The sequence below is a fragment of the Microbacterium arborescens genome (genome assembly GCF_049707515.1).
GTDB classification, from domain to species: domain Bacteria; phylum Actinomycetota; class Actinomycetes; order Actinomycetales; family Microbacteriaceae; genus Microbacterium; species Microbacterium arborescens_B.
The window spans coordinates 567,015-615,746 of sequence record NZ_JBNAFI010000002.1; the positions used below are offsets into that span (position 1 = coordinate 567,015).

At 70.9% G+C, this 48,732-nt stretch carries 45 protein-coding genes, 1 tRNA gene and 1 other RNA gene (1 of these 47 cut by a window edge); 29 read left to right on the top strand and 18 right to left on the bottom strand.

Annotated elements, in window-relative coordinates; genetic code table 11:
• A protein-coding gene (locus ACPYN5_RS06695; RefSeq protein ID WP_424448194.1) for an alpha/beta fold hydrolase crosses the window boundary here: on the bottom strand, positions 1–635 show its 5' portion. 220 nt of this gene lie to the left of the window's left edge; only the first 635 of its 855 coding nucleotides appear in the window; the start codon lies at positions 633–635; its stop codon lies off the left edge, out of view.
• Positions 636–654: 19 nt separating this feature from the next.
• Positions 655–1,818, bottom strand: coding sequence for an N-methyl-L-tryptophan oxidase (gene solA, locus ACPYN5_RS06700; protein WP_424448195.1), 1,164 nt, complete (start codon positions 1,816–1,818; stop codon positions 655–657).
• Positions 1,819–1,944: 126 nt separating this feature from the next.
• On the opposite strand from solA, the gene ACPYN5_RS06705 reads away from it, so the two are divergent.
• The 4 genes from ACPYN5_RS06705 (at position 1,945) to ACPYN5_RS06720 (ending at position 6,245) form a co-directional block, all read left to right on the top strand.
• Positions 1,945–3,369 carry a helix-turn-helix domain-containing protein gene (locus ACPYN5_RS06705; RefSeq protein WP_424448196.1) on the top strand — a complete coding sequence of 475 codons (1,425 nt, stop codon included), beginning with the start codon at positions 1,945–1,947 and terminating at the stop codon, positions 3,367–3,369.
• 202 nt (positions 3,370–3,571) lie between these two features.
• Positions 3,572–4,495 carry an ABC transporter substrate-binding protein gene (locus ACPYN5_RS06710; protein ID WP_424448197.1) on the top strand — a complete coding sequence of 308 codons (924 nt, stop codon included), beginning with the start codon at positions 3,572–3,574 and terminating at the stop codon, positions 4,493–4,495.
• Positions 4,492–5,478: an amino acid ABC transporter permease gene (locus ACPYN5_RS06715; protein ID WP_424448198.1), complete on the top strand. Its 987-nt coding sequence runs from the start codon at positions 4,492–4,494 to the stop codon at positions 5,476–5,478. Before ACPYN5_RS06710 ends, ACPYN5_RS06715 begins: the two co-directional genes overlap by 4 nt.
• Positions 5,475–6,245, top strand: a complete 771-nt coding sequence (locus tag ACPYN5_RS06720; RefSeq protein ID WP_424448199.1) for an amino acid ABC transporter ATP-binding protein — start codon at positions 5,475–5,477, stop codon at positions 6,243–6,245. Before ACPYN5_RS06715 ends, ACPYN5_RS06720 begins: the two co-directional genes overlap by 4 nt.
• 6 nt (positions 6,246–6,251) lie before the next feature.
• Here the strand turns inward: ACPYN5_RS06720 and ACPYN5_RS06725 are convergent, their stop codons facing one another.
• Complete coding sequence (locus ACPYN5_RS06725) at positions 6,252–7,139, bottom strand: LysR family transcriptional regulator (RefSeq protein ID WP_424448200.1); 888 nt, start codon at positions 7,137–7,139, stop codon at positions 6,252–6,254.
• 105 nt (positions 7,140–7,244) lie between these two features.
• On the opposite strand from ACPYN5_RS06725, the gene ACPYN5_RS06730 reads away from it, so the two are divergent.
• The 3 genes from ACPYN5_RS06730 to ACPYN5_RS06740 are packed head-to-tail and all read left to right on the top strand — an operon-like array spanning position 7,245 to position 12,836.
• Positions 7,245–10,709 carry a bifunctional proline dehydrogenase/L-glutamate gamma-semialdehyde dehydrogenase gene (locus ACPYN5_RS06730; protein ID WP_424448201.1) on the top strand — a complete coding sequence of 1,155 codons (3,465 nt, stop codon included), beginning with the start codon at positions 7,245–7,247 and terminating at the stop codon, positions 10,707–10,709.
• Entirely contained in the window at positions 10,706–11,380 is a 675-nt protein-coding gene (locus ACPYN5_RS06735) for an FMN-binding negative transcriptional regulator (protein ID WP_424448202.1), read from the top strand. Before ACPYN5_RS06730 ends, ACPYN5_RS06735 begins: the two co-directional genes overlap by 4 nt.
• A complete protein-coding gene (locus ACPYN5_RS06740; RefSeq protein ID WP_424448203.1) occupies positions 11,367–12,836 on the top strand; it encodes an amidohydrolase in 1,470 nt (489 codons plus the stop codon). Before ACPYN5_RS06735 ends, ACPYN5_RS06740 begins: the two co-directional genes overlap by 14 nt.
• 9 nt (positions 12,837–12,845) lie before the next feature.
• Here the strand turns inward: ACPYN5_RS06740 and ACPYN5_RS06745 are convergent, their stop codons facing one another.
• From ACPYN5_RS06745 to ACPYN5_RS06755, 3 genes are all read right to left on the bottom strand, one after another.
• Complete coding sequence (locus ACPYN5_RS06745; protein WP_424448204.1) at positions 12,846–13,787, bottom strand: PDR/VanB family oxidoreductase; 942 nt, start codon at positions 13,785–13,787, stop codon at positions 12,846–12,848.
• A complete protein-coding gene (locus ACPYN5_RS06750) occupies positions 13,788–14,414 on the bottom strand; it encodes an MSMEG_1061 family FMN-dependent PPOX-type flavoprotein (RefSeq protein ID WP_424448205.1) in 627 nt (208 codons plus the stop codon).
• 90 nt (positions 14,415–14,504) lie between these two features.
• Positions 14,505–15,986 carry a PucR family transcriptional regulator gene (locus tag ACPYN5_RS06755; RefSeq protein WP_424448206.1) on the bottom strand — a complete coding sequence of 494 codons (1,482 nt, stop codon included), beginning with the start codon at positions 15,984–15,986 and terminating at the stop codon, positions 14,505–14,507.
• A gap of 73 nt (positions 15,987–16,059) precedes the next feature.
• Here ACPYN5_RS06755 and ACPYN5_RS06760 point away from each other — a divergent pair, with 73 nt between their 5' ends.
• The 15 genes from ACPYN5_RS06760 to ACPYN5_RS06830 all read left to right on the top strand — a co-directional run bounded on the left by ACPYN5_RS06760 (position 16,060) and on the right by ACPYN5_RS06830 (position 31,137).
• Positions 16,060–17,166, top strand: a complete 1,107-nt coding sequence (locus tag ACPYN5_RS06760) for a DUF917 domain-containing protein (protein WP_424448207.1) — start codon at positions 16,060–16,062, stop codon at positions 17,164–17,166.
• A complete protein-coding gene (locus ACPYN5_RS06765; protein WP_424448208.1) occupies positions 17,163–18,743 on the top strand; it encodes a hydantoinase/oxoprolinase N-terminal domain-containing protein in 1,581 nt (526 codons plus the stop codon). The genes ACPYN5_RS06760 and ACPYN5_RS06765 overlap by 4 nt, the downstream gene beginning before the upstream one ends.
• 38 nt (positions 18,744–18,781) lie before the next feature.
• Entirely contained in the window at positions 18,782–20,365 is a 1,584-nt protein-coding gene (locus ACPYN5_RS06770; RefSeq protein ID WP_424448209.1) for an ABC transporter substrate-binding protein, read from the top strand.
• A 10-nt stretch (positions 20,366–20,375) separates the two neighbouring features.
• Positions 20,376–21,395, top strand: coding sequence for an ABC transporter permease (locus ACPYN5_RS06775; RefSeq protein WP_424448210.1), 1,020 nt, complete (start codon positions 20,376–20,378; stop codon positions 21,393–21,395).
• Positions 21,396–21,405: 10 nt separating this feature from the next.
• The gene (locus ACPYN5_RS06780) at positions 21,406–23,301 is read left to right on the top strand and encodes a dipeptide/oligopeptide/nickel ABC transporter permease/ATP-binding protein (RefSeq protein ID WP_424448211.1); all 1,896 of its coding nucleotides are present in this window, start codon (positions 21,406–21,408) and stop codon (positions 23,299–23,301) included.
• Positions 23,298–24,071, top strand: a complete 774-nt coding sequence (locus tag ACPYN5_RS06785) for an ABC transporter ATP-binding protein (protein WP_424448212.1) — start codon at positions 23,298–23,300, stop codon at positions 24,069–24,071. Before ACPYN5_RS06780 ends, ACPYN5_RS06785 begins: the two co-directional genes overlap by 4 nt.
• 7 nt (positions 24,072–24,078) lie before the next feature.
• The gene (locus tag ACPYN5_RS06790; RefSeq protein ID WP_424448213.1) at positions 24,079–25,263 is read left to right on the top strand and encodes a M20 metallopeptidase family protein; all 1,185 of its coding nucleotides are present in this window, start codon (positions 24,079–24,081) and stop codon (positions 25,261–25,263) included.
• A 183-nt stretch (positions 25,264–25,446) separates the two neighbouring features.
• Positions 25,447–26,568 carry a TadA family conjugal transfer-associated ATPase gene (locus tag ACPYN5_RS06795; protein WP_424448251.1) on the top strand — a complete coding sequence of 374 codons (1,122 nt, stop codon included), beginning with the start codon at positions 25,447–25,449 and terminating at the stop codon, positions 26,566–26,568.
• Positions 26,565–27,428: a type II secretion system F family protein gene (locus ACPYN5_RS06800; protein WP_424448214.1), complete on the top strand. Its 864-nt coding sequence runs from the start codon at positions 26,565–26,567 to the stop codon at positions 27,426–27,428. The genes ACPYN5_RS06795 and ACPYN5_RS06800 overlap by 4 nt, the downstream gene beginning before the upstream one ends.
• Positions 27,425–28,342, top strand: coding sequence for a type II secretion system F family protein (locus ACPYN5_RS06805; RefSeq protein WP_424448215.1), 918 nt, complete (start codon positions 27,425–27,427; stop codon positions 28,340–28,342). Before ACPYN5_RS06800 ends, ACPYN5_RS06805 begins: the two co-directional genes overlap by 4 nt.
• Positions 28,343–28,402: 60 nt before the next feature.
• Positions 28,403–28,618 (top strand): hypothetical protein, encoded by a 216-nt coding sequence (locus ACPYN5_RS06810; RefSeq protein ID WP_424448216.1) that lies wholly within the window; start codon positions 28,403–28,405, stop codon positions 28,616–28,618.
• A 1-nt stretch (position 28,619) separates the two neighbouring features.
• Positions 28,620–29,006: a TadE/TadG family type IV pilus assembly protein gene (locus ACPYN5_RS06815; RefSeq protein ID WP_424448217.1), complete on the top strand. Its 387-nt coding sequence runs from the start codon at positions 28,620–28,622 to the stop codon at positions 29,004–29,006.
• 22 nt (positions 29,007–29,028) lie between these two features.
• Entirely contained in the window at positions 29,029–29,457 is a 429-nt protein-coding gene (locus ACPYN5_RS06820; protein WP_424448218.1) for a TadE family protein, read from the top strand.
• Between the two features lie 32 nt (positions 29,458–29,489).
• A complete protein-coding gene (locus tag ACPYN5_RS06825; protein ID WP_424448219.1) occupies positions 29,490–29,870 on the top strand; it encodes a pilus assembly protein TadG-related protein in 381 nt (126 codons plus the stop codon).
• Positions 29,871–29,967: 97 nt separating this feature from the next.
• Positions 29,968–31,137: a PP2C family protein-serine/threonine phosphatase gene (locus tag ACPYN5_RS06830; protein WP_424448220.1), complete on the top strand. Its 1,170-nt coding sequence runs from the start codon at positions 29,968–29,970 to the stop codon at positions 31,135–31,137.
• A gap of 21 nt (positions 31,138–31,158) precedes the next feature.
• Here the strand turns inward: ACPYN5_RS06830 and opgC are convergent, their stop codons facing one another.
• The 6 genes from opgC to ACPYN5_RS06860 all read right to left on the bottom strand — a co-directional run bounded on the left by opgC (position 31,159) and on the right by ACPYN5_RS06860 (position 38,768).
• On the bottom strand, positions 31,159–33,687 hold the full coding sequence (gene opgC / locus ACPYN5_RS06835; protein ID WP_424448221.1) for an OpgC domain-containing protein: 2,529 nt from the start codon (positions 33,685–33,687) through the stop codon (positions 31,159–31,161).
• On the bottom strand, positions 33,684–34,103 hold the full coding sequence (locus ACPYN5_RS06840) for an ATP-binding protein (RefSeq protein WP_424448222.1): 420 nt from the start codon (positions 34,101–34,103) through the stop codon (positions 33,684–33,686). The genes opgC and ACPYN5_RS06840 overlap by 4 nt, the downstream gene beginning before the upstream one ends.
• Positions 34,096–34,431 carry an STAS domain-containing protein gene (locus ACPYN5_RS06845; protein ID WP_424448223.1) on the bottom strand — a complete coding sequence of 112 codons (336 nt, stop codon included), beginning with the start codon at positions 34,429–34,431 and terminating at the stop codon, positions 34,096–34,098. The genes ACPYN5_RS06840 and ACPYN5_RS06845 overlap by 8 nt, the downstream gene beginning before the upstream one ends.
• A gap of 3 nt (positions 34,432–34,434) precedes the next feature.
• Complete coding sequence (locus ACPYN5_RS06850) at positions 34,435–36,441, bottom strand: glycosyltransferase family 2 protein (protein ID WP_424448224.1); 2,007 nt, start codon at positions 36,439–36,441, stop codon at positions 34,435–34,437.
• 91 nt (positions 36,442–36,532) lie between these two features.
• A complete protein-coding gene (locus tag ACPYN5_RS06855) occupies positions 36,533–37,435 on the bottom strand; it encodes an endo alpha-1,4 polygalactosaminidase (RefSeq protein WP_424448225.1) in 903 nt (300 codons plus the stop codon).
• Positions 37,422–38,768 carry an MFS transporter gene (locus ACPYN5_RS06860; protein ID WP_424448252.1) on the bottom strand — a complete coding sequence of 449 codons (1,347 nt, stop codon included), beginning with the start codon at positions 38,766–38,768 and terminating at the stop codon, positions 37,422–37,424. Before ACPYN5_RS06860 ends, ACPYN5_RS06855 begins: the two co-directional genes overlap by 14 nt.
• Before the next feature lie 25 nt (positions 38,769–38,793).
• On the opposite strand from ACPYN5_RS06860, the gene prfB reads away from it, so the two are divergent.
• From prfB to smpB, 4 genes are all read left to right on the top strand, one after another.
• Entirely contained in the window at positions 38,794–39,906 is a 1,113-nt protein-coding gene (gene prfB / locus ACPYN5_RS06865) for a peptide chain release factor 2 (protein WP_424448226.1), read from the top strand.
• An 81-nt stretch (positions 39,907–39,987) separates the two neighbouring features.
• Complete coding sequence (gene ftsE / locus ACPYN5_RS06870) at positions 39,988–40,962, top strand: cell division ATP-binding protein FtsE (RefSeq protein WP_424448227.1); 975 nt, start codon at positions 39,988–39,990, stop codon at positions 40,960–40,962.
• Complete coding sequence (ftsX, locus tag ACPYN5_RS06875; RefSeq protein ID WP_424448228.1) at positions 40,959–41,873, top strand: permease-like cell division protein FtsX; 915 nt, start codon at positions 40,959–40,961, stop codon at positions 41,871–41,873. Before ftsE ends, ftsX begins: the two co-directional genes overlap by 4 nt.
• A gap of 88 nt (positions 41,874–41,961) precedes the next feature.
• The gene (gene smpB, locus ACPYN5_RS06880; RefSeq protein WP_424448229.1) at positions 41,962–42,438 is read left to right on the top strand and encodes an SsrA-binding protein SmpB; all 477 of its coding nucleotides are present in this window, start codon (positions 41,962–41,964) and stop codon (positions 42,436–42,438) included.
• 74 nt (positions 42,439–42,512) lie between these two features.
• On the opposite strand, the gene ACPYN5_RS06885 is transcribed toward smpB, so the two are convergent.
• On the bottom strand, positions 42,513–43,175 hold the full coding sequence (locus ACPYN5_RS06885; protein ID WP_424448230.1) for an SIMPL domain-containing protein: 663 nt from the start codon (positions 43,173–43,175) through the stop codon (positions 42,513–42,515).
• A gap of 132 nt (positions 43,176–43,307) precedes the next feature.
• On the opposite strand from ACPYN5_RS06885, the gene ssrA reads away from it, so the two are divergent.
• Positions 43,308–43,677: a transfer-messenger RNA gene (ssrA, locus tag ACPYN5_RS06890) on the top strand.
• Between the two features lie 73 nt (positions 43,678–43,750).
• Here the strand turns inward: ssrA and ACPYN5_RS06895 are convergent.
• From ACPYN5_RS06895 to ACPYN5_RS06910, 4 genes are all read right to left on the bottom strand, one after another.
• Entirely contained in the window at positions 43,751–43,909 is a 159-nt protein-coding gene (locus ACPYN5_RS06895; protein ID WP_424448231.1) for a hypothetical protein, read from the bottom strand.
• A gap of 61 nt (positions 43,910–43,970) precedes the next feature.
• A complete protein-coding gene (locus ACPYN5_RS06900) occupies positions 43,971–44,372 on the bottom strand; it encodes a nuclear transport factor 2 family protein (RefSeq protein ID WP_424448232.1) in 402 nt (133 codons plus the stop codon).
• Positions 44,372–44,932, bottom strand: a complete 561-nt coding sequence (locus ACPYN5_RS06905; RefSeq protein ID WP_424448233.1) for a hypothetical protein — start codon at positions 44,930–44,932, stop codon at positions 44,372–44,374. Before ACPYN5_RS06905 ends, ACPYN5_RS06900 begins: the two co-directional genes overlap by 1 nt.
• Positions 44,929–45,765, bottom strand: coding sequence for an inositol monophosphatase family protein (locus ACPYN5_RS06910; protein WP_424448234.1), 837 nt, complete (start codon positions 45,763–45,765; stop codon positions 44,929–44,931). Before ACPYN5_RS06910 ends, ACPYN5_RS06905 begins: the two co-directional genes overlap by 4 nt.
• A 95-nt stretch (positions 45,766–45,860) precedes the next feature.
• Here ACPYN5_RS06910 and ACPYN5_RS06915 point away from each other — a divergent pair.
• Together ACPYN5_RS06915 and ACPYN5_RS06920 are read left to right on the top strand one after the other, a co-directional pair.
• A tRNA-Lys gene (locus ACPYN5_RS06915) sits at positions 45,861–45,936 on the top strand.
• A gap of 148 nt (positions 45,937–46,084) precedes the next feature.
• Positions 46,085–46,621 carry a GNAT family N-acetyltransferase gene (locus ACPYN5_RS06920; RefSeq protein ID WP_424448235.1) on the top strand — a complete coding sequence of 179 codons (537 nt, stop codon included), beginning with the start codon at positions 46,085–46,087 and terminating at the stop codon, positions 46,619–46,621.
• A gap of 113 nt (positions 46,622–46,734) precedes the next feature.
• On the opposite strand, the gene ACPYN5_RS06925 is transcribed toward ACPYN5_RS06920, so the two are convergent.
• Positions 46,735–48,270, bottom strand: coding sequence for an HNH endonuclease signature motif containing protein (locus ACPYN5_RS06925; RefSeq protein ID WP_424448236.1), 1,536 nt, complete (start codon positions 48,268–48,270; stop codon positions 46,735–46,737).
• Positions 48,271–48,732: the final 462 nt, after the last annotated feature.

Genomic DNA, 48,732 nt, shown 5'->3' on the forward strand with positions numbered 1-48,732 from the left:
TCGAGGCGCTCCGGAGCGCGCAGGAGCGCCGCCCACTGCCGGCTGAACCCCTCCGGCGCGTCGCCTCGATCGAAGGCCTCGCCGGCAGCCCACCGCATCCAATCGACGTCGATCGGGTACCGCGCACTGCCGGCGACCGCGGCGTATGCGCCCGCGGCATCGACTTGCGCAGCCCGCGGCACCCGCACCGGAGCCTGCTGAAGCTCGGGGCGCGCGCCATGGAGCACGTAGCGCGGGTCGCGTCCGGGGATGGTCGAGATGAGGCCGAGGCTGAGCACCCGGCCGGGATGCCGGATCGCGGCGGTCTGCGCCATCATGCCGCCCATCGAATGGCCGACGAGATGCGCGCCCGCGACACCCAGGTGATCGAGGATGCGGATGACGTCGTCGCCGAGGTCCTCGAGGCCGTAGCCGCCGTCGATGTCGTCCCTCCCGCCGAAGCGGGGCGAGAGGCCGGTGTCGCGATTGTCGAAGCGCACGACCCGGAATCCCGCGCCGACGATGAGGGCGACGAACTCCTCGGGCCACGACAGCAGCTGAGCCCCACCGCCCGAGATCAGCACGACGAGCGGAGCGTCCTCGTCGCCGAAGGCCTCGTAGTAGAGGGCGACGTCGGTGGTGTCGGTGAAGGGCACGGGGTTCCTCTCTGCGGCCTCAGTCGACGAGGACGGGGCGGTGGTCGATGCCCGAGGCGGGATCGTGGGCGGAGGCGACCCCGAACGTCGAGATGTCCTCGGTCGTCTCGCCGTCGACGGCGAGCTCGGCGAGGATACGGCCGATGGTCGGGGTGAACTTGAACGCGTGCCCGGCCCCGAGCGCGACGATGATGTCGGGATGCTGCGGCACGGGACCGATCACGAAGTTGCGGTCGGGGGTGATGGCGTACTGGCAGGTGACCGTGCGGAGCACGCCGCCGCTGCTGGGGATCGTCGACGACATGAAGGACGAGAGCTCCGCGAGCAGTTCGGGGGAGGGTACGAAGGTGCGCTCATCGGGCGACATGACGTTGTCGGACCGGTCGCGCGCCGCTTTGATCGTCGGCTCGCCGTACGTCGGGAAGCCGTAGAAGCACTGCTCGTCCTCCCAGATCCACACCGGGAACCGGTCGCGGTCGAACGCGTCGGGGTCCTCCGGGGCGAAGTACGTCACCTGTTCCTGCATCGTGATCAGCGGGATCTCCGCGCCCAGCGGGGCGAGGAGCGCGTTGGTCCAGGCGTCGGCCGCGAGGACGACCTTGCCGGCGTGGACGTCGCCGTCCGCGGTGCGCACGACGACGCCGGACTCGTCGGGGAGGAGGCTCAGCACCGGCGTGCGGTCGCGGATGACCGCTCCGTTCATGCGGGCGTGCATCTGGAAGGCTGCGACCGACCGAGCGGCGTGGACGATACCGGAGTCGGGCGTGTAGACGGTCTCGACGTCGGCGGGCAGGGAGAACTGCGGCCAGCGTGCGTGCACGTCCTCCGGGGCGAGCAGTTCGTGCGGCACCTGTGCCTCGGTGAGGCTCGACACGAAGTCGGACGCCGCGAAGGGGCCGTCGGTCGGGATGAAGACCAGACCGCCGGTGACGGTCGTGAGACGCTCTCCGGTGGCCGCCTCGAAAGCCGCCCAGTCGCGGTACGAGGCCTGTGCCAGACGGACGTAGGGGGACGAGCCGTACGAGGTGCGGATGATGCGCGACGTGTCGTGCGACGCCCCGCGGACGTGGCCGAGCTCGAACTGCTCGAACGCGATCGTCCGCACTCCGGTGCGCGACAGGTGGTACGCGGCGGCGCTTCCCAGAGCGCCCATGCCCACGACCGCGACATCGAATCTCTCCATGTGGCCCGAGTCCTTCCCATTCGTTGACCGCCATTATTTGAACGCCGTCGTGCGACGCTGTTACAGTGCTGGCCTCATGCAAACCCGGCGCGTGAGGTTTGCCGATTACCGGCGAAGGGGGTACCCGTGACCGCACGAGTGGAGGCGGGGCTCCGCGTCGTCCAGGTGGTGGCCGGACGTCCCGATCCCACCGAGGAGATGCTCACCGGAGCGATCGGACGAGCGGCGGGAATGCCGCTGAGCAGTGCGTCGCGGTTGTGCGCGGAACTCGTCGATCTCGGCCTTCTCGCGCGCGGTGAGGCCTACGGCTCGTATCGGGTCGGGCCGGCCGCGCTGCGCCTGTCGGGTGTCGCTTCCGAGCCCTCGGTCGCAGCCGCGCGCTCGGCCCTCACCCGGCTCGCGCACGGCACCGGCGAGACCGCGGTGCTCGCCGTCGGCGCGCTCGGGGGCGTTCGCATCGTCGACGCCGTCCCGTCGCCGTGGACGCTGCACTCCCCGGCCCGGGCCGGGGAGCTCGTGGCGGACCAGCGCAGCGCGAGCGTGCAGGCCCTCGCGCGCGTCGGCGTCGGGATGGGCGGGCAGGTGACCGAGTCGCGGATCGGCAAGTGCGTCGAGCTCGCCGTGCCGGTGCTCGAGCCGGGCGGCGAGTGCGTCGGGGTGCTCGCCGTGCGCCTGCCCGTCAACCGGGCGAAGGAGGGCGTTCCCGTCGCGCGGCGTGCCCTGGCGGCGGAACGCCGCACGCTCGAGCGAACGCTCGACGCACCGCGCGCGCGACCGACGCCGCCGGGGGCGAGAGGCGGCCCGTCCTCGGCTCTCGCGGCGACCCTGGTGCTCCTCGAAGCTCTCGGGCCGGCGGAGGCCACGGTCTCCGAGCTCTGCGCGGCCACCGGCATCCGTCGTGATCGGGCGCTGCGCCTGCTCGAGTCGTGCCATCGCGTCGGCTTCGTCCGGTTCGACGCCGACGGCGAGCGCATGCGCCTGACATGGATGCTCCACGGCTGGCTCCGCGCGGCCGTGCGGCCGACCCTCGTCGCGGAGGGCGCCCCCCTCGTCGCGGCAGCAGCCGACGCCACGGGTGTCTGCGCCTTCATCACGGTGCTGAGGGGGATGCGCTCGGTGACCCTCGTCGAGGAGATCCGAAGCCTCGGGGCGGGCCTGGACATGACGCCGTGGCTCGGCCGCCCGTGCCCGATCCCCAGCGCCGACGGCGGACCGACGCTCGTGATGGACTTCGACCCCGACGACATCCCGGCCTTCCTCCCGCGGCGGACCGATGCGCGCGAGCTCGCCGACTTCCGTCGTCGCGTCGCGGTGCTCGTGCGCGACGGCGTGCTCGCGACGGAATCGTTCGAAGAGGCCGGGCAGACCGCCGTGACGGCCCCGATCCGCGATGCCAGCGGTGCTGTCGCGGCCGCCGTGTGCCTGGTGGGGACCACCGACGACATGCGGCCCCGCATCCCCGCGCTGAAGGCCGTCGCGCTTGAGCTCTCGGCCGACCTCTCCGGTCTCGTCGGGTACCGCTCCGCCGCCGCGGCGGGTGCCGCGGCCTGACGTCCGGACTCGTGCCCGGGTCGCGAAAGCGCGATCCGGGAGCGTCGGGTTTGCGTGTTCTCGGGGGCGTCGACGGGGCGAAAAGGGCCGTTCCTATCATGAGCGCACTCGCCACGGACGTCGCGGCCCCGCTGTCGGAGCCCGGATCGATCCGTGAGCGGACACCGTCGCCGTGCACCATCCCGCCCGACCAAGGAGTGCCATGAATCGCCGTCCGTTCCGTCCCGTCCCCCGTCTCGGACTCGTCGCGGGCGCGTCGCTCACGACTGTCGCCCTCCTCGCCGGCTGCGCGTCGTCGGGGGAGGCATCGCCCGCGGCCGGCGAGAGCGAGCTGTTCGACCAGTCGATCGCCGACCTTCTGCCGGCGGATATCGCGGAGGCCGGCGAGATCCACGTCGCGAGCGGTCCGGGCTACCCGCCGATCCTCGACCTCGCCGAGGACGGCGTCACCCTGTCGGGATCGCAGCCGGAGGAGGTGCGCCTGATCGGCCAGGTGCTCGGCATCGACATCGTCTTCGACGACATCAAGTTCGACGCGCTGTTCCCGGCCCTCGAGTCGGGCAAGGTCGACATGGCCGCGGCATCGCTGGGGATCACGCAGGAACGGCTCGGAGCCGTCGACTTCGTGAGCGACTTCCAGGGCGGCACGACGCTCCTCGTCGCCGGAGACAACCCCGAGGAGCTGTCGATCGAGACGCTCTGCGGCCACTCCGTCGGTGTGCTCAAGGGATCGACCGAGGAGACGATCACCCTGCCCGCTTGGGCCGAGACCTGCTCCGCCGCCGGTGAGCCCGACATCGAGATCTCGACCTTCGCCACCGCCGCCGACGCGGTGCTGGCGCTGTCGTCGGGTCGCGTCGAGGCGACGGTCAGCGCATTGCCGCCCGCCGTCTATCAGGCGGCCCAGTCGGACGGCGCCATGGAGGCGCTCGACATCAACTACGAGCCCACCCCGTGGGGACTGGCCTTCCCGAAGGGATCGGAGCTCACCGAGGCCGTCTCGGCAGCGCTGCAGAAGCTCATGGACGAGGGCCTGTACCTCGAGAACCTCGAGCGCTTCGGCGTCGAGGTGGGTGCCGTCGACACCGCCGAGATCTACACCGACCCGGCGCAGGCGGCGAAGTGAGCACGGCCCTCCCAAAGGACACGGCCGCGCGGGGGGCCGCCCGCGAGGAGGTGCCGCTGCGCGTCGTTCCGGTGCGGCGATGGGGACAGTGGCTCGTCTCGGTCGTCGTCCTGCTGCTGGCCGCCATGCTCGTGCAGTCGGTCGCGACGAACCCGAACTTCGAATGGGCGAAGGTCTGGGGATACTTCCTCGACGGCCGCATCCTGCGCGGACTCGGTACGACGCTGTGGCTCACCGTCGTCGCGATGCTCATCGGCGTCGCGATCGGCGTGATCATGGCGGTCGGCCGTCAGTCGCGGAACGTCGTCGTGTCCGGAGCGGCATCCGCCTACGTGGGCTTCTTCCGCGGCACGCCCCTGCTGGTCCAGCTCATCTTCTGGTTCAATCTCGCCGCGCTGTACCCCACGCTGCAGTTCGGCGTCCCGTTCGGCCCGGCGTTCGTCGAAGCCGACACCAACACCCTCATCACACCGATGCTCGCCGCGATCCTGGGTCTCGGTCTGAACGAGGGGGCCTACATGTCGGAGATCGTCCGGGCCGGACTGCTCTCGGTCGACCCGGGTCAGACCGACGCGGCCGAGGCGCTCGGCATGCGGCGTCGGCAGATCTTCCGGCGGATCGTGCTGCCGCAGGCCATGCGCGTCATCATCCCGCCCACGGGCAACGAGACCATCTCGATGCTGAAAACGACGGCGCTCGTGAGCGTCATCGCGATCGGCGACCTGCTCTTCGCCGCCCAGACGATCTACTCGCGCAATTTCGAGGTCATCCCGCTGCTGATCACGGTGAGCATCTGGTACCTGCTCGTGACCACTGTGCTGAGCATCGGCCAGTACTTCGTCGAGCGGCGATTCACCCGCGGCGACCGCCGCGCCGAGCGGTCGTACTTCGTCGAGTGGCTCGACGGACTCGTGCCGCGGCACGCCACCGTCGAGCCCGCCCCGCCGACCGGACCGATCGATGTCGAAGGAGAACGCCGATGACTGCTCTCACCCCGATGGTCGAGGCGATCGGCGTGCACAAGCGTTTCGGCGCCAACCACGTCGTCCGAGGCATCGACCTGGTCGTGGAGAAAGGACAGGTGCGGTGCCTGCTCGGCCCCTCGGGTTCGGGGAAGAGCACGTTCCTGCGCTGCATCAACCACCTCGAGAAGATCAATGCCGGCAGCATCAGCGTCGACGGCGAGCTCGTCGGGTACCGGCGCGTGGGCGACCGGCTTTACGAGCTGCGCGACGACGAGATCGCGCGCAAGCGCAGCGACATCGGGATGGTGTTCCAGCATTTCAACCTGTTCCCGCACATGACCGTGCTCGAGAACCTCGTCGAGGCCCCGGTGATGGTGCGCCGCGAAAAGGCGAGGGACGCGCGCGAGCGCGGCCGCGCGCTGCTGGCCCGCGTCGGCCTCGCAGACAAGGCGGACGCCTACCCCCGGTCGCTCTCGGGCGGGCAGCAGCAGCGGGTCGCCATCGCCCGGGCGCTGAACATGCGTCCCAAGCTGATGCTGTTCGACGAGCCGACCTCCGCGCTCGACCCGGAGCTGGTCGGCGAGGTGCTCGACGTCATGCGCGACCTCGCGGCGGAAGGCATGACGATGATCGTCGTCACGCACGAGATCGGCTTCGCCCGCGAGGTGGCCGACACCGTGACGTTCATGGACGGGGGAGTCGTCGTCGAGAGCGGCCCGCCCGCCCAGGTCCTCGGTGATCCCGAGCACGCGCGTACCCGCGCCTTCCTCGCGAAGGTGCTCTGAGCCCGGTCAGGAGGCGACCTCGTCGAAGGCCTGCTGCAGGGCGGTCTGCACCGCCTCGAGCGCGGGACGGTGCGAGGCGCCGTGTCGCACCGCGGTGAAGACGTCACGGCGCGGCCTTCCGGGCAGGTCGAAGAGCCGGACCGGCGGGTCGTCTCCCGCGAAGACGAGGTCGGGGATCATCGCGGCGGCGCGTCCGGCCGCGACGAGTCGGATGTGCGCGGTCAGATCGGTCAGCTCGAACGGCACATGCGGCTCGAACCCGGCCGCGCGGCACTGCTGCGTCGCCCAATGGCGCGCGGCGGTGCCGACGGGCTCCATCACCCACGGGCGGTCGCGAAGGGCGGCGAGCTCGGTCTCGCGCTCGTCGGGACCGAGGGCGAGCCGGATGCTGTCGAGGCCCAGGAAGGCGCGGTCGAGCCCCGAGCGGTGCTCGCGGGTGTGACCCGGGTACTGCTCGGCGACGACCAGGTCGAATCCGCGCGCGGCCAGCTCGAACAGCCCCTCCTCGGGCGGCAGCTCCGTCACCTCGAGGCGCAACCCCGGGGCGGAGACGGCGAGCAGCTCCAGCACACGGGGGACGAGGCCGTGCACCGCCGACTGCATGGCCGCGACCCGGACGGGGGAGAGCGACGGCTGCATCCGCTCGAGCTCGCTGCGCACCTCTTCATCGGCCGCCAGCATCCGCGCGGCGTGGGCGGCCAGGGCCTCGCCCTGCGCCGTCAGCCGCACGCGGCGGCCGTCCGGACGCAGCAGCGCGACGCCGGCCTCGCGCTCGAGCTGCGCGAGCTGCTGCGAGATGGTCGACGGGCTGTACGCGAGGGCCTCGGCGACCGCCGCGAGAGTGCCGCGCACCGACAGCTCGTGCAGCAGGCGCAATCGGCGGAGATCGAACACGCTGCGCTCCACTCATCGGGAATCTCGAACAGTACCGATCGTAAACGATCGCTTTTGTCGATGAGATGCGAGCCGCAGACTGAGCGCATCTACGGAAGGACCATCATGACCCCCGCCTCCGCTCCCGCCCCGTCGCCGGCCGTGGCCCCTACCGGCGTTTCGCTCGCCGACCTCGCCGACGATGCCGTCGCCCTCGTGCGACGCTGGCTCGAGGCCAGCCGCGCCGAGAAGGTCGACGCGTCGGCGGAACGCCTGGCGGGCGTCCTCCGCGATCCGCGCGGCCTGGACTTCACGGTCGGCTTCGTCGACGGCGTCGTACGTCCCGAGGACACCCGGGTCGCCGCACGCAACCTCGCGGCCCTCACGCCCTTCATCCCCGGGTTCCTCCCTCTCCACCTGAAGTCCGCGATCCGCCTGGGAGCCTTTGCCGCGCCCCTCGCGCCCGCGATCGTGGTGCCGGCGGCGCGCGCCGCGCTGCGGGCCATGGTGCGTCACCTCATCGTCGACGCGACCGACCGCAGGCTCGGGCCGGCGATCGCCCGCATCCGCGGCGAGGAGGGGATCCGCCTGAACGTCAACCTGCTGGGCGAGGCGATCCTCGGCAAGAAGGAGGCTGCCCGACGTCTCGCCGGAACCCGCCGGCTCCTGGCACGCGATGACGTCGACTACGTCTCGATCAAGGTGTCGTCGACTGTCGCCCCGCACACGCCCTGGGCGTTCGACGACGCCGTCACCGACGCCGTCGACGCGCTGCGTCCGCTGTACCGGGTCGCGGCCGCCGGGCGGAAGTTCCTCAACCTCGACATGGAGGAGTACAAGGACCTCGACCTCACGCTCGCGGTCTTCATGCGCATCCTCGACGAGCCGCAGTTCCGCGAGCTCGAGGCCGGGATCGTGCTGCAGGCCTACCTCCCCGACGCGCTCGGCGCGATGATGCGCTTGCAGGAGTGGGCCGCCGCCCGGGTCGCCGCCGGCGGCGCCCCGATCAAGGTGCGCGTCGTCAAGGGCGCCAACCTGCCGATGGAGCGCGTCGACGCCGACATCCACGACTGGCCGCTCGCGACGTGGGAGTCGAAGCAGGCATCGGATGCCTCGTACAAAGCGGTGCTCGACTACGCGCTGCGGCCCGAGCACACCGCGCACGTGCGCATCGGCGTTGCCGGGCACAACCTGTTCGACATCGCGCTGGCCTGGCTGCTCGCCGAACGACGCGGGGTCGTGGGCGGCATCGACATCGAGATGCTGCTCGGGATGGCGACGGCGCAGGCGGCCGTCGTCCGCCGCACCGTCGGGTCGATCCTCCTGTACACACCCGTCGTGCACCCTCGGGAGTTCGACGTCGCGATCGCCTATCTGATCCGGCGACTCGAGGAGGGGGCCTCGGCGGAGAACTTCATGTCGGCGGTGTTCGACCTCGACGCCGACGAGCAGCTGTTCGCCCGCGAGCGCGACCGGTTCCTGGCGGCGATCGACGCGATGCCGGCGGATGTCCCCGCCCCGCGCCGCGTGCAGGACCGCACCGCCGACCCGGCACCGGCAGCGGCGACGGGGTTCGCGAACACGCCGGACTCGGACCCGGCCATCGCGGCGAACCGTCGCTGGGCGGACGGCATCCTCGAGCGCATGCGCGATTCCGCCCTCGGCCAGGAGACGGCCGACGCGCACGTGCTCGTCGACAGCGCCGACGTCGACGCCGCCGTGGATGCCGCGGTCGCCGCGGGTGCGTCCTGGCGGGCGCTCAGCGCGGACGATCGCGCCGAGATCCTCCACCGCGCCGGTGACGTCCTGGAGCGTCGGCGCGCCGACCTCATCGAGGTGATGGGAGCCGAGTGTGGCAAGGTCGTCGAGCAGAGCGACCCCGAGGTCTCCGAAGCCATCGACTTCGCGCACTACTACGCCGAGCAGGGGCGCGGCCTCGCGCATGTCGACGGCGCCGAGTTCACCCCCGCGCGCCTCACCGTCGTCACCCCGCCCTGGAACTTCCCGGTGGCCATCCCCGCCGGCTCGACGCTCGCCGCGCTCGCCGCCGGCAGCCCCGTGATCATCAAGCCCGCGCTGCAGGCCCGCCGCTCGGGCGCCGTCATGGTCGAGGCGCTGTGGGAGGCCGGGGTGCCCCGCGACGTGCTCACCTACGTCCAGCTCGAAGAGGGGTCGCTCGGTGCGCGGCTCGTCGCGCACCCGGACGTGGAACGCGTCGTGCTGACCGGTGCGTACGAGACGGCGGAGCTCTTCCGCTCGTTCCGCCCCGACCTCCCGCTGCTCGCCGAGACCAGCGGCAAGAACGCCGTCATCGTCACGCCGAGCGCCGATCTCGATCTGGCCGCCAAGGACGTCGCCATGTCGGCGTTCGGTCACGCCGGCCAGAAATGCTCGGCGGCATCCCTCGTCGTGCTCGTGGGGTCGGTCGCGACCTCCGAGCGGTTCCGCGGGCAGCTCGTCGACGCGGTCACGTCGCTCGAGGTCGGTTCGCCCTGGCACGCCGCCAGCCGCGTCGGTCCCCTCATCGAGCCGGCCTCGGGCAAGCTCCTGCGAGCCCTCACGACCCTCGAGGCCGGACAGTCCTGGGTCGTCGAGCCGCAGCGGCTGGACGCCGACGGAGCGCTGTGGCGTCCGGGCATCCGTGACGGAGTGCGCGCCGGCTCGGAGTTCCACCTCACCGAGTACTTCGGCCCCGTGCTCGGCATCATGACCGCCGAGACCCTGGATGAGGCCATCGACCTCGTCAACGCGATCGAGTACGGCTTGACCTCGGGACTCCATGCGCTCGACGAGGGCGAGATCCAGACCTGGCTGAGCCGCATCGAGGCGGGCAACCTGTATGTCAATCGCGGGACGACCGGGGCGATCGTGCAGCGACAGCCCTTCGGCGGGTGGAAGAAGTCCGTCGTCGGCTCGGGAACCAAGGCGGGCGGGCCCAATTACCTCGCCGGCTTCGGAACGTGGACCGACGCCGCGACGACGGCCGGCCGCCCCGCCCGCACCGACGCCTTCGCCGCCGCCGCGGCCGCTGCCGTGCCCGAGGCGGATCGGGCGTGGCTCGCCGCCGCGCTCGCCAGCGACGCCGCCGCGTGGCGGGACGAGTTCGGCGTCGCCCGCGACGTCACCGCACTGGAATCGGAGCAGAACGTCTTCCGCTACGCCGCGGTGCCCGTGACGGTGCGCGCCGAGGCCGTGTCCGACGTCGCCCTCGTCCGATCGGTCGCGGCCGGCGTCCGCGTCGGCGCGGCCGTAACGGTCAGTTCCGCCGCCGAGCTCGCCCCCGCGGTGCGGGCGTGGCTCGAGGGTGCGGGCGTGCCCGTTCGCGTCGAGGACGAGGCGGCCTGGACGCGCCGTGCTGCCGCGCTCGCCCGAACGGGTGGCCGCGTCCGGCTGCTCGGCGGCTCGGCCGCGGTGTTCGCGGGAGCGACGGCGGGATCGCCGGCCGTCGCGCTGCACGACGCCCCCGTCGTGGGTTCCGGCCGTATCGAGACCCTGCCCTACCTGCGTGAGCAGGCCGTGTCGATCACGGCCCACCGATTCGGCACGCCGCGGCGCTACGCGGTGCCCGCACCCGTCGGCGGCATCCGATGAGGCACACCCCCGACTACGCCGTCACCGACGCCGCCTGGGTCAGAGAGCTCGTGCGCGAGAACCCGTGGGCCTCGATCGTCTCGTTCGTGCCCGGGCGCGGCCTCGTGGCCTCGCACTACCCGATCATGCTCGACGAGATCGGGGATGAGGACGACGGCGAGGACGACATCGTGATCGTCAGCCACGTCGGCAGGCCCGACGAGCGGCTGCACGAACTCGGCCGGCACGAGGTGCTGGTGATCGTCTCGGGGGCCCAGGGTTACGTGTCGCCGGGCTGGTACGAGGTGTCGCCCGCGGTCCCCACCTGGAACTTCACCGTCGCGCACGCCTACGGCGTACCCGAACTGCTCAGCGACGACGACAACCTCGCTCTGCTCGATCGGATGGTCGCGCACCTCGAGAAGCCCCTTCCCGATCCCTTCCCCATGGCGGGCACGCTCGAGAACGAGGAGTACGCCCGGCGCATCGTCGGCGGAACCGTCGGCTTCCGGCTGCGGGTGTCGCGCTTCGAGGCGAAGCAGAAGATGAGCCAGGACAAGGGTCCGGACGTGGTCGATCGTGTGCTGCACCGTCTGCGGCAGCCGGGCCCGTACGCCAACCCGGCCCTGGCCGACACGATGGAGCGCGTGCACGGCCGCGCCGACGAACGGAGAACCCATGACCTCTCGTGATCTGCTGCTGCGCGGTGCGCGCACCTACGGCGGCGGCGAGCCCGTCGACATCCGGCTCTCGTCCGGTCTCGTCGCAGACCTCGCTCCGCGGGGAGCGCTCGACGGGGACGGCGCGCGAGTCGTCGATCTCGACGGGCGCTACGTCGGTCCCGGGCTGTGGGACGCGCACGTGCACTTCACGCAATGGGTCATCCAGCAGCGACGTGTCGATCTGTCAGGCACCCGGAGCGCCTCGGATGCCGTCGGTGCCGTCCGGGCGGCCGTCGCGGCCGGATTCCCGACGACCGACGGCGTGCTCTTCGGCTACGGCTACCGCGACGGGCTCTGGAACGAGCCGGTGACGCAGGCGGCGCTCGACGAGTTCGCCCAGCCGGTCGTGCTGATCAACGGCGATCTGCACAGCGCGTGGATGAACACCGCCGGTGCCGTCCGGCTCGGCCTGCGGCCCGACGCGAGCGGCGTCGTGAGCGAAGGGGAGTGGATCGGGGTGCTGCAGCGGTTCCACGCCGAGGCCGCGCTGCCCGTCGACGACTACCGCGTCGCCGCGGCGGCAGCGGCGGCGCGGGGCATCGTCGGGGTGGTCGAGTACGAGAACGTCCTCAACATCGACGAGTGGTCCGCGCGGGTCGCCGCCGGCGTCGACTCGCTGCGCATCGACGCCTCGGTGTGGCCGGATCGGCTCGACACCGTCATCGGCCGCGGGCTGCGCACCGGAGACGCCGTCGATGCGTCGGGGCTCGTGACGATGGGCCGGCTGAAGGTCGTGGTCGACGGTTCCTTGAACACCCGCACCGCCTACTGCTGGGACCCCTACCCCGGCCTCGACGCCCACGCCGCGCACGGCTGCGGGGTCAGCAGCATCCCGGTCGGGGAACTGCGGGACCTGCTCGTCCGCGCTCGCGCGGGCGGTGTCGCGGCGGCGGTGCACGCGATCGGCGACCGGGCGAACACCGAGGTGCTCGACACGTTCGAAGAACTCGGCATGACCGGCATCATCGAGCATGCCCAGCTCGTGCGCAGCGACGACTTCGCGCGCTTCGCCCGGCTCGGCCTCATCGCCAGCGTGCAGCCCGAACATGCGATGGACGACCGCGACGTCGCCGACCGCTACTGGGCGGGCCGCACCGACCGAGCCTTCGCCTTCGGGTCGCTGCATGCGGCCGGAGTCGACCTGCGACTGGGCTCGGACGCGCCTGTCGCGCCGCTCGATCCGTGGCATGCCATCGCGTCCGCCGTGACGCGCAGCAGGGGAGCCCGAGACGCCTGGCACCCCGAGCAGGCGCTGCCGCTCGACGTGGCCCTGGCCGCGAGCGTGCGGCATCCGCTCGCCGTGGGCGCCCCCGCCGACATCGTGATCACCGATGCCGACCCGTTCGACCTCGATCGCGACGCTCTGCGGGCGATGCCGGTCGCCGCGACCCTGCTGGGGGGACGGTTCACGTACGACGCGCTGTGAGTCGGGGCGTCAGATGTCGACGGACAGGGCGGGGCCGATCGATCGCGAGACGCACGGGTGGATGACGGCGTCTCCCGTCGTGCCCAGCGAATCCCGGTGCTCGGGCGACCCCGCCGTGACGCGCAGCGCACAGGAGCCGCACACGCCACGGAGGCATGAGCCGGGTGCATCGATGCCCGCGCCGCGCAGGGCCTGCAGCATCGACCATTCCGCCGGGACGACGACCTCGAGCTGAGAGCGCTTCGCAACGACCGTGAAGGGCTGATCGGGACCGAACACGCGGGGCACGGGCTCGAAGCGCTCCATATGCAGCTGCGCACCGAGCGGGAGGGCGTCGCGGAGGATCTCGAGCGCATCGGCGAACCGCTGCGGTCCGCACGCGTAGACCGCGGTGCCGGGCGCGAGCGACGCGATCACGGCGCGCAGGTCGAGTCGTCCCTCGCTGCCGCTGAGGTGGAGCCGCACGCGGTCGCCGAGCGCCTCGAGCTCGTCGGCGAAGGCGACGTGCGCAGCCTCGCGGGCCAGGTAGACGAGATGCCAGTCCGCTCCAACGGCGGCGAGGCGGCGCGCCATGGCGAGGATGGGCGTGATGCCGATGCCCGCGGCGAGCAGCAGGTAGGCGGGTGCGGTCTCGAGGGCGAAGAGATTGCGCGGTGGCCGCACCCACACCCGCCGCCCCGGACGCAGGTGGGTGTGGATGTAGTGCGACCCGCCGCGCGAGAGCGGCTCGTGCAGCACACCGATGCGATACGACGTCGCGTCGGCGGGATCGCCGCAGAGCGAGTACTGACGCTCCTGCCGGGTGATGAGCTGGAGGTCGACGTGCGCTCCGGGCTCCCAGCCGGGCAGGTCGTCACCGTCGGGGTGGGTGAGACGGACGCTGACGATCGACGGCGTCTGCCGCCGGATGTCGCTCACCACGAGCGGCATCATGTCGCTGCGGTCACGCATTCAGTACAGCACCCGGTTGCCCGCCGCGACCGAACGGTCGATCGCGTCGCCCACCTCCGCATCGAGCCCCGACATGCTCGCCCAGATCGCGCCCGACGTCGGGACCTCAGCGGCCAGGTCCTGCATCTCGGCGTCCCAGATCCCGCCGCGAAGCAGCGCCCGGCCGCAGTGCAGGTACACCTCCTCGGTGCGCACCACAACGGCGAGCTCGGGAACGGAATGGTCCTGTTCGAGCATCGTCAGCAGATCCGGGTCGTCGGTGATGTAGGCGGTTCCGTTGATGCGGAGGGTCTCGCTCATCCCGGGGACGAAGCACAGCAGGCCGATGTGCGGGTTCTCGAGCATGTTGCGGAACGAGTCGACCAGGCGGTTGCCGAGCCGGTCGGGGATCACGAGGGTGCGACGGTCGAGGGCGCGGACGAATCCGGGGTAGTCACCGCGCGGCGAGCAGTCGCAGGCCCCGTCGGCATCCGCCGTCGAGAGGCAGAGGAACGGCGAGTGCGCGAGGAAGCGCAGGCAGTTGTCGTCGAGGTGGTCGAGGATCTTATCGACGGCCGCCTGACTCGGCTCGCCCAGCTTGGCCCGGATCCCGGCCAGGTCGACCCGCGTGAATTCCCTGTAGAGCATCCTTCGACGATAGGCGACCATATCGAGCACGCAAGGTGCTGGCAGCACAGCGTTGTGAGCGAGGATGTGCCATCGCCACAGGGCGCCGACTCAGCGACTGGCTCCGAGCAGGCGTACGCGGCAGGCGAGCTCCACGGCGAAGCGCACGTCGGGATCGTCCAGGTCGAGCTGGAGCACCTCGCGGATGCGCTTGAGGCGGTAGCCCACGGCATTGGGATGCAGATTGAGCTCGCGGCCCGCGTTGGCGAGGGAGTTGCGGTGCGCGAGATAGGCGAGCAGCGTGCGCACCGAGGTCGCGGCGCGTTCCGGGCCGAGCGCGTCGAGCGGTTCGAGCACGTCCCCCAGCAGGCTGCGGCTGATCGGGGAGGCGTAGAAGTCGAGCAGTACGCGGCGAAGCCCCGTCACGTCGGTGAGCTCAACGCCGCCCGGGCGTCCCGCGGCGACGGCCGAGTCGGCCGCGATCCGCGCCTCGGCCGCGGACTGACGCAGTCCGATCGCTCCGAGCTGCGGCGTGCCGAGCCCCAGCGTGTACGCCCACCCGGTGCCGGCGAGACGCTGCGCGTGACGCTGCAGTCGTTCGCCGACCTCGCGCAGGCGACGCTGATGGTCGCCGGCTCCGTGCTCCTCGGTGCTGACGAGCAGCATGTCCTCCTGGATGAAGGCGACGTGCCACATCTCGTCGCGGCCCTCCACCAGCTGCAGGGCGAACAGCTCGAGAGCCGGTTCCACGCCGCGCGGCGGCCGAGCGTCGGGATCGCCGATCGCGGTGGGCTTCAGCCAGCCGACGACGTGCGACAGCGGCAGAGGGAAGCCGAGCCGCGCGGCCTGCCCGACGAACGCCTCGACGCGCGACGACTCGGCCAGCACCAGTTCGACGAGCAGGTCGGCGCGTGACTGGGTGGGCGCGTACCGGTCGCGCAGCTGCCGCTGCGTGGCGCGCGAGACGAGCGAGGCGATGACCGGTCGCGCGACATCCGCGGCGGGGTCGGCCCGATCGGCCACGAGGCGACCGATCGGCACCTCGCCGACGCAGACGGCGTCGTTGTCGCTCCACAGCGCCGTCGGGTCCTCGGCGAGCGTGAGACCCACCCCGAGGGCGCGCCCGCCGGCGGCGAGGATCGCCTCGACCGACCCGTCGGCCGACGATGCCGCGGCGGTCGCCTGCTCGATCGCGTAGGCGGCGCGGGTCATCGCCTCGGACGCGCCGGCGGACAGCAGCCGGTCGATCGCGACCGCGAGATCCGACGGCTTGGCCCCTGCGGCGGCGAGCACCGGCACACGTCCGCGTTCGGCGAGGGCCGCCGCGGTCTCCGCGAGCGCGAGGTCGAGTGTGAACACGAGGCCGGCGAGCCCCCTCGCACTCGCGCGCCGGAGCGCGACGTCGAGGCGGTAGGGAGCCGGGTTGTCCGATCCGGGGATGATCGCGAGCGTTCCCGATGCGAGGGAGTCGAGCGAGTCGAGGGTTGCGATGTCGACCGCTTCGATCGCCGTGCCGGTCGACGGGCCCGCTGCGAGACGGATACCGAGCCGCTCCTGCTCGCCGAGGAGATCACGGACGCTCAACTGTGCCATGGACCCAAGTGTGCATGATTCTCTGGAGTGACGGCACATTGTCGGCGCGTGAATCGCTCCCTACTGTCGGAGCATGGTCCACGTCTCCACCCACACCTCGACACGCGAACGGCTGCGGTCCGTCCGCGCCGACGACGTCGCCGCCCTCGCCGCGGGATGCGCCGTCTTCGGCACCGGCGGCGGCGGCGCGGTCTACACCTCGCAGCTCGCGACCGAGCGGGCGCTCGAGGCCGCGGGGCCGGTCGAGCTCGTCACGGTCGAGGAGCTCGATGCCGACGACGCGATCATCATCATGTCGGGCATCGGAGCCCCCACCGTCGGCATCGAGATGCTGTCGTCGACGAACCAGATCGACGCGCTGCTGGCGGGAGCCGAAGCCGCCGCCGGTCGCCGGATCACGACCCTCATGGCGGCGGAGATCGGCGGCAGCAACGGTGTCAGCCCGGTCGGATGGGCCGCGCGGCTCGGTCTGAAGTTCCTCGACGCGGACGGCATGGGACGGGCGTTCCCGGAGGCGACGATGATCGCGATGAATGTCGCGGGTGTGCCGTGCGACTTCGCGGTGATGGCGGATGTCGTGGGCAACGTGGTGACGATGCGCACTGTCGACCTCGCGTGGCTCGAGCGGCACGCGCGGGCCGTGACAGTGGCCAGCGGCGGCCTCTGCCTGGGAGCGCACTACCCGCTGACGGCGGCGACAGCTCGGGGTGCGGTGATCGAGGGCACGGTCAGCGCCGCGATCCGCGTCGGTCGTGCGCTGCTGTCGGCCTCCGAGCCGGTGCGAGCGGTGGCCGACGAGCTCGACGCCGCCGTCCTCATCGCGGGCAAGGTGATCGACGTCGCCCGTCGCACCGAGGGCGGCTTCGTCCGCGGCTCGGTCACGATCGCCGGCGTCGGCGCTGACCGCGGCCGACTGCAGCGCATCGAACTGCAGAACGAGAATCTCATCGTCCTCGAAGACGGCGAGGTGCTCGCGACGGTGCCCGACCTCGTCACGATCGTCGACTCCGAGACGGGACACGCCATCTCGACGGAGATGCTGCGGTTCGGGCAGCGCGTCTCTGTGCTCGCCTGGGCGTGCGATCCGCTGTGGCGCACCGAGCGCGGTCTCGAGCTCGCCGGGCCAGCCGCCTTCGGCTACGACCTGCCCTACGTCCCGTTCGAGGGAGGACAGCGATGACCGCGCCGCGCACCCTGTCGATCGGCGTCGACGTCGGCGGCACGAACACCGATGCCGTCGTGCTCGACGACCGGGGGACCGTCCTCGCCGCGACGAAGCAGCCGACGACGGCGGACGTCACCGGCGGCATCCGGGCGAGCATCGCCGACGTGCTGGCACAGCTCGGCGAGCGCCGCGACGACGTCGCCCGCGTCATGCTCGGAACCACGCACGCGACCAATGCCATCGTCAGCCGTCGCGAGCTCGGCCGGGTCGCCATGGTGCGCCTCGGCGCTCCTGCGGCCACCGAGTACCCGCCCCTGAGCGGGTGGCCCGCCGATCTCACGACGATCGCTCTCGCGGGCACCGCCATGCTCGGCGGCGGACACATGGTCGACGGCACGCCCATCGCCCCGCTCGACCGCGACGGCGTCCTCCGATTCCTCGACGGGCTCGGCGGCTTCGACGCGGTGGCCGTCGCGGGCATCTTCAGTCCGTCGTTCCCCGAACAGGAGCTCGAGGTCGCCGCGCTGATCCGCGAGCACTTCGGCCCTGACGCGCAGGTGTTCCTGAGCCAGGACATCGGGCCGATCGGGCTGCTCGAGCGCGAGAACGCGACGGCGCTCAACGCCGCGCTGCACGGTGTCGCCCGATCGGTCACGCGGGCCCTGCTGACCGTCGTCGACGAGCAGGGGCTCGACGCGGTCACCTATTTCGCTCAGAACGACGGCACCCTGATGTCGCTCGACTACGCGGCGCAGTATCCGGTGCTGACCATCGGGTCGGGTCCGGCGAACTCCATCCGGGGCGCCGCCTACCTCTCGGGCGCCGACGACGCGATCGTCGTCGACGTCGGCGGCACGACGTCGGATCTCGGCGTGCTCGTCAACGGCTTCCCCCGAGAGTCGACGCTGCCGCGCGAGATCGGCGGCGTGCGCACCAACTTCCGGATGCCCGACATCCTCAGCGTCGGCATCGGCGGGGGCACCGTCGTCGATCCCGCCTCAGGGCGGGTGGGACCGGCATCCGTCGGCTACCGGATCGAGCACGAGGCCCTGCTGTTCGGCGGAGCCACCCCGACGCTGACGGATGCCGCTGTGCTCGCGGGCGCATCGGTCGACGGCCGCGCCCTCCCGCCACTGCCGGGCACGACGCGCTCAGCGCTGCGGTCCGCCCTCGCCGTCGCGCAAGAGCGGCTCGAAGAAGCGGTGGAGCGCCTTTCGCTCGGGCGGCTCGACCTGCCGCTCGTGGTCGTCGGCGGGGGAGCGTTCCTCGTCCCCGACGACCTGCCCGGCGCGGGACCGGTCATCCGTCCCGAGCACGGCGGGGTCGCCAACGCCGTCGGCGCGGCGATCTCGCTCGCCGGCGGTCGCGCCGATCAGATGAGCGACGTCGAGGATCGGGACGCCGCCATCGAGGCGGCCTCGCGGGCGGCGATCGCGAAGGCCATCCAGGCCGGCGCCGACCCGTTGCAGGTCGCTGTCGTCGATGTCCTCGAGACCCCCGTCTCGTACACCACGCGTCCCACCGTCAAGGTCTCGGTCAAGGCCGCGGGCCCGCTCGCGCATCTCGGGGCCTACGTCCCCGCCGCGACCTGACAGCTCCACCCCCTGCACCAGCAACCCGAGGAGTAATCATGCACCGACGCACCACCCTGCCGGCGGTCCTCGCCGGCGGCGCGATCCTCGCCCTCGCCCTCGCCGGCTGCTCCGGCGGCGCGCAGGGCGGCGACGAGCCCGTCTCGGGCGGCGTGTTCCGTCACGCCGTCTACCCCGAGGTCGGGAGCATCGAGCCGATGACGGCGAACCAGCCGCAGGAGCTGCAGATCCTGACCTACGCGTACGAAGGCCTCATCTACACCGACGGCGACGGGGTCGAGTACCCCTGGCTCGCCGACTCGTGGGAGATCGGGGAGGACGGTCGGTCCGTCTCGTTCCAGCTGAAGGACGGCATCACCTTCCACGACGGCACGCCTTTCGACGGCGCGGTGGCCGCCGCCAACATCAACTATCACGCCGACCCGGCCAACGCGACGGTGCTCGCGGACGTCCTGCCCGCCGGGCTGACCGCGACGGGTGACGGCCTGACGCTCGAGGTGACGGCCGATGCACCCGACCCGTTCCTCGCGAACATCGTCGGCGACATCTTCATGGTCGCGCAGGCAGGACTCGACGACCCCTCGAGCCTCGAGTCGGGCTCGAACGGCACGGGCCTGTACCGGCTGACGGGCGTCGCGGCCGACAAGTACACGTTCGAGACGCGTGACGACTACACCTGGGGCCCCGACGGTCTGACCTCCGAGACTGCGGGCCTTCCCGACGGCCTCGAGGTGTCGGTGGTCACCGACGAGTCCACGCGCGCCAACCTCCTCCTGGCGGGAAGTCTGAACGCCGCCCAGGTGGAGGGCCCGGACGTCGATCGCATCGAGTCCGCCGGCTACACGTATGCCGGGCGCATCAACCCCATCGGGCAGATGCTCTTCAACGAGCGGCCCGACCGTCCGACCTCCGACCCCCTCGTGCGCGAGGCGCTCGTCCTCGGCTTCAACCACGAGGAGGCGACGGAGGTCGTCACCGGCGGGCGCCCCTACGAGCTGACGTCGTGGATCACCGACGCGCCCTTCACGTGCTTCAACGAGGAGCCGGTGTGGGAGCGCCCGTCGTCCGACCCCGAGCGCGCCGCCGAGCTGCTCGACGAGGCCGGGTGGACCGCCGGCGCCGACGGCTCCCGCTCGAAGGACGGCACGCCCCTCAGCATCAACTTCATCTACGACGCGGCGTCGGGCGGTCACGCTTCGGCCGCCGAGCTCGTCGCGGAGGACTGGGACGAGCTCGGCATCGCGACGAACCTGATCGCGATGGACGGCGCCGCCTGGTCGGAGTACCTCTACGAGACCTTCGACTACGACACCGGGTGGATCCAGATCGGCGTCGGCAGCCCCGTCACGCAGGATCTGTTCTACGGCGGCGCGTTCCCCGAGAACGGCGGACTGAACTTCATGGGCGTCGACGATCCCGAATACAACGCCTTCGCCGACCAGGGGCGGGCCGCCGCCAGCCCCGAGGCGGCGTGCGAGTCGTGGAACCAGGCCGAGAAGACCGTCGTCGAGAACTTCCACACCTTCCTGATGGCCGGAACCGAGGCGCCGACCTTCATGAACGGTGCGACGTTCGAGATCACCGACTACATCCAGCCCGTCACGATCCGCATGACCGAGTGAGGAAGCGGCGATGACCACGACAGACCACCGGCCGGAGACGACCGCAGCGATTCCGGCCCGGAGCACGCCGTTGCGGTCGCGCCTCTCGCCGCGCGCCGACTTCGCGCTCCGACGCACCGGGCGCCTCGTCGTCAGCCTGGCTGTCGTGGTCCTCGCCGCGTTCTTCCTCGTCCACCTGGTGCCGGGCGACCCGGTGCGGGCGGCGCTCGGCCCGACGGCCCCCGCGGCCCTCGTCGAGCGCACCCGCGCGGCGCTCGGACTGGACCTGCCGCTGTTCCAGCAGCTCGGCGACCATCTGGCCCGTCTCGCCCGCGGCGACCTCGGAACCTCGATCCAGACGGGCCTGTCGGTGGCCGACACGATCGTCGCGCGCTTCCCGACGACGCTCACGCTGGCTGCCCTCGGGTTCGCCGTCGCCGTCGTCGGCGCCCTGCCGATCGGGATGGGCGCGGCCCTGCTCGCCCGCTCCGGTCGAGGTCGTGCAGCCAACAGCGGGATCGCGGGACTCCTCGGCATCCTGATCGCCGTCCCCGACTTCGTGCTCTCGGTCGGGCTCATCGCGGCGTTCAGCATGGGCATCGCCCTGTTCCCGCCCGCGGGGTGGGGTGACCCCGGCCATGTCGTGCTGCCCGTGCTCGCCCTGGCCCTCGGCCCGATGGCCTACCTCGCCCGGATCGTGCAGGTCGAGATGATCCGCGTGCTCGACTCGACCTACATGGCCACCGCGCGGGCCAAACGCCTGCCGCAACGCATCGTGCTGCTGCGGCACGCCCTGCCCAACATCGTCACGTCGACCTTGACCGTCGGCGGCCTGCTGCTCTCGGGCCTCGTCGCCGGCACCGTGATCATCGAGACCGTGTTCGCCGTCCCGGGGGCGGGGAACACGCTCATCTCCGCCGTCGGGACGAAGGACTACCCGATGATCCAGGGGATGGTGCTCGTGTATGCGGGGCTGGTGCTCGCCGTGAACCTCGTCGTCGACCTCATCCTCATCACCATCGACCCCCGCACGACGATCGCAGAAGGGTGAGTGCGCCGCGATGACGAACACCGTCCCCGGAAGATTCCGCCTCGACCCCGTCACCGTGACCGCGCCTGCGCGCCGCCGGCGCCGTTCGCGCTGGGTGAGCGGCACCGGACTCGCCGCGATCCTCGGCTCCGCCGTGCTGCTGACCATCGCGGTGATCGGTCCCGACGTCTGGACCGAGCCCGCCACGGCGCGCGACATCGCGGACCGGTGGGCCACCGCCGGGCCGGAGCACCCGTTCGGCACCGATGACATCGGGCGCGACATCTTCGCCCGTGTGATGGTCGCGACGCGCCTGTCGCTGCTGCTGACCGCGGGTGCGACCGCCATCCTCATCGGCGGCGGGCTGACCATCGGTCTCGTCGCCGCCATCCTGCCTCGCCGGGCTCGACGGGCGCTGATCTGGGTGATGGACATCCTGCTCGCGTTCCCCTGGCTGCTGCTGGTGCTGTTCTTCTCCGTCATCTGGAACGTCTCGGCCGTCGGGGCGATGCTCGCGATCGGGCTCGCCGGCATCCCGAGCATCACCCGCCTCGTCTACAACATGGCTTCGTCGGTGACCGACCAGGACTACGTGCGGGCGGCGCGCGTCATCGGCGTCGGACCGGTGGGGGTGATGGTGCGGCACATCCTGCCGAACATCGCCAATCCGCTGCTCGTCCAGTCGGCTGCGGCCGCGAGCACGACGCTCCTCTCCTTCGCCGGGCTCTCCTTCCTCGGGCTCGGCGTGCAGCCTCCCGAGTACGACTGGGGCCGGCTGCTCGACGAGGGGCTCGCGCACCTCTACACCAACCCGATGGCGGCCATCGGCCCCGGGATCGCGGTCGTCTTCGCGGCACTCGTGTTCACGATGATCGCCGAGACGGTCGGCGAGCAGCCGGGTCAGGGCCTGCGTGCCTTCGCGAAGGCGTCGCGGGCAGCGGCGCTCGGCCGCCGCGAGGCTCGACGCACCGAAGGGGCCGCGCGGACGACCGGCGCCACGCCGCCGGAGGCGATCGGCGCGCTCGCCGAGGTGCGCGACCTCCGGATCGCGTTCCCCGACGGAGACGGCGGCACGGTCGAACGCGTCCACGGGGTCAGTCTCAGCATCATGCCCGGTGAGATCGTGGGGATCGTGGGGGAGTCGGGCTCCGGGAAGTCGCTGACGGCCATGGCGCTCGCGGGACTCCTCGAGCGCCCCGCCGTCATCACGTCCGAGCGGCGCGTCTTCGACGGCATCGACCTCGACGGCCGGCTCGGCGCGATCGAGCGTCGCCGTCTGGGGGTGGAGATCGGTGTGGTGTTCCAGGACCCGCTGACCTCGCTCAACCCGGCGCTGACGATCGGACGGCAGCTGACCGAGGTTCCCCGCCACCATCTCGGGCTGAGCCGGGCGGCGGCGCGACAGCGCGCGATCGACGGGCTCGACGCCGTCGGCATCCCCGACGCGGCCGGACGGCTGCGCGACTACCCGCACCAGTTCTCGGGCGGCATGCGTCAGCGCGCCATGATCGGCATGGCGCTGACCGGCACGCCGCGGCTCATCATCGCGGACGAGCCGACGACGGCGCTCGACGTGACCGTGCAGCGGCAGGTGCTCGCCGTGCTGCGGCGGGCCCAGCGTGCGACGGGCGCGGGCATCGTCTTCATCTCGCACGACATCGCGCTGGTCTCGGGCTTCTGCGACCGGGTCGTGGTCATGAAGGACGGGGCGATCGTCGAAGAGCTGCCGGCGATGCGCATCCGCGAGAACGCGCGCGATCCGTACACGAAGGGGCTCATCGCCTGCCTCCCCGACATGCGCACCGATCGGACCCAGCCGCTGCCGGTCATCGGCGCGGCGGTCGCGTCCGCCGGCGCTTCCGCCGGCGCGTCGGCCGAGGATGCCGCGCCGGACCGCGAGCTCTCACGTGTGGAGGTGGCGCGATGAGCGCTCTGCAGATCACCGATCTCGTCGTCCGGTACGGCAGCCGCGAGGTGGTCTCCGGCGTCTCGCTCGATGTGCCCGCGGGGCGCACGCTCGGGTTGGTCGGCGAATCGGGGTCCGGGAAGTCGACGGTGGCGAACGCCGTCGTCGGTCTCGCGCCCGTGCACGCCGGCGAGATCCGCGTGCACGGCACGAGCGTGATCGGTCGCGGCGCGGTGTCTCGCGCGGCCCGGCGGCGCCTGCAGTTGGTCTTCCAGGATCCGTTCTCGGCGCTCGATCCGCGGATGTCGGTGGGCGACTCGATCGCCGAGGGGCTCATCGCCAGCCCGCGGTCGTTCAGCCGCGCCGAGCGGCGCGAGCGCGTGGCCGAGGTGCTCCGACAGGTCGAGCTCGACCCCGCGCGGGCCGACGAGCTGCCCCGGGGCTTCTCGGGAGGCCAGCGCCAGCGCATCACGATCGCGCGCGCCCTCGCGAGCGAACCCGACATCCTCATCGCCGACGAGGTGACCTCGGCGCTCGACGTGTCGGTGCAGGGCTCGATCCTGAACCTCCTGCGCGACCTGCAGCAGCGGCTGAATCTGTCGATCCTCTTCATCTCGCACAACCTCGCGGTCGTCCGGTACATCAGCGACGAGATCTGCGTCATGCGCGGCGGGCGGATCGTCGAGGCGGGGCCCACCGAGCAGCTCCTGGCCAACCCCGCCGCGGCTTACACGCGTGAGCTGCTCGAGGCCGTCCCGGTCCTGGGTCGACGCATGGAGTTCGCCGAATGAGACGCTCGTGATCACCGCTCCGCCCGACCTGCTGCCCGCGCTCATCGCCCTCCGGCGGAGCCTGCACGCCGACGCGGAGGTCGGCCTCGTCCTCCCGCGCACGCAGCGGCGCATCCTCGAGGCGCTCGATGGGCTCGGCCTCGAGATCTCGACCGGCGAGCGCCTCACGTCGGTGACGGCGGTGCTCCGCGGCGGCGAGCCCGGCCCGGTCGTGCTGTTGCGCGCCGACATGGACGCGCTGCCGGTCGTGGAGGCGACCGGGCTGGCGTTCGCGTCACCCGACGGTGCGATGCACGCGTGCGGACACGACCTGCACATGGCGGGCCTGGTCGGCGCAGCACGGCTCCTCGCGGCGTGCCGGGACGAGCTCGCCGGCACCGTCGTCTTCATGTTCCAGCCCGGCGAGGAAGGATACGCCGGCGGTCGGATGATGCTCGAGGAGGGCGTGCTCGACGCCGCGGGCGAGCGGCCGGTCGCCGCGTACGCCGTGCACGTGGACTGCACGACGGCCGGTGGGACCGCGGTGACCCGGGCCGGGGCGATCATGGCGAGCGCCAGCGGGATGCGCATCCGGGTGACCGGGACCGGCGGGCACGCCGCCTGGCCCGAGCACGCCGTCGACCCGATGCCGGTCGCCGCCGAGATCGTGCTCGCGATCCAGACGTTCGTCGCGCGCCGCATCCCGGTCTCGGATCCTGCGGTCGTGTCGGTCACGCGCATCTCGTCGGACTCGGCGGCGGGCAACGTGCTGTCGGCGGCGGTCGACATCGAGGCGAACGTGCGCTCGCTGTCGCGCGCGACGCTGCGGCTGGTGCGCGACGAGCTGCCACGGCTCGTCGCCGCGATCGGCGAGGCGCACGGGTGCACCGTGGACGCCGAGTTCATCGACTCCTATCCCGTCACCGTGAACGACCCGGCGGAGACGGGCGAGGTCTTCACGCTCCTCGACGAGGTCTACGGTAAGGCGAACGTCGTGCGCCTGCCGCACCCCTCGATGGCGTCGGAGGACTTCGCGTACGTCCTCGAGGAGGTGCCGGGGACGCTGCTGTTCCTCGGTGTCCGGCCGGAGGAGACCCCGGCCGCCTCGGCGCCCGGCATGCACGCGGCGACGGCCGTGTACGACGACGGACGCCTCGACACCCACGCCGTGGTGCTCGCCGAGCTCGCCCGGCGGCGGCTGCGTCGGTCCTGACCGGTCCCGATCCCGCTCGCACGGTCAGCGGGGGTCGGTGGGGCCGGCGGTCCTCGGCCTGTGGAGAACGCGGGCGGATCGTGGCGCGCGGCGGGCAGGATGCTGCGCGTGAGCACGACCCTTTCCACCCCGCCCGAGGCGGCCCCCGCGGCCTCGGCGCCGCCTCCACCCGGGACCTCGTCGCTGTCGAGTATCGCGGTGCGTGTGCGTGATCGCCTTCGGTCTGAGGGCATCGATCCGGCACGGCGACCCGACGAGGCCGAACGGGTCGCCGTCGCCGAAGTGCGCCGGCACAACGACTTCGCTCTCGCCCGGGGGCTCGAACCGGTCGACGACGAGGACGCCGCGGTACGCCGCGTGATGGCGTCTGTCGCCGGTTACGGCCCGCTGCAGGCGCTGCTCGATGACCCGAGCGTGGAGGAGCTGTGGATCAACGCTCCCGACCGGGTCTTCGTCGCTCGCGGGGGCCGAAGCGAACGCGTCGCGCTCACGCTGACCGAGGCGCAGGTCCGCGATCTGGTCGAACGGATGCTGCACGCGAGCGGGCGCCGCGTCGACCTGAGTCAACCGTTCGCCGATGCATCGCTTCCCGACGGGTCGCGTCTTCATGTCGTCATCCCCGACATCACGCGGCACTGGGCGGTGAACGTCCGCAAGTTCCTGCACACGTTCCGCACCCTCGATGACCTGGTCGCCGCCGGATCCGTTCCGGATGCCGCGGCTGATGTCCTGCGAACGGCGATCACCGGAGGGAGGAACATCATCGTCTCGGGCGCTACGCACGCGGGCAAGACCACGATGCTCAGCGCCATGATCGCCGCAAGCCCTGCCGAGCACCGTGTCGTCACCGTCGAGGAGACCTTCGAACTCGCCGTCGATCTGTCCGACGTCGTCGCCCTTCAGGCCCGCCAGCCGAGCCTCGAGGGTGGCGGAGAGGTGACGCTGCGCCGCCTGGTGAAGGAAGCGCTGCGCATGCGACCCGATCGCCTCGTCGTCGGCGAGGTGCGCGGCGCCGAGGCCCTCGACCTGCTGCTCGCCCTGAACACCGGCGTCCCCGCTGCGGCGACGGTGCACGCGAACTCCGCGGACGACGCTCTCCGGAAGCTGTCGGCGCTTCCGCTGCTCGCGGGCCGCAACATCGACGTCAGGTTCGTGCAGGACGCGCTCGCGGCATCGGTCGATCTCGTGGTCCATTGCGAGTTGCTGCCGTCGGGTCGCAGACGCATCGCCGAGATCGCCTCGCCGACCGGCGCCGTCGTCGACGGGGTGATCCTCACCCGCTCGGTCTACCGGAGCGCGGCATGATCCTCCTCTGCGGTGCGACGCTCGGAGCCGGCCTGGTGCTCATGGTCGCGCCGTGGCTCTGGCCCCGGGAGGAGCGGCGACCCGCCGGTCAGGGGAAGACCCGGGGAATCGGCCGCAGCCTCCTCGAAGGCGCGGGTTTCGCCCATGTGCCGGTGAGCGGGCTCGGCGCAGTCTCCCTCGCCAGCGCGGTGCTAGCCGCGGCCACCGCGTGGCTCGTGACCTCGCTTCCCGCCGTCGCCCTGATCGCGGCCGCGGTGGGGGCACTCGCCCCGACCTCGTGGTTGCGGTCGCGGTCGCGGAGGCTGCGCCGCGGGCGGCGAGGACTCTGGCCCGATGTCTGCGACCTCCTGGTGGCCTCGGTCCGCGCGGGGATGCCGCTCGGCGACGCGGTGTCGTCGATCGCGGAGACCGGGCCCCCGCCCCTTCGCCCCGCGTTCCGCGGGTTCGAGCGCGACCTCGCGGCATCCGGCCACTTCGACACCAGCGCCGCGCGACTGCAAGCCGTCCTCGCCGACCCGATCGCCGATCGCATCGTCGAGACGCTTCGCATGGCGCGACAGGTCGGGGGTACCGAGCTGGTGCCGGTGCTGCAGGCACTGTCGGGGTCGGTACGTGCCGACGCGGCGCTGCGGGCCGAGGTCGAAGCGCGTCAGTCGTGGATCCACGGCGCCGCTGTGCTCGGGCTGATCGCGCCCTGGGTCGTGCTGACCCTTCTGGCGCTTCGTCCCGAGGGTGCACGCGCCTACGCCAGCAGCGAGGGCGCACTTCTCGTCATCGCGGGCGCTGTCGTGTCGTTCGTGGCCTACCGGGTGATGCTGCGCATCGGCCGGCTTCCCGAACCGCGGAGGTGGGCGCGGTGACGGCGGCCTCCGATCTCGCGCTCGCCGTGGTGCTGGGGACGACGCTCGCCTCGGGAGTGGTGCTGACCGCATCCCGCGTGCCGCGCTGGGTCGCCCCGTCGCTCGAGCGCCGCATCGGGCCGTACCTGCGCGACATCGCCGATCCGATCGGCCTGACACCGCTCCGTCCCGCCATGCCGTGGCCGACCGGGTGGGGAGCGGCCCGAGAACGCCTCGAAGCGCGCCTCGGTGAGTCGGCAGCGCTCCGCCGCAGGCTCGTCCGTGCCGGTTGGTCGGTTTCGCCGGGAGCCTTCCGAGCGCGGCAGCTGATGATCGGACTCGCCTGTTTCGCGCTCGGAACCGTGTTGGCGGTGGCCGTCGCGCTCCGGGGCGACGGCAACGGCGCGACGGCGCTGCTTCCCGGGGTGCTCGCCGGCGGCGCGGTGCTCGGTGTCCATGCCGTGCTCGTCCGAGCCGCGGAGCGCAGGATGCGGCAGGTGCGCGAGGAGGTGCCGACCGTGCTGGAGTTCCTCGCCCTGTGTCTGGCAGCGGGGGAGAGCCTCACGGATGCGCTTCGTCGTGTGAGCGACGTGGGGGCGGGCGAGCTGACCGGCCACCTGCGCGCCGCCGTCGTCGCCGCGAGCACCGGTTCGTCGCTCAGCGATGCTCTGCGCGACATGGCCAGGTCACTGGATGTCGCGAGCGTCGACCGAGCCGTCGACCAGCTCGTCGGTGCTATCGAGCGCGGAGCCCCGCTGGCGCACGTGCTGCAGACGCAGGCCGCGGATGCGCGCGAAGACGCCAAGCGTTCGCTCATCGAGCAGGCCGGGCGGAAGGAGATCCTCATGCTCCTGCCGCTGGTCTTCCTCGTGCTGCCGCTCTCGGTCGTGTTCGCGGTGTTCCCCGGGATCGTGATGCTGCGCCTGGGGCTGTGACCGGAAGAGGGATCCCGTCTGGGCCGCTGCGGCCGCGACGAACGAGGAAAGGAAGAGACGATGAGGAGAGCGACTACGAGGAAATCGACCGGGACGTCGAGCGCCGTGCTCCGCGGCGTGATCGGGGGCTTGCGGGGCGACAATCGCGGAGACGTTCCCGGATGGGTGCTGGTGACCCTCATGACGGCAGGGCTCGTCGTGGTGATCTGGGCACTCGCGGGGCCGGCGCTGTCGAACCTGTTCGAGCAGGCCATCGCTCGGGTCTCAGGACTGTGACGTGACCCTCGCGCACGACGAGCGGGGGTCCAGCCCGGCCGAGTTCGTCATGGTCGGGGCGCTGCTCACGCTCCTGACCCTGGCCGTCCTTCAGCTCGGCCTCGCGGCCTACGTCCGAACCGTCGCGCACGACGCGGCGGTGGAGGGGGCGTACCACGCCGCGCTCGCCGATGCGTCGGACGCGGAAGGCGCGGAGCGGGCCCGCGAGATCGTCGAGCGAACAGCCGGTACGGGATTCGTGCAGGATGCGCGGGCGCGGCGTGACGCGTCCGGCGATGGCACCGCTGTGGAGGTGTCGCTTCGGCTCACCCTGCCGCTTGCCGGCCTCGCGGGCGTTCCCGGTGTCTGGGAGGTGACGGGCCGTGCGCCGGTCGATGACCTGGACTGAGACGCGTAAGCCTCACCCGCGGGTGGGAGAAGACGGCTCGGCCTCCCTGGAGTTCCTCACGGCGGGCCTGATCCTCCTCGTCCCCATCGTGTACCTCATCCTCTCGCTGAACGTCGTCCAGTCCCACGCGTTCGCGGCACAGGCCACAGCGCGACACGCGGCCCGCGCGATCGCGGCCGCGACGGATGCCGCACACGCCGACACACGTGCCGCCACCATCGCCGAGGCGGTGGCTGCGGAGTACGCTGTCGCACCGGAAAGCCTCGCGCTCGCCGTCGAGTGCGCCGGCGCCGGCCCGTGTCCGCGCGCGGGGCAGATCATCCGGGTCACCGTGCAGACCGAGGCCGCGCTACCGCTCGTCCCACCCGTGCTGGGCCTCGACCGGATCGCCCGCGTCCCGATCGAGGCGAGCGCGGTGCAGCGGATGCCGCGCCTGTGGGGCGAACCGTGAGTGATCGGCGCCGCCTGGGTGACGAGGGCAGCATGCTGCCGCTCACCCTCGGCTACGCGCTGCTCGCCGTCGTCCTCGTGCTGATCACCATCGATGCGACGAGCCTCTACCTCGCGCACCGGCGGGCTGACACCGTGGCCGACGCCGCAGCGCTGGCGGCATCCGATGCCTTCGCGCTCGTCATCGACGACGGCGCGCCGCGGGCTCTGCTCGACCCTGCCGAGGTGCACGGTCTGGCGGCCGAGGTGGTCGCGGCATCCGGCGACGCGACGCTCGTCGATGCCTCCACCCCGGACGGCATGTCGGCGCGCGTCACCGTCGTGACGGTGTGGCACCCACCGGTGTCGTCGATGTTCGTCCCCGACGGGGTGCGCATCGAGTCGACCGCGACGAGTCGAACCGTGCTGCGGTGAGTCCGAGACACGCGAACGAGCGGGCGCGCTCCTTTCTCGATCGCCGCTCGCTCGTTAGAGTCGAGTGACCGGCTATGTGTGGAGGGGGAGCCCGCTCATGACGCAACAGATCGATGTCGACGACGACGCGGTTTCGCGTCTGGGCCTGATGGACACCGCGCCCGAGGAGCGCTTCGACCGCATCACGCGGCTCGCGCGCGAGATGTTCGACGTCGATTACGCCGTCGTCAACGTCGTGAACTCCGAGACGGTCTTCACGAAGTCGCAACCGGAGGAATCCGACTTCCGCCACACCCCCATCGAGGAGTCGTTCTGCGGCGAGGCGGTCAAGCAGCCCGCGGTGCTCGAGGTCCGCGACGGCCGCGCCGACCCGCGCTTCGCCGACCGTGCGATCGTGGCGGAGCACGGCATCCGCTTCTACGCGGGGTATCCGATCCACACCGATGCGGGCGAGACGGTCGGCACCCTGTGCCTGCTCGACACGGCACCCCGCGACCTCAGCGACGCCGATCGCGACGCATTCGAGCGGTTCGGGCAGTGGGCTCAGGCCGAGATGCGCATGAACGACCCGGAACTCGTTCCGCCCGACGCCGTCGCTGACGACGCCCTGCGAGCCGTGCGAGCCGATCGCCTCGCTGCGGGAGAGGTCCGCCTCGCGGCCCTGGCCATTCCGCACGGACGTGTCAGCGGCGACCGGAGCAGCTGGCAGCAGGTCGGCGATCGCATCATCGTCACCCTCGCCGACGTCATGGGCAAGGGGGAGGAAGCGGGCGGCTTCGCCGAGGAGCTGATCGGTGTGCTCCAGCAGCGCGGACACCTCGAACCCGTCGACGCGATGCTCTCGGTCGAGGACTACGCACGTCACGACGCCCGCTATCGCGAGACTTTCGCGACCCTGTTCCACGCGGTCATCGATACGCGCACCGGCCATGTGTCGTACGTCGACGCCGGGCACGGACTCACACTGCTGCTGCGCGCCGACGGATCGAGCGAGCGGCTGAGCTCGCGGAACCTGCCGCTCGGCCTGCGCCCCTCCGACGCCGACTGGGAAGCGGGGGAGACCGAGGTCACCCACGGCGACCTCATCGTCTCGGTGTCCGACGGCGCGCTCGACGCCTACGACTCCACCCTCGACAGCCTGCGGCAGATCGGCGACGACCTCCGCCGGGCCGCCGGTGCCGACGCGTTCTTCGACGAGCTCTCGATCCGCGTCTCGGAGCACGTCGTCGACGACGACGTCACCGCTGTGGTCATCTCCGTTCGCTGAGTCGCGCCCGCCCTCGCGAGGTCAGCGGGGAATCACCGAGAACAGGAACCGTCGCCGCACCATCAGGTAGATCAGGGCGATCACGGCCGTGTGGATCAGGGTGCCCTGCCAGAAGCTCGCGCGGTCGAGGCCGGGGATGTTCGCGACGGCGAGCACGAAGAACACGTGCACGATGAAGACGTACAGGCTCGCCTGGCCGAGCGGAATCCAGAGCCAGCCCATGACCGCGTTGATCGGCTTCCACGCGACCGTGAGCACGGCGTAGCTGCTCGCCATCACGAGCACCAGATCGAGCAGGCGGCCCCAGTGCAGGTCGATGCGCGGGTAGCCGGAGTCGTACAGCATCCCGTACAGACCCGCGGGGAACGGCGCCGGCTCGAACCCGAAGCTGTCGCCCGCCCAGAGATAGACGAGGAATCCCGCGTAGCCGACGACGAAGACGCCGACGAGGATCTTCCCCGGCGTCGACGTGAGCGCCCGAATGATCTGGCGCCGGTAATACCCGATGACGAGGCCGTGCGTGAACAGCACCTGCCAGGCCAGCAGCGGGAAGACGGCGTTGAACTGCGACGGAAGCGGCGCGAGGTCGGGCCGGACGATGTGCAACGCGTAGAGACCCCAGCTGCCGAGCAGCACGAGCCACCACATCCGGCGGTGGATGAGCCACATGAGGGCGGGATAGGCCAAGCTCAGGACGACGAACAGGCCCATGATGTTGAAGGGCCACGGGCCCATCTCGAGCAGCAGCAGCTGGCGCACCGCGTACCAGGGCGGCGGGTAGTCGAGCAGCCGGTCGGCGTTGGGGTAGAGGTCGTAGACGCGGCCGGTCGTGCTCGTGCCGTCCTCGCCCGTGCCCCGGTCGGTGAAGGTCATGATCGCGGACGCATCGATGAACGGCACGAAGCTCACGATGAAGACCAACAGGATGACGGCGAGCGCGACGAGATACTGCTTGCGCGCTCGACCCCACGCGGCGACCGCTGTCGCCCACTCGCCCCCGCGTTTGACCGCCACCGGGAACACCATCCCCAGCACGACGCCGCTCAGCAGCACGAAGAGTTCGGCTCCCGTGATCGCGCCGATGACGTTGAGTGAGGCGAGGGAGTAGGGGCTGAGAACCTCGATGTGGGTCACGACCACCACGATGATCACGAACCCCCGCATCATGTCGATGCGCAGGTCGCGGGACGCCGATTCGTCGGGGTAGCGCCAGGACGGCAGCATCCGTCCGACGATCCCGGAGACGAGGAACGCGACGGCGAGCACGGCGGCGGTGCCGGTGATCCAGTTCATCTCGTCGTTGCCCTGACGCACCTGGACCGTGCTGGCCGAGCCCTGCTCCGGTGTGATCACCTCGGTGATCGGACTCCACTGCACCTGCCCCGACGCCTCGAGGTCGGCCCGGAACGCGTCCGCGAGCTCGGGCGAGGCCGTCATGCGCCAGTCGACCTCCTGAGCGCCCGCCTCCGCCTCTTCGCGGACGGTCTCGAGCCAGGTGATCGCCGTGATCCTCGGGTGGCTGGGCAGTTCGGCGAGCACCTGCCGCCACCAGCCCTGTTTCACCGCGAGCTCATCGTCGCCGTCGAGCGAGAAGTCGTACAGAGCGCCGGTGTCGAGGAGGAGGTCCCGGTCCTCGCCGCGCGCGAACCGGTCGTAGAAGGTCGCCGACTGGGGCACCGTGTATCCCCAGCGCTCGGCGAAGCGGGCAGCGACCTCTCCCTCGTCGGGAGAGCTGTTCGACTCGAGGGGGACGTCGCGGCCCGCCGCCGCACCGGCCTCGCCCTTGCCGAAGTAGTACATCGTGAGGCCGACCCGGTCGACGGCATCCTGATCGGGGAAGTAGGGGCCGTACGGGTCGTCGGCCTCGGTCAGGAGACCGTCGGAGTCGGTGTCGAGCGCCCGCAGATCTGCGGCGGTGACGTCCTCGAGGCGCCCGTCGGCCCGCTCGAACGGGTAGCCCGCACCGTAGGACGGAGCCCACACCATCTCGGCGCCCGACGTGCCGTCGTGGACGACGTCGGCGACGGTTTCGAAGGCGCGCGCGAACTCTCGCGGCTGTTGACCCCACGAGGTCCACGAGCCGTTCATCTCCGGAGCGAAGCGCACGAGGTGGTGCGTGTCGTAGTCGCCCTGCGTCTTCTCGAGCATCGCGTTGAACGCGGCGGCATCGTCGCGAGTGAGCTCTGCGAGCGGCACCCGCGGCTCCATGCTGAGGATGAGCACGGCGCCCTGGGCGGCGGCGGCCGTCGCAGCGCGCGACCAGTCCTCGCGGGCCGTGTCGTCGAGCGGGTAGGACAGCCGGATGGCGTAGGTCGCGGGCGTCTCGCCGAGCCGGTCGGCGTACCCGTCGGGCCCGTCGGCACCCCAGTCGAGCTCGGCACCGAACCACAGGCCGTCCTGCGTCACGTCGTCGGTCGCGGCGCTCGCGGTGTCGACAGCGGCGGGTCGGGCGTCCACGGCTGTCGACGCGGCCGCGGCAGGGGCGACGAGGAAGGCCGCCGCGGCGGCGAGGGCCATCGCCGACAGCATCCGCTGCAGAGGTCGCCTCACTCGCGGCGGCACTCGAGATTCCACACGTTGCGCCCGTTCTCGTATCGGTAGTCGAGGGAGTCGACGCTCGCGAGCGCGAGGGCGAGCCCCCGGCCGTTCTCGGAATCGGCGTCGGCCATCGTGACGGCACTGAGGTCGAGTTCGGCCGGCTGCGCATCGTCCTGGAAGGTCGCCGTGAGCGTCTCGCGGGTGGCGTACAGGTCGAGGGTGAAGCGGCGACCCTCGGCCCCGCGCGCGGCGACGGAATGCTCGACGATGTTGCCGGCGATCTCGACCACCGCGGTCTCGAAGGCGAAGCGCGTGCGCGGTTCGACATCGCCCGCCTCCTCCCACCACGTGGAGAGCAGGTCGTAGACGGCCTCGACGCTCTCGAGGGAGACCTCGGCGACGAGGGAGCGGTGCACCGTGTCAGCCATCGAGGGCGTCCTGCACCGTGGCCCGCGGCCGAAGCACGCGGTCGAGGTTCGTCAGGCCGAGCACCATCGTCACCTGCTCGCTCGGGGCGGCCAGCCGCAGGTCGCCGCCACTTTGGCGCGCCGTCTTGAGGCAGGCGACGAGGGCGCCGAGTCCGGACGAGTCGATGAACGCGACATCCGAGAGGTCGACGATCACGGGAGCGCCGCTCGCGGCGGCGATCTCTTCGGTCACCCGCTCGCGGAAGGGGCGCGCCGACACCATCGTGAGTCGTCCGTGGGGGCGGACGACCCTCCCGTTCTCGCGTACGTCGATATCGAGGTCGAGCATGGGTCAGGTCTCCTTCAGTTCCAGATGCGCCGGTGGCCGGTAGAGCACGGCGCGGATGATGATGCTGAAGACCATCAGGTCGTACAGCACCCAGACGATGTTGATGAGGGGCGCGATACCCTCGGCCTGCCCGACGGCGTACCGGATGGCGACGGCCACGAGGGAGAGGACGAGTGCGGCCATCGCGATCAGCTGCGGCTTCACGAGGTCCCACCGCGGGCTGTCTTCGGCGGCGCGGGTCTTCGGGGTGACGGCGAACCCGAGAGCCCGTCCGCGGTAGACGTTCGTGAACGCCGTCGTGACGGAACGGATCCAGACGGGGAAGAGCGCGAGGGAGTATTGCGCGCCGCGCCAGGTCGGCCGTCCGTTCGCGACGACGAGGAAGAGCAGCTGGTTGAGCAGGAAGAAGGGGATGAACCTGGCGAAGAAATCGACGCTCCACGCCTGCACCGGCATCACCCCGAAGGAGAGATAGAGCACCGGCGCGGCGATGTAGACGATCCCGGCGAAGCCCGCCAGGTAGCTCCACATCGTGCCGAAGTACATGATCCGCTGGCCCCAGCTGAGCCCGCGCTGCACGAGCGGATTCTCGCGGAACATGACCTGCATCGTCCCCTGCGCCCACCGCAGCCGCTGGGTCAGCATGGTCGGCAGGTCTTCGGGGGCCAGCCCCTCGGCGAGCACCTCGTCGTGATAGACCGAGCGCCATCCCAGGCCGTGGAGCCGCATCGAGGTCGCCATGTCCTCTGTCACCGAGATGGTGGCGAGCGGCATGATCGCCTGAGCCTCCTCGTCCCGGCCGACGTCGAACGTCGAGACGAGCATGCTGATCGACTCGAGCGCGGCCAGGGGGGAGAGACTTCGATCGCCCAGAGCATCGAGGGTCACCTCGTCGATGACCGCCAACGCCTCGGTGTCGGCGGTGAGCTCGGCGAGGGCGCGCAGCTCGTCCTGCAGGCCCGATACGTCCTGATCGCTCAGTTCGCGGCGCACGCGTTCGATGCGGCTCTGGAACGCGTAGGTGACGTCGGCGAGCGCGTCGCCCCGTGCGATCTCGACCTTGACCTGGTCGAGCGCATCCGCCACGGTGTCGAGGGCGGCGGCGATGCGCGGATCGGACCCGTGATCGCGGCGAGCGCGGGCGAGCACGCGTCGGGAGGACCGCACACCGCGGTTGACGGCGAGGGTGACCTCGTCGACGTAGCGCGAGACGCCCAGCTGCATGAGAGCCTCACGGCGCAGGATCGCGTTCGACCCGCAGAAGAACGCCGCGTTCCAGCCGTCCTTCGACTGCTGGATCGGCCCGTAGAAGAGCGGCGCCTGACTGCCGAGCGGGTCGCTGGCCGGCACGTTGACGAACCACTGCGGAGTCTGCACGAGAGCGACCCGATCGTCCATGAACCAGCCGAGGGTGCGATCGAGGATGCGGGGAGAGGGCACCTGGTCAGCGTCGAGGATGAGCAGGAACTCGCCCTCCGTGACCATCAGCGCGTTGTTGATGTTGCCGGCCTTCGCGTGGCGCGGGCGGTCGCGCCACGCCTGCGAGCGCGTGACGACGCCGATCCCCTCGGCTTCCGCGAGCCGGCGGAGCTCCGGGCGGTCGCCGTCGTCGAGGATCCAGGTCTCATGCGGGTAGCGGATCGCCTGCGCGGCGCGCGCCGTGCGCATGACGAGATCCAGCGGCTCGTTGTAGGTGGTCACCAGGACATCGACGGTGACGTCGCGGGTCAGGGGCGGTGCGTCGTGGCGTTCGCGCAATCGCCACGCGCCGATCGCGAAGATGAGGGAATCGATGAGGCTGTACGTCTCCGCGAGCACGAGCGGCACCGCGATCCACCACGCCTCCCAGTTCACGGAGGCGAGCCAGCGCCACACGATGTAGTTCAGGCCGGAGATCGCCGCGAGCAGCACGACGAGGCGGATGAGCGCGAGGCGCCGCGCGGACTTCTTCGATTGGCGCGCAGCATCGCGGCGTGTGCCGTCGCGGCCCAGCGTCGTCTCGACGACCATTGATCTCCCTCGGTGGAGGTCCACATTCCCAGGTGTTCGCCGCCCGCGGGAACGGGTTGCGTCACCGCGACGCTTCAGACCATGATTCGCCTCAGCAGTGCGTCGCTACGTGCTCAGGGTAGCCTTCCCGCGTCAGGTCGCGGTCACGCAGGACGACGGATGCCGGCGTGGCCGGATCGGCGCAGATCTCCGCCCAGCTCCGCGGCAGGTTGTCGGTGTACTCGACGTCGACGACGGCGGCGCCGTAGACCTCGGTGTAGTCGCCGCACTCGTCGTAGGCTGCGCACTCCTCGACGACGGCGAAGTCGAACCCGGCCTCGTCGCGCAGTCGCACCGCGTACTCCGCGGCGTTCTTCTGACCCGCGGCGAGGCCCGCGGCGTGGGCGACGCCGACGTAAGCGCGGGCGAGCGCGAGGTTGTCGTCGCTGTCGAGAACACCGTGGGAGCGGGTGAAGGAGTCGAGGTTGTCGAACTCGACGGCATCGAACCCGGCGTCCGCGCATCCGTTGATCCACGGAGAGACGACGGCGAGGATGCGTTCGCGCCGGTCGGCGGTGGACGTGTCGAGGAGGACCTCGTCGGGCCATTCGGGATCGACGAGCGGTTCGCCCTCGATGGTGACCAGGAGATCGGGGTCCCACGAATCGCGTTCACCCGGCTGCGTCTGGAAGCCGTTGACGTAGCAGATGGAGTACCGGCCCGCCGCGGGCTCGGCGGTGCGGTCACGGCCGACGATCCCGACGCCGTCGGCCGGTTCGTACGCGCCGCCGAGCTGATAGTCCGGTGCTCCGCCGGCCGGCGGCAGGATGACGCCGGGGCTGCTCGCATCCCCTCGGCCGTCGACTCGGCCGTCGACTCGTGCGTCGCCGCCGCCGTCTTCGCCAGCCGGTGGCGTCGGGGAGCAGCCCGCGAGCACCACGACGGTGACGGCGGCCAGGGCCCCGGTCGCCGCCGTGGCGATCCTCCGCGAGAGAGACGAGTTACGTCTGTGCATCGAGGTCATCCAGGTCATCGAGGTCGCCCGGGTCCTTTCCGGCGTCGGATCCGCTGTCGAGCCGGGTGCGTGGAACGAAGCGGGGCACCCACCGGATGAACCCGAAGGCGCCGACGAGGCCGAAGGCCCCCATCACGGCGGCCGCCGCCGGCAGCGACGCCACGGCAGTGATGGCCGACACGATCAGCGGGGCGGCCGCGCCTCCAGCGTCGGTCAGTGTGCGCCACGATCCGAGGAACGGTGCGGGGTTCGAGGTCGGCGCGACATCGGCTCCGAGGGTCAGGAGGATGCCGCTCGAGAGTCCGTTGCCGACGCCCAGGACGGCCGCGAAGAGGGCGAACCAGAGCTCGGGCTGTGCGCTGGCCGACGTCAACGCGAGCGCGATGAGGCCCGCGCTCATGAGAAGCATGGCGGGGAGGGCGGCCCACAGGCGCCCGAAACGGTCCATGACCTGACCGCTGGCATAGAACAGCGCGAAGTCGATCGCGCCCGACACCCCGACCACGAGTGCGATCGTCGAGCCGTCGAGCCCGATCGCCACGCCCCACAGCGGAAGGAGCACCTGACGGGTGGATCGCAGAGCCGACAGCGATGCGGCCGCGACGCCGAGCCGGGCGAGCACGTCGCGATTCCGCCAGGCGGTGCGGACGACTCCCGTCCCGGGAACTCTCCGAGTGCGCACCGGTGCCGTCGTGAGCGCCTCGCCCTCGGCTGTCCGCGCGACCGTAGGCGGCGGGCCCAGTCGCTTCTCCGGTTCCGGGCCGAACGCGACGAGCGCGATCATCGCCACCAGACAGACACCGAAGAACCAGATGGTGGCGTGCTCGTCGCCGAACGCCCACAGCAGGGCCGCGGCGATGAACGGCCCCACGAACATCCCGAGACGGAAGCTGCCGCCGAGGAGCGAGAGCGCACGCGCGCGGAAGGCCAGAGGCACCCGCGTGGCCATGAAGGCGTGCCGGGCGACACCGAAGGCCGCCGCGCAGATGCCGATGAGGAAGACGGATGCCGCGAAGACGCCGAGCACCGGGGCGAACGCCATCGCGGCGACGCCGACGAGGGCGAGCAGGCCCGCGATGATCATGGTGGCGCGCTCACCGATGCGCGCGACAGCCCACCCCGCCGGCAGGTTGCCGCACAGCTGACCCACGACGAGGGCCGCCGCGACGAGCGCGGAGGTGGCCACGTCGGCACCGAGCTGCGATGCGATAACCGGGATGAGGGGGATGACGGCGCCTTCGCCGAGTCCGAACAGTGTCGTCGGGCCGTAGATCATCGGCGCTAGACGCCACAGGACTCGCCGGATCGGTTCGTCGTCGTGGCTGGCTCCCATTGCTTCCACGATACTCTGGAGTGCCATGCTCGAATTCGATATCTCCGCCGACATCCAGGCCCTGCGCTCAACCTTCGCCGACATCCAGGCGGTGGTCGACGTCGAGGCTCTGCGGGCCGAGATCGCCCGCCTGTCTGAGGAGGCCGGCGCACCCGACCTCTGGGACGATGTCGAGAAGGCGCAGAAGGTCACCAGCGCCCTCAGCCACCGACAGGCTGAGCTCAAGCGCGTCACCGAGGTCGAGCGTCGTCTCGACGACCTCGACGTGCTGGTGGAGCTCGCGCTCGAGATGGACGACGAGGAGTCGGCCGACGAGGCGCGCAAGGAGCTGAAACAGCTCGAGGAGGTCATCGGGCAGCTGGAGGTGCAGACCCTCCTCGACGGCGAGTACGACGAGCGTTCCGCCGTCGTCACGATCCGTTCCGGCGCCGGCGGCGACGACGCGACCGACTTCGCCGACATGCTCCTGCGGATGTACCTCCGGTGGGCCGAGCGTCACAAGTACCCCGTGAAGGTCATGGACACCTCCTACGCGGAGGGCGCCGGCATCAAGTCGGCGACGTTCGAGGTCGACGCGCCGTACGCCTACGGCACCCTGTCGGTGGAGGCCGGCACGCACCGCCTCGCTCGCATCAGCCCGTTCGGCTCGGCCGACAAGCGGCAGACGAGCTTCGCGGCCGTCGAGGTCATCCCCGTCATGGAGGAGGCCGTCGAGGTCGACGTCCCCGAGAACGACATCCGCGTCGACGTGTTCCGCTCGTCCGGTCCCGGCGGGCAGTCGGTCAACACGACCGACTCGGCCGTCCGCATCACGCACATCCCCACCGGCATCGTCGTGTCGATGCAGAACGAGAAGTCCCAGATCCAGAACCGCGCGGCTGCCATGCGCGTTCTCCAGACGCGCCTCATGCTGCTGCAGCGCGAGGAAGAGGCGGCGAAGAAGAAGGAGCTCGCGGGCACGATCACCGCCAGCTGGGGCGACCAGATGCGCTCGTACTTCCTCTACGGCCAGCAGCTCGTCAAGGACCTCCGCACGGGCCACGAGGTCGGCAACCCCTCGACGGTCTTCGACGGCGATCTCGACGGCTTCATCGCCGCCGGCATCCGGTGGCGCAAGCGCAAGGACGACGACGCCTGATCGAGTGCTGAGGCGCGGATGCCGCGGCGCGCGGGTGTCGCGGCCTGGTTCCCTCGGACCGCCGCTTAGGCTCGTCGAGTCATGATCCGGTTCGAACACGTCAGCAAGCGGTATCGCGGCACCTCGAAGCCCGCGCTCAGCGACGTCGACTTCGAGATCCAGCGCGGCGAGTTCGTCTTCCTCGTCGGCGCGTCCGGATCGGGCAAGTCGTCGTGCCTGCGGATGATCCTGCGCGAGGACGTCGCCTCGGAAGGGCGCGTGGTCGTCCTCGGTCGCGACCTCCGCGGGCTGTCGACGCGGAAGGTGCCCTATTTCCGCCGGCACATCGGAGCGGTGTTCCAGGACTTCCGGCTGCTGCCGAACAAGACCGTCTTCCAGAACGTGGCTTTCACCCTGCAGGTGATCGGCTCCTCGCGCGCGTTCATCTCGCAGGCCGTCCCCGAGGCGCTCGCGCTCGTGGGCCTCGCGGGCAAGGAGAAGCGCCTGCCGCACGAGCTCTCGGGCGGGGAGCAGCAGCGCGTCGCGATCGCGCGCGCGATCGTCAACCGGCCGCAGGTGCTGCTGGCCGACGAGCCGACGGGAAACCTCGATCCGGCGACATCCGTCGACATCATGCAGCTGCTCGCGCGCATCAACGCCAACGGCACGACGGTCGTCATGGCCACGCACGAGGCGGGCTTCGTCGATCAGATGCAGCGCCGCGTGATCGAGCTGAGCGGCGGCGCGATGGTGCGCGACGAGGTCGGCGGCGGTTACGGCGACACCTCGGCGCTGCCGAGCCTTGCTCCCGAGCCGGTCCGCGGCGCCGCGGCGGTCGCCGCCCTCACCGCTGTCCTCGAACTGCAGCGCGAGATCGCCGAAACGCCTCCGACGGCTCACGTCCCCGACGAGCCGGAGGCGCCCGTCGAGCCGCCTCCACCCGTGGGGGAGACGCGGACCATCCCGATCGTGGCTCCCGACATCGATCTCGCCGGCCTCGGCCTTCCCGACGTCGCCAAGCGGCTCGGGCTCGGCGATCGTGACGATCGCAGCGACGAAGTGGGGCCGACGTCATGAGAATCGGTCTGATCCTCGGTGAGGCCCTGACGGGCCTTCGCCGCAACGCGTCGATGGTGATCTCGGTCGTGCTGGTGACCTTCGTCTCGCTGACCTTCGTGGGCGCGGCGATGCTCATGCAGATGCAGATCAGCAAGACCAAGGACTACTGGTCGGAGCGCGCTCAGGTCGCGGTCTACATGTGCCGTGAGGAAGCCACGGTGCAGAACTGCGCCGACGGGCCCGCCACGGAGGAGCAGATCGCGGCGGTCGCCGAACGGCTGGAGTCGCCGGCTTTGCAGAGCGTCGTGCGCGATGTGCGCTTCGAGAGCAGCCAGGAGGCCTACGACAACGTGCTCTCGCTCATGGGCGAGGACTACGCGGAGTTCGTCACGCCCGAGCAGCTCAACAACACGTACTGGGTCAATCTCGCCGATCCGTCGCAGAGCGAGGTGATCAGCGAGGCGTTCAAGGATTTCGACGGGGTCGAAGAGGTCGCGAACCAGCTGCAGTACCTCGATCCGTTGTTCTCGGCGTTGACGATCGCCACGTACATCGCGATCGGCATCGCCGCGCTGATGCTCATCGCCGCCGTGCTCCTCATCGCCACGACGATCCGCCTGTCGGCCTACGCGCGTCGTCGCGAGCTCGGGATCATGCGCCTCGTGGGTGCATCCAACCGGTTCATCCAGACGCCCTTCATCCTCGAGGGGGTGTTCGCGGCGCTGATCGGCTCGGCCCTCGCGAGTGTGGCGATCATCGCGATGGTGCAGATCGGCGTGGGCGACTACCTCTCGTCGCAGATCGACTTCGTCACGGAGTGGGTGGATCTCGGCGACGTGGCGATCGTGGTGCCGGCCGTCATCGTGATCGGTGTCGTCTTGGCGGCCGTGTCGGCGGGATTCGCCATCCGTCGTTGGCTGCGCACCTGACACGGATCGGCGGGCGGCGTCGCTGACGGCGATGGTCTGCCCTTAGACTGTAGGGCTGCGCCAGTGCACCAGGGGAAGGAGGCGCGTGATGCCGAAGGAACAGGGCGAGAAGCTCGTCGCGAGCAACAAGCGCGCCCGCCACGACTACACCATCGAGAAGACCTACGAGGCGGGGCTCGTGCTCACCGGCACCGAGGTCAAGTCGCTGCGACAGGGACGGGCGAATCTCACCGACGGGTACGCCTACATCGACGGGGGGCAGGCCTTCCTGGATGCCGTTCACATCCCGGAGTACTCGCAGGGGCACTGGACCAACCACGCGACCAAACGCACCCGCAAGCTCCTGCTGCACAAGGAGGAGATCATCAAGCTCTCCCACGCGGTGAGCGCCGGCGGCTACACGCTCGTCCCGCTGCGGCTGTACTTCTCCGATGGTCGGGCCAAGGTCGAGATCGCCGTCGCGAAGGGCAAGCGCGAGTTCGAGAAGCGGCAGACGATCCGCGAACGCGAGGACAAGCGCGAGGCCGAGCGCGCCATGCGCACTCGCAATCGTCTGGGCGACTAGCCCGCATCCGCCGCGGGTCGGCGCTCCAGGTCGCGCGCGTGAAGCGCGCGACAGAGAGCTGCGCGGGACGGGGATCAGTGCGTTCGGAAGCGGGCCTCGACGGCGGCCGTCACGACGATCTCGTCGGGACGCAGCTCGATGCCGCCGGACGAGGTGTCGGCCGACATCGCCGCGGCTCGCGCGAACATCGGCGTGCCGGGCTGAGGATCGGTTCCGCTGAGCAGTCCGACGTCCGCGATCTCGACGGGCTCGACGGCGCCGTGGCCGAGGGCCGCGGCGTAGGCGGACGCCCGCGTGACGGCGACGCCCACCGCCGAGGTCGCGACCTCGCGTTCGATGGTCGCCCGGGTCGCGGGGGAGAGCTGCCACTCGACGTTCGACACGCGCATGCCTCCGTCGTCCGACAGCAACGACACCCACTCCGCGAGGGCCACGAAGTCGTCGAACGTCGCGCTGAGGTCGATCGTGGCGTGGTGGACGGGAGCGAGTTGGTTGCCGTCGGGGTTCCAGGGGCGGTCGGACCACGTGGACACCGACCCGCTCGACCAGTTCGACACGACGCCGGCCCGGGTCAGCTCCTCCAGGCGCGTGCGAAGCGGCGCGATCGTCGCCGTCGCGCGGGCGACCACGGCGGTGCGTTCCGGGCCGTCGGCCGCGGCTGCGGCGCGGACGATCGCGACCTCGGGCGCGACCCGTCGTTCGGCCTCGCCACGGACGGAGATCAGGATGTCTGCCATGATCCGACTCTAGGCGCGGCGCCCGGGAATGGCGCCGAGCGCTGATCGGTTGTAGGCTGTAGTGCTCGGGTGTTTCGGCATCCGTCCTGGCAATTCCACAGTGTGACAGCGGCCCTTCGATCGAAGGCTCATGGGGATGATCGGTTTCGACATCGCCTGTGTGTCGGCGAGAAGCGGGCCGAGGATGCAGGGTTATCTCGTTAACGATCTCTGCAAATCTATAAGTGCCGAATCCAAGCGCACTGACTTCGCCCTCGCTGCATAAGCGAGCCCGATAGTCCGTCAGACCGTGTGTGATCCCGCCACGGATCCTGGCGTCATCTAGGGATCTTGCTGCGTGACGGCGTTCGGACGTCACGCGGGACTCTTCCCGAACTGGGCCCGTCGACTTATGTGTCTGTACTGAAAGTCGGGGCCGAGCAGAACGCCTCTACAGACTGCGCCCGGAGAAGACGCCGTATCTCAGCGATGGACGGGGGTTCGATTCCCCCCATCTCCACCACTGCCGCTGTCACAGCATGCGAAAGCCCCCGGCCTCGAAAGAGGTGCGGGGGCTTTCGCTGTCTCGGGCGGAATCAGGTCTTGTTGCGGATGGAGCGCATCAGCCAGGCGATGACCGCGATGACGATGAGCGCGATGCCGACGAACAGCAGGAACTTCACCGCTTCGACGAAGATTCCGGTGAACAGCAGCGCGATGCCGATGATGATGAGGATGATCGCAAGTGCAGGCATGTTTCGATTGTGGCCCGCCACGGGCGTCGATGCAGGTGCTTGACCTGGCGGTCCGCAGACCCTATGGACGTTCCCGGCGCGCGTCGCCGGGGGACTGGTCCGTGCCCTGGTGGAACCGCAGTGCGAGGGATTCGCCCGCCGTGGCCCAGACCGACGAGTGCCGGCTGACGCGGTCGGCGGCGACGATGCGGTAGGTCACGAGAACCGTGTCGACGTCGAGTCGCTGCACGACCCATTCATCCGTCTCCGGCGTCTCGCGCGTGGGTTCCTCCACGAGCTCGACGAGCAGGTCGGAGCGCGTCCACAGGCGTCCGGAGCGACCGATTTCGGTGAAATCGGGGTGGATCAGCTCTCGTAGCCGGCGCGCATCCTGACGCACGACGCTCGTGAGGAGGTCGCGCTCGGCGTCGCGGACCCGGGCGGCCAGGTCGTCGGCGACGCCGACGGCTTCCAGATCGGTCATCAGCGCCGCTCGATGATGACGAGGCCTTGCTTGACGTCGGCGACCTGGACGTAGCCCTCGCCGAAGAAGTACGTCACGCCGTAACCGTCGGCGTCGATGTTGAGCGCGAACGCGGGGTCCTCGGTGAGGTAGACCCCGCCGTCACCTTCTTCGCGGATCCAGCCCTGCGCTTCGAGGGTGCGCTCGGCGTCGGCCGTCTCCGCGGCGGTGAGCGGCGCCCACCCGAACTGGAGGATGTTGCCGCCGGGCTCGGCGGCGTTCGTCCATGTGCACGAGACGCCGGCGTCGATCGAGGTCTCGCCGATCATGAACGGCTCCTGCTGGTACTCCCAGCCCTGCGACTGCAGTTCCTCGAGACTCGCCTCGCGGATGATGTTCTCGCAGGTCGGGTCGGGCAGCGCCGGCTCCGACGCCGTCTGCTGCGGCGTCGCGACCGGCGACGAGGGGACCGCCTCGGGTGATGCGTTCTCGACAGGCTCAGGCGAGGAGCAGCCCGCGAGGAGCGTCACGGTCGCGATCGAGCCGGCTGTCAGCGCGAGAAGAAGGCGCCGCCGGGTCATGCGCGTCCGCCGTGGAGGGAGACGAGCTCGAGGAAGGTCTCGTGCAGGATGCCGTTGGTGGCGAGCGACGAACGGCTCGACACGGTCTCGGCGCCGTCGATGTCGGTGAACCTACCGCCCGCCTCCGTGACGATGGGGACGTGGGCGGCGATGTCGTACTCCTTCACGCCGAACTCGGCGACGAACTCGAGGCGCCCCTCCGCGAGGAGCATGTAGGGCCAGGCGTCGCCGTAGCCGCGGTCGCGCCAGACGCGGCGCGAGAGCGCGAGGAGCTGGTCCGCGCGACCGACCTCGTCCCACTGACGGATGCTCTGGAAGCTGATGCTCGAGTGCGCCAGGTCGTCGACCGCGGAGACGGAGATCCGTCGCGGTGCCGTCTCGCCCGGAACGTTGCTCCAGGCGCCGTGACCGGCTGCTCCCCACCAGCGGCGCCCGATGGCGGGCTGGCTGACGACCCCGACCCGGGGCACCCCGTCGATGGCGAGTGCGATGAGGGTCGCCCACATCGGGATGCCCTTCATGTAGTTCGCCGTGCCGTCGATCGGGTCGATGATCCACTGCCGTCGCGCATCACCGCTCGTGCCGTATTCCTCACCCAGGACACCGTCTGCCGGTCGTTCCGCCGTCAGCAGGTCGCGGATCGCCCGCTCGGTCGCGAGGTCCGCTTCGGTGACATGTGAGGCGTCGGCCTTGAGCTGCACGTCGAGGTCGGCCGCGTCGAAGCGCGACATGCTCACCGCGTCTGCGGCGTCTGCGAGGCGGAGAGCGAGGGCCAGGTCGTCCGCGACATCGTCGGCGGGCGGCGCGGACGGATCCGGTGTGGTGGGGGTCACGGCTCAAGGATACGACGCGCCGCGGGCCTCGATTGGCGAGATGACGCCAAGTGGTGGTAACGTTTCTCCTCGGTTCGCTTCACCGCGAACAGCCTGCACCTCTAGCTCAATCGGCAGAGCAACTGACTCTTAATCAGTGGGTTCTCGGTTCGAGTCCGAGGGGGTGCACCAGCACGAAGGCCTCGCAACTCTCGCCAGTTGCGGGGCCTTCGTGTGTTGTGCGGCATGACGCGCCGGTTCAGCACGCGACCTGCCTCGGCGTCGTGGCCGTTCGGGTCGGCCTGCGGGGTGGTCCCGGTCGCCGCGGCAGGATGGGGTCGTGAGTATCGTCCTTCGCCCATGGAACCGGATGGATGCTTCGGCGCTGACCGAGGCGGCGAGCGGCGCACCGGACCTGGCCGTCCAGTTCGGCGGGGCCGAGCTGACGAGCGTGTCGGCTGCGGAGTCGTTCATCGAGCAGTCGCTGCGATTCGACGAGCGGACGTGGAACTGGGCCGTCGTCGCCGACGGTATCGCGGTCGGCAACGTCGGGGTCTCTGCCATCGAGTTTCGGCACGAGACGGCGTGGATGTCGTACTGGCTCGCGGCGTCGGCACGGGGAAACGGATACGCCTCCCACGCGCTCGTCGCGGTGAGCGGTCGGGCGTTCGAGTACGGTCTGCACCGGCTGGAGCTCGGGCACCGGGTGAACAACTCTGCCTCGTGCCGGGTGGCGACCGCTGCCGGTTTTCGTGCCGAAGGAATCGAGCGGCAGAAGCTTCGCTACGGAGACGCGCGCTACGACGTCGAGACGCATGCGCGACTCGCCACGGATCCCGCGCCGGAGGTGACCACGGTCGTGCCCATCATCGGCTGACTCCGCTCCTGCGGCCGCCGACCCGGGTCGAGCCGTCACGGAGCGTGGTGTCGGACGGCTTCCGCGAACGCGATCGCGCACGCGAACGCGATCGCGCACGCGCGGATCTCACGTCAGAACGGTGGCGGTGTGTCCGGCGGGGTGACGAAACCTTGAGCCGTGTTGGTCCGCTGCGGTGGTCCGCCCCATGGCGGTGAAGTATCCAGGTTCCCTGGTGGTTCCGCGATGGTGAAGGCGACGAGGGGTGGTGGTGCGTCTTCGCGGTAGACCCGACCCGTCGGCGAGGTCCAGACGAGGCGTCCGCCGGGGAGTTGTCGGAGTTGCCACCGGGTGTGGTGTTTGACGTCGTGGTGGCGTTTGCACAGGTGCGCGAGGTTGCACACGTGGGTGGGTCCGCCCTCGGATGCGGCGGTGGTGTGGTCGATTTCGCATCGGATGGCGGGTTGCCGGCAGCCGGGGAACCGGCAGTGCCGGTCACGCGCCCGCAGCAGCCGGGTCATCGCCGCGGTCGGCTTGTACGCGTCGCATTCGAGCACGGTGCCGGTGACGGGGTGGGTCAGCAGCCGGTCCCAGGAGGTGCTGTTTCCGGCGAGCTCCCGCGCGGTAGCTGCGTCGATGGGGGAGCGGCCGACCAGGTCAGCAGGACCCTCGTCTTGTCCCATGAGCGTCAGCGCCGACACCGCGACCTGCACGTGCGCGCGGATCGCCCCGAGGGTCCCTTCTCCGTCGCCGGTGGCGGTGGGGTCGAGGGCGGGTGTGCCGGCGAGGAGGAGGTCGGAGAACACGTCCGCACGGACCTGGTCGATGGTGCGTGTGTCATCGCCGAGCGATAGGTCCGTGTCGGCCGTCCCGAGAAAGGCCGCGTCGCCGATAGCCGATCCGTCGACCGCGGCGCCCGCAGCATTCGCGCCGACCGCGGCGTCCACCGCATCCGCGCCATCCGCAGCCCTCGCCGCGTCCGCACCGTCGGCCCTATCCGCGCGGGGCCGGGCGTTGATGATCTCCCGCGCCTGCCGGGTCAGGCGGTCGACGATGCCGTCCGCGATGACGGTGGGGAGTGTTGCGATCAGGTCGGACATCCCGTCCGGCCCCGCCTGCGCGCGGACGCAGCGCCCTGCCGCAGCTCCCTGGTGGCGTTCGGTGAACGTCCGCGGGTGCAGCCGGTCGGCCAGGAACTGCAGTGCGTCCCGGACCCGGTTCGGCGTCTCGCCCTCGCACTTCTCGATCGCGACCCGCTCGAACTCCTCCCGGGTGTCGGCGGGGATGATGCATCCCACGTCCTGGATGACGCGCACGTGCCCCCGCACGATCCGGCCCGCCTCCCACGCAGCCATCGTGAGGCGGTAGTTCTCCACGAGGTCCCGGGCTTCATCGATGCGCCGCTGCAGCGTCCGGTCGGTGGCGACGAACACGCCGGCCAGTTCCGCCGCGATGCCCCGCAACGCCATCTCGCGTGCCTTCACCCTCTCCGAAGCGCCCGCCGCCTGCTTCTCGGCAAGCCGACCGGCGGCGGCGAGCACCCGTACTTCGTGGATCTGCGCCGCGCGGCCCGCATCCGCGGCCGTCTCAGCATCCGCGACGAGTCGGGCGAGGGCGTCCATGTCGCCGTCGCTTCCCATCCCGTTGTCCGGACGCCCGTTCGAATGCATGTTCGAATCTTGTCATGGACCTCCGACATCGCCCTACGACTTTCCACAGGCATCGCGGCCAATACGCACAAGCCGCCCACGCGCACGAGCGTCCGGTGCGTAACTACCTACACGCGCCACCGACACGACCCACCGGCGCGCAGCCGCCGACGCGCTCGAACCACCTACACGCCTGGTCCATCGATACGCACGAGGCACGCCACCCGCCTTCCGCACTCGCCCCCGGCCACCCAAGTCACGCCACCCGCGCCCGGTCACCCGCACCCCCACCCGCGCCCGACCCTCGGCCCCCCGCTGCCGGCCGCCCACCCCTACCCCTGCGCCCCGCCACCCAAGCCAAGCCACCCGCGCCCAGCCGGCCCGCCCGCGCCCCGCCCCTACCCCCTGCGCCACGCCACCCCCGCCGGCCCGCCCGCGCCCCGCCCCTACCCCCTGCGCCACGCCACCCCCGCCACGCCACCC

Excerpts from the sequence above, each read along its gene's own strand:
- solA (WP_424448195.1), bottom strand. The coding sequence starts at position 1,818 with ATGGAGAGATTCGATGTCGCGGTCGTGGGCATGGGCGCTCTGGGAAGC.
- ACPYN5_RS06710 (WP_424448197.1), top strand. The coding sequence starts at position 3,572 with ATGAATCGCCGTCCGTTCCGTCCCGTCCCCCGTCTCGGACTCGTCGCG.
- ACPYN5_RS06720 (WP_424448199.1), top strand. The coding sequence starts at position 5,475 with ATGACTGCTCTCACCCCGATGGTCGAGGCGATCGGCGTGCACAAGCGT.
- ACPYN5_RS06730 (WP_424448201.1), top strand. The coding sequence starts at position 7,245 with ATGACCCCCGCCTCCGCTCCCGCCCCGTCGCCGGCCGTGGCCCCTACC.
- ACPYN5_RS06735 (WP_424448202.1), top strand. The coding sequence starts at position 10,706 with ATGAGGCACACCCCCGACTACGCCGTCACCGACGCCGCCTGGGTCAGA.
- ACPYN5_RS06740 (WP_424448203.1), top strand. The coding sequence starts at position 11,367 with ATGACCTCTCGTGATCTGCTGCTGCGCGGTGCGCGCACCTACGGCGGC.
- ACPYN5_RS06745 (WP_424448204.1), bottom strand. The coding sequence starts at position 13,787 with ATGCGTGACCGCAGCGACATGATGCCGCTCGTGGTGAGCGACATCCGG.
- ACPYN5_RS06750 (WP_424448205.1), bottom strand. The coding sequence starts at position 14,414 with ATGCTCTACAGGGAATTCACGCGGGTCGACCTGGCCGGGATCCGGGCC.
- ACPYN5_RS06755 (WP_424448206.1), bottom strand. The coding sequence starts at position 15,986 with ATGGCACAGTTGAGCGTCCGTGATCTCCTCGGCGAGCAGGAGCGGCTC.
- ACPYN5_RS06760 (WP_424448207.1), top strand. The coding sequence starts at position 16,060 with ATGGTCCACGTCTCCACCCACACCTCGACACGCGAACGGCTGCGGTCC.
- ACPYN5_RS06765 (WP_424448208.1), top strand. The coding sequence starts at position 17,163 with ATGACCGCGCCGCGCACCCTGTCGATCGGCGTCGACGTCGGCGGCACG.
- ACPYN5_RS06770 (WP_424448209.1), top strand. The coding sequence starts at position 18,782 with ATGCACCGACGCACCACCCTGCCGGCGGTCCTCGCCGGCGGCGCGATC.
- ACPYN5_RS06775 (WP_424448210.1), top strand. The coding sequence starts at position 20,376 with ATGACCACGACAGACCACCGGCCGGAGACGACCGCAGCGATTCCGGCC.
- ACPYN5_RS06780 (WP_424448211.1), top strand. The coding sequence starts at position 21,406 with ATGACGAACACCGTCCCCGGAAGATTCCGCCTCGACCCCGTCACCGTG.
- ACPYN5_RS06785 (WP_424448212.1), top strand. The coding sequence starts at position 23,298 with ATGAGCGCTCTGCAGATCACCGATCTCGTCGTCCGGTACGGCAGCCGC.
- ACPYN5_RS06800 (WP_424448214.1), top strand. The coding sequence starts at position 26,565 with ATGATCCTCCTCTGCGGTGCGACGCTCGGAGCCGGCCTGGTGCTCATG.
- ACPYN5_RS06810 (WP_424448216.1), top strand. The coding sequence starts at position 28,403 with ATGAGGAGAGCGACTACGAGGAAATCGACCGGGACGTCGAGCGCCGTG.
- ACPYN5_RS06825 (WP_424448219.1), top strand. The coding sequence starts at position 29,490 with ATGCTGCCGCTCACCCTCGGCTACGCGCTGCTCGCCGTCGTCCTCGTG.
- ACPYN5_RS06830 (WP_424448220.1), top strand. The coding sequence starts at position 29,968 with ATGACGCAACAGATCGATGTCGACGACGACGCGGTTTCGCGTCTGGGC.
- ACPYN5_RS06840 (WP_424448222.1), bottom strand. The coding sequence starts at position 34,103 with ATGGCTGACACGGTGCACCGCTCCCTCGTCGCCGAGGTCTCCCTCGAG.
- ACPYN5_RS06845 (WP_424448223.1), bottom strand. The coding sequence starts at position 34,431 with ATGCTCGACCTCGATATCGACGTACGCGAGAACGGGAGGGTCGTCCGC.
- ACPYN5_RS06850 (WP_424448224.1), bottom strand. The coding sequence starts at position 36,441 with ATGGTCGTCGAGACGACGCTGGGCCGCGACGGCACACGCCGCGATGCT.
- ACPYN5_RS06855 (WP_424448225.1), bottom strand. The coding sequence starts at position 37,435 with ATGCACAGACGTAACTCGTCTCTCTCGCGGAGGATCGCCACGGCGGCG.
- ACPYN5_RS06860 (WP_424448252.1), bottom strand. The coding sequence starts at position 38,768 with ATGGGAGCCAGCCACGACGACGAACCGATCCGGCGAGTCCTGTGGCGT.
- prfB (WP_424448226.1), top strand. The coding sequence starts at position 38,794 with ATGCTCGAATTCGATATCTCCGCCGACATCCAGGCCCTGCGCTCAACC.
- ftsE (WP_424448227.1), top strand. The coding sequence starts at position 39,988 with ATGATCCGGTTCGAACACGTCAGCAAGCGGTATCGCGGCACCTCGAAG.
- ftsX (WP_424448228.1), top strand. The coding sequence starts at position 40,959 with ATGAGAATCGGTCTGATCCTCGGTGAGGCCCTGACGGGCCTTCGCCGC.
- smpB (WP_424448229.1), top strand. The coding sequence starts at position 41,962 with ATGCCGAAGGAACAGGGCGAGAAGCTCGTCGCGAGCAACAAGCGCGCC.
- ACPYN5_RS06885 (WP_424448230.1), bottom strand. The coding sequence starts at position 43,175 with ATGGCAGACATCCTGATCTCCGTCCGTGGCGAGGCCGAACGACGGGTC.
- ACPYN5_RS06895 (WP_424448231.1), bottom strand. The coding sequence starts at position 43,909 with ATGCCTGCACTTGCGATCATCCTCATCATCATCGGCATCGCGCTGCTG.
- ACPYN5_RS06900 (WP_424448232.1), bottom strand. The coding sequence starts at position 44,372 with ATGACCGATCTGGAAGCCGTCGGCGTCGCCGACGACCTGGCCGCCCGG.
- ACPYN5_RS06905 (WP_424448233.1), bottom strand. The coding sequence starts at position 44,932 with ATGACCCGGCGGCGCCTTCTTCTCGCGCTGACAGCCGGCTCGATCGCG.
- ACPYN5_RS06925 (WP_424448236.1), bottom strand. The coding sequence starts at position 48,270 with ATGCATTCGAACGGGCGTCCGGACAACGGGATGGGAAGCGACGGCGAC.